The sequence below is a fragment of the Rhizobium sp. X9 genome (assembly GCF_018873185.1).
In the GTDB taxonomy this organism is placed as follows: Bacteria; Pseudomonadota; Alphaproteobacteria; order Rhizobiales; family Rhizobiaceae; genus Agrobacterium; species Agrobacterium oryzihabitans.
The window spans coordinates 1,033,900-1,090,227 of the sequence record NZ_CP071312.1 but is presented as its reverse complement, the minus strand read 5'-3'; the positions used below and the strand labels follow the sequence as shown (position 1 = coordinate 1,090,227).

Genomic DNA, 56,328 nt, shown 5'->3' with positions numbered 1-56,328 from the left:
GGGCGATGCAGAACTGTTGACACTAAAAGCGGTGCGCGCCCTACAGGCGGCTGATGTCATCCTGTTCGATGATCTCGTTTCAACGGAAGTACTGGAGCTGGCGCGGCGCGAGGCCAAGCGCATGCTTGTCGGCAAGCGCGGTGGCCGGGAAAGCTGCAGGCAGGAGGACATCAACGAGATGATGATCCGTCTCGCCAAGGCCGGCAAACGGGTGGTGCGGCTGAAATCCGGCGATCCGATGATCTTCGGGCGCGCCGGCGAGGAGATTGCCGCGCTGGAAGCCGAAAATATCCCGTTCGAGGTCGTGCCCGGCATCACGGCTGCAAGCGCCATGGCCTCGCGCCTCGGTGTTTCCCTGACGCATCGTGACCACGCGCAGTCGGTCCGCTTCGTCACCGGACATTCCCGACAGGGAAAGCTGCCGGACAATATCGACTGGAAATCGCTTTCCGATCCCTCGATAACCACTGTCTTTTATATGGGCGGGCGAACCGCGGCCGTGATCCAGTCTTCCTTGCTTGCGCACGGCATGCCTGCCTCAATACCCGTTGCCGTCATGATTTCTGTTAGCCGTTCAAACGAACAGCGCTGGTGCGGTTCGCTTGCGCAACTGGCTGCGGCAATTACGAGGCTGGGCGTGAACGAACCGGTGCTGATCGGCATCGGCGATGCGTTTGGTGCCATGTCCTCAATGTTTTCCGGTGCCGGCACGCAGGAGCCGGTATCTGCGCCAATTCAAAAGCCGGCTAACAAGCTTGCCGGGTAATGCAGGTGCGCTTTTGCGTATGTCCACAAGTCGGTCGCTATCGTCCCCTATAAAACCGTCCCTTGACATTGGTTTTTCGTTCGCTCTTCAATGAAACGAAAAAATTGAAAGAGGAGGGAGGGTGAAATGCTGCTTACACCGCGTCAGGATGAAATCGTTGCACTGGCAAAAGCGAACGGGCGGGTGCTGGTCGATGAATTGGCCGCGCGGTTTTCGGTGACCCCCCAGACAATCCGCAAGGACCTCAACGATCTGTGCGACACGCGCGTGCTGACGCGCATCCATGGCGGCGCACTTTTCCCAAGCGGCAACGAAAACGTCAAATACGAGGCGCGCCGCGCTATCGCCTCTTTTGAAAAGCAGGCGATCGGGGCCGCTGCCGCTGCCCTCATCCCCAACAACTCTTCCCTTTTCATCAATATCGGTACGACGACCGAGGCAGTGGGTGAAGCGCTGGCGGACCATCACGAGCTGATGGTCATTACCAACAACATTAACGTTGCCAACAGGTTGCGGGTTTTCCCGGGCATTGAAGTGGTGATCGCCGGCGGCGTCGTGCGGGGTTCCGATGGCGGCATCGTCGGCGAGGCGGCGGTGGATTTCATCCGCCAGTTCAAGGTCGATTTCGCCGTTATCGGCGTGTCGGCGATTGATGAGGATGGCGCCCTGCTGGATTTCGACTTTCGCGAGGTCAAGGTCGCGCAGGCGATCATCTCCAACGCCCGCCACGTCATTCTGGTGTCGGATTCGCTGAAATTCGAGCGCACGGCACCGGTGCGCATCGGCCATCTGTCGCAGGTGCACACCTTTATCACCGATCATTGTCCGGTCGATTCGATCCGATCCATCTGTGCCGATCACGATGTCCGGCTGATCGAAACAGAGGCGCGTGAGCCCTGATCCGCCACCACCGGAATTTCGTTTGACATTCGTTTTATCTTCGAATTAGATGGCCATGCTTTCAATATATCGATGGGGAGAGCGTCGATGAAAGCGCGGGAGGGTCCATGTCTGACGAGGCAATCCACGATATTTTCGTGATCGGCGGCGGCATCAATGGCTGCGGCATTGCGCGTGACGCCGTCGGCAGGGGCTATTCCGTCGCACTTGCGGAAATGAACGATTTTGCCTCCGGCACCTCGTCCGCCGCCACCAAGCTCATCCACGGCGGCTTGCGTTATCTCGAACATTACGAGTTTCGTCTGGTTCGCGAAGCGCTGATGGAACGGGAAGTGCTCTGGGCCATGGCGCCGCACATCATCTGGCCGATGCGTTTCGTGCTGCCGTTCCAGAAGGGCGGCGTGCGCCCGGCCTGGCTCGTTCGTCTCGGGCTTTTTCTTTACGACCATCTCGGCGGCCGCAAGCTTCTGCCTGCCACCCGCTCACTCGATCTGCGCCGTGATCCGGCCGGAAAACCGCTAAAACCGGTTTTTGCCAAGGCTTTTGAATATTCCGACGGCTGGGTGGACGATGCCCGGCTGGTGGTGCTGAACGCCCGGGATGCGGCCGAACGCGGCGCCCTGATCCTCAACCGCACGCAGGTCGTTTCGGCGCGGCGTGAAGGCGCCTTCTGGCGGGTCGAAACAAAAAGTGCGGCCGGAGAAACCGCGACCTATCGGGCGCGCATGCTGGTGAATGCCGCCGGCCCTTGGGTGGACAAGGTTCTGGCGTCGACGTTCGGCAAGAACAATGTCCACAATGTTCGCCTCGTGCAGGGCAGCCACATCATCGTGCGCAGGAAGTTTTCCGATCCGCGCGCCTATTTTTTCCAGAATCCGGACGGCCGCATCATCTTCGCCATCCCTTACGAACAGGACTTTACGCTGATCGGTACGACGGATCGCGACTATACCGCCGACCCCCGTGCTGTTAAGATCAGCGATGAGGAGATCAGCTATCTTTGCAGCGCGGCGAGCGAATATTTCGCTGAGCCGGTGACGCCGGCCGATATCGTCTGGACCTATTCCGGCGTGCGGCCGCTGTTTGATGACGGCGCATCGAAAGCGCAGGAAGCGACCCGCGATTATGTGCTGAAAACCGAAGGAGCTGAAGGCGAAGCGCCGCTCCTCAATATCTTCGGCGGCAAGCTCACCACTTATCGGCGGCTTGCCGAACATGCTCTTGAAAAAATCGGCGAGGCGCTGGGTGAAAAGGGCTCGCCATGGACGGCAGGTTCGCATTTGCCAGGCGGGAACTTCGGTGCCGAGGCCTATGCCAAAGAGGTTACGGCACTGCGGTCGCGTTATCCTTTCCTTGATGAGCGTCACGCCCAGCGGCTTGTCCGCTGCTACGGGACGGATGCGGCAGCGATGATCGGCAATGCAAGCGAGAAGGCGGCACTGGGCCGGCATTTCGGTGGTACGCTTTATGAGACCGAGGTGCGCTGGCTGATGGCGCGGGAGTGGGCGCTGACGGCGGAGGACATTCTGTGGCGTCGCACCAAGCAGGGGCTCTTTTTAACCCCCGAAGACGTGCGCGGGCTGGAGGATTATATCGAAGACATTGCAGGTGGACGCTTGAAGGCAATCTGACGATCCGGACGAAAAGCGGAGGAGGCTTTGGATCACCATGCTTGAATTGCGAAACGTCTCGAAGATGGCCGGCGGTGAATATCACATTCACCCGACCAATCTGACGTTGCAGCGCGGAAGCCTGAACGTCCTGCTTGGACCGACACTTTCGGGCAAGACGACGCTCATGCGGCTGATGGCCGGGCTGGACAAGCCAAGCGGCGGTGCGATCTTTTTCAACGGCGAAGATGTGACGGGCTGGCCGGTGCAGAAACGTAACGTCGCCATGGTCTATCAGCAGTTCATCAATTATCCGGCGCTCAGCGTTTACGAAAACATCGCCTCGCCGATGCGTGTCGCCGGCAAGGATCAGGCTACAATCGACAGGGAGGTCAGAAAAGCCGCCGAGCTTTTAAAGCTGACGCCTTATCTTGATCGCACACCGCTCAATCTTTCGGGTGGCCAGCAACAGCGCACGGCGCTTGCCCGCGCCATCGTCAAGAATGCCAATCTGGTGCTGCTCGACGAGCCGCTGGCCAATCTTGACTACAAGCTGCGCGAGGAATTGCGTGAGGAATTGCCGCGCATCTTTGCGGAATCCGGCGCGATCTTCGTTTATGCCACCACCGAACCCTCCGAGGCGCTGCTGCTTGGTGGCAATACGGCGACGCTCAACGAAGGGCGGGTGACGCAATTCAACCGCACGATCGAGGTTTACCGGCAGCCGGTTGATATCGTGACTGCCAAAATCTTCGCCGATCCGCCGCTCAACACCATCGAGGTCATCAAGACCGGTGATGCCTTCACCCGGGTGGACCGGGCCGTCGTCATGGTTCCGCAGCATCTTGCCACCTTGCCGGACGGGCCGTTGACCATCGCCTTCCAGCCGCATCATCTCTTCCCGCATCGCAAAGGGCAGGCAGCGCAGTCCCTCCGGGCGCGGACACTGATTTCGGAGATTGCCGGGTCGGAAAGTTTCGTCCACGTCGAATTTTCAGGCCAGCGCTGGGTCATGCTGGCGCAGGGCATTCACGACATCGAGCCGGATACGGAGATCGAGCTTTTTCTCGATACGCGGCACCTGATGGCTTTCGATGAAAACGGCCACGCCATCGGCGAAGCGGCTTGAGGGAGATCGATCATGGCACGCATCACGCTCGATCATATTCGCCATGCTTACAATGCCAAGGCGCAGGCGGCAGGCGACTACGCCCTGAAGGAAGTGCATCACGAATGGGAGGATGGCGGCGCCTATGCGCTGCTCGGTCCCTCCGGCTGCGGCAAGACCACCTTGCTCAACATCATTTCCGGGCTGCTGCGCCCCTCAGAGGGCCGCATCGCCTTTGACGGAACTGACGTCACCGATCTTGCGACCGAAGACCGCAACATTGCCCAGGTTTTCCAGTTCCCGGTCGTTTACGACACGATGACGGTTTACGACAATCTGGCCTTTCCGCTGCGCAACCGGCAGGTGCCGGAAGCCGAGGTCGACCGCCGCGTGCAGGAAATCCTGGAGATGACCGATCTTTCCGGCATGGCCAAACGCCGCGCGCGGGGACTGACGGCGGACCAGAAGCAGAAGATTTCGCTGGCGCGGGGACTGGTGCGATCCGACGTCAACGCCATTCTTTTCGATGAGCCGCTGACGGTGATCGATCCGCACATGAAATGGGTGCTGCGCTCGCAGCTGAAACGCCTGCACCGCCAGTCCGGTTTCACCATGGTCTATGTCACCCACGATCAGACCGAAGCGCTGACCTTCGCCGACAAGGTGGTGGTCATGTATGACGGGCAAATCGTTCAGATCGGCACGCCTGCGGAACTCTTCGAGCGGCCGGGACACACTTTCGTTGGTTATTTCATCGGCTCTCCGGGCATGAACGTGCTGCCCGCAAGCATCGATGGCGCAACGGCAATGGTCGGTGGCCTTGGCGTGCCGCTTGCCGGTGTGCCGAAGCTTGACGGGAAGCAGCGGATCGAGATCGGTATCCGCCCGGAATTTGTGCGGCTGGAGCGGGGCGGCATGCCCATCACCGTCGACAAGGTGGAGGACATCGGCCGGCAAAAGATCGTTCGCGCCCGGTTTGCGGGCCAGAAGCTAGCGATCGTCGTGCCGGAAGAGGACGAAATTCCGGCGGAGGCGGGTGTTCGCTTCGATCCGGCCGCCATCGGTGTCTTTGCCGATTCCTGGCGCGTGAAGATGGGAGCCTGACCATGGAAAAGAGCTGGAACAACAGGGCATGGTTCTTGGTGCTGCCGGTGCTGGTGCTGGTTGCCTTTTCCGCCGTCATTCCGCTGATGACCGTCGTGAACTATTCGGTACAGGACACCTTCGGCAACAACCAGTTCTTCTGGGCGGGAACGCAATGGTTCGAGGAAATCCTTAGTTCCGATCGCTTTTGGAACGCTCTGGGGCGCAACCTGGTGTTTTCCGGCATCATATTGGCGATCGAAATTCCGCTCGGCATATTCATCGCACTCAAGATGCCGAAATCCGGCATCGGCGTTCCGGTCTGCCTCGTCACGATGGCGCTGCCGCTGCTGGTGCCTTGGAATGTTGTCGGCACGATCTGGCAGGTGTTCGGCCGCAGCGATATCGGACTGCTCGGTTATTACGCCAATCAGCTTGGGCTCGACTATAACTACGTCAACGATCCGGTCGACGCGTGGATTACTGTCATCATCATGGATGTGTGGCACTGGACAAGCCTTGTCGTGCTATTGTGCTACGCCAGCCTCGTCTCCATTCCGGACGCCTATTATCAGGCGGCAAGGATCGATGGCGCGTCACGGTTTGCGGTGTTCCGGTACATCCAGTTGCCGAAGATGAAGCGGGTGCTGCTGATCGCCTTCCTGCTGCGCTTCATGGACAGCTTCATGATCTATACCGAGCCTTTCGTGGTTACCGGCGGCGGCCCCGGTAATTCCACAACCTTCCTGTCCATCGATCTCGTGAAGGTCGCGCTCGGGCAGTTTGACCTCGGGCCTGCGGCGGCCATGTCGCTGATCTACTTCCTCATCATCCTGCTGCTGTCCTGGGTGTTCTACACCGTAATGACCAGCCACGACGCGGAGACTTGAGACATGAGCGCCTCTGATGTCACCACAAGCGTGGAACGCAACGGTATCGGCAATCCGTCGGCGAGAGCGTCAGCGGCGGCCCTAGCCAGCCTTGCCGCGAGTTCGCGCTCGCGCCGCCGCCATGGACCATCGCGCTTTTCCTGGCTGGTGCCGACGATCTATATTATCCTTCTACTCGTTCCGATCTACTGGCTCATCAATATGAGCTTCAAGACGAATTCGGAAATCGTCTCATCCATGACGCTTTATCCGCACCAGCCAACATTGCAGAACTACAGGACGATCTTCACGGATTCATCCTGGTATTCGGGTTACATCAATTCGATTACCTACGTCGTGATGAACATGGTGATTTCGGTCGCGGCAGCGCTTCCAGCGGCTTACGCCTTCTCCCGTTATCGTTTTCTGGGCGACAAGCACCTGTTCTTCTGGCTGCTGACCAACCGTATGGCGCCGCCCGCCGTCTTCGCGCTTCCCTTCTTCCAGCTCTATTCGGCTTTCGGCCTGATCGACACGCATATTGCCGTGGCGCTGGCGCATTGCCTGTTCAACGTGCCGCTGGCGGTGTGGATCCTAGAAGGCTTCATGTCGGGCGTGCCGAAGGAGATCGACGAGACAGCCTATATTGACGGTTACTCCTTCCCGAAATTCTTCGTGAAGATCTTCATGCCGCTCATCGCCTCCGGCATCGGTGTCGCCTGTTTCTTCAGCTTCATGTTCTCATGGGTCGAGCTTCTGATCGCCCGCACGTTGACGACGACCGACGCCAAGCCGATCGCCGCGACCATGACGCGAACCGTTTCCGCCGCCGGCATGGACTGGGGGCTGCTTGCCGCCGCCGGGGTGCTGACGCTCATTCCGGGCGCGTTGGTGATCTGGTTCGTGCGCAATTACATCGCCAAGGGCTTTGCGCTGGGGAGGGTTTGACCATGACGAAGATGCCCGATTTTACCTGGATGGCCTGGACCTGGCAGACGGCGGCGTTTTTCGGCGCCATTGCCGTGCTGCTCGTCGGCATGTGGTTCTGGGAATATTTCTCACCCGGCGGCAACCCCCGCTTCGGCCTGCTGCGCTTTGAAACAACACGCGGCGACCGGCTGTTCATCTCGCTGCTCGGCAGCGCCTTCATTCATCTCGCATGGCTCGGGCTGGTCGGCCCGAACCTGTGGTGGGCTCTCGCTCTATCCTTGGTCTACGCCATCGGCGTTTTCCGTTTTGTCTAGAGCAGGAAAAAGGTGCGGCGGAGGAAAACCGCACCCGCAGACTTCATGCAATCGCAAACCCCTGGGAGGACTGATATGCGACGGCATCTGATGACGACGACGGCGGCCATGCTGCTGGCAATGACGGGTTCCGCTTTCGCCGGGATGGAGGAAGCAAAGCAGTTTCTGGACAAGGAAATCGGCGATATGTCGTCGCTTTCACGTGGCGATCAGGAAAAGGAACTGCAATGGTTTATCGATGCCGCGAAACCTTTCGCCGGCATGGACATTAAGGTCGTTTCCGAATCCCTGACCACGCATGAATATGAATCCAAGGTTCTGGCACCGGCCTTTACCGCCATCACCGGCATCAAGGTCACGCATGACATCATCCAGGAAGGTGACGTCGTCGAAAAGATCCAGACCCAGATGCAGACTGGCCAGAACCTCTATGACGGTTGGGTGAATGACAGTGACCTCATCGGCACGCATTGGCGCTACCAGCAGGTTCGCAACCTGACCGATTTCATGGCCAATGAGGGCAAGGATGTCACCAATCCCGGCCTCGACCTCAAGGATTTCATCGGCAGCGCCTTTACGACGGCACCGGACAAGAAGCTCTACCAGCTTCCCGACCAGCAGTTCGCGAACCTTTACTGGTTCCGCTACGACTGGTTCAACGACGACAAGAACAAGGCCGATTTCAAGGCCAAATACGGCTATGACCTCGGCGTTCCGGTCAACTGGTCGGCCTATGAGGATATCGCCGAATTCTTCACCGGCCGCGATGTCGGCGGCAAGAAGGTCTTCGGCCATATGGACTACGGCAAGAAGGACCCGTCACTCGGCTGGCGCTTCACCGATGCCTGGCTTTCCATGGCGGGTAACGGCGACAAGGGCCTGCCGAATGGTCTGCCGGTCGATGAATGGGGCATCAAGGTCAACGACAAGTCCCAGCCGGTCGGCTCCTGCGTGGCGCGCGGTGGTGATACCAACGGTCCGGCCTCGGTCTATTCCATCGAGAAATATCTCGAATGGCTGAAGAAATATGCGCCGCCGGAAGCGCAGGGCATGACCTTCTCCGAATCCGGTCCGGTGCCGGCGCAGGGCAATATCGCCCAGCAGATCTTCTGGTACACGGCTTTCACCGCCGATATGGCCAAGCCCGGCCTGCCTGTCGTGAACGAGGACGGTTCGCCTAAATGGCGCGTCGCGCCTTCGCCGCATGGCGTCTACTGGAAGGACGGCATGAAGCTCGGTTATCAGGACGTGGGCTCCTGGACGCTGATGAAATCCACCCCCGACGACCGCGCCAAGGCCGCTTGGCTTTATGCGCAGTTCGTGACTTCGAAAACCGTTGACGTGAAGAAGAGCCATGTGGGTCTCACCTTCATCCGTGACTCCACCATTCATCACCAGAGCTTCACGGACCGGGCTTCCAAGCTGGGTGGTCTCATTGAGTTCTATCGCTCGCCGGCCCGCGTGCAATGGTCGCCGACCGGCACCAACGTTCCTGATTATCCGAAGCTGGCACAGCTCTGGTGGCAGGCGATCGGTGACGCATCTTCGGGTGCGAAAACCGCTCAGGCTGCGATGGACTCGCTCTGCGCCGAGCAGGAAAAGGTCATGGCCCGTATCGAGCGCGCCGGTGTGCAGGGCGATATCGGCCCGAAACTGGCGGAAGAACATGATATCGACTACTGGAACAAGGACGCCGTTTCGAAGGGCAATCTGGCGCCGCAGCTGAAGATCGCCAACGAAAAGGAAAAACCGGTCACCGTCAATTACGACGAACTGGTCAAAAGCTGGCAGAAGTAATGTCTGCGTGAAATCTTAAACCGGGGCGGCTCTGCCGCCCCGTCATTGCGTTTGAAAGGGAGTGACATAATGGGCGGTTATATTCTGGCGATCGATCAGGGGACGACATCGACAAGGTCGATGGTCTTTGATCGCGACATGCGGGTCATCGGTGTCGGACAGCGAGAATTTCCGCAGCATTTCCCGGCCTCCGGCTGGGTCGAACACGATGCCGAGGATATCTGGAAAAGCGTGCTCGAAACGATCCGGCTCGCGCTCGCCGATGCCGGCATCGCCGCTTCCGATATCGAGGCGATCGGCATCACCAACCAGCGCGAAACGACCGTGCTCTGGGATCGCAACACGGGCGAGGCGGTACACCGGGCGATCGTCTGGCAGGATCGCCGTGCCGCGCCGATCTGCGAGGATCTGAAACGAAGGGGGCTGGAGCCGCTCTTTTCGAAAAAGACCGGTCTGCTGCTCGACCCCTACTTTTCCGGCACCAAGCTGAAATGGCTTCTGGATAGCGTCAGCGGCCTTCGCGAGAAAGCCGTGAAGGGCGAAATCTGCTTCGGCACAGTCGACAGTTTCCTGATCTATCGTCTCACTGGCGGTCGCCGCCATGTGACCGACGCGACCAATGCTTCGCGGACCCTGATCTACAATATCGAAGACAATGCCTGGGATGACGAGTTGCTGTCGATCCTCGATATTCCTCGCGCCATGCTGCCGGAGGTGCTGGATTGCGCCGCCGATTTCGGCGTGACGGACAATGCGCTTCTGGGTGCGGAAATACCGATCCTCGGTGTGGCGGGCGATCAGCAGGCTGCCGTGATCGGTAATGCCTGCTTCGAACCGGGGATGATGAAATCGACCTACGGCACCGGCTGCTTTGCGCTTCTTAACACCGGCACCGACCGGGTGACTTCTACGAACCGGCTGCTCACGACAATTGCTTATCGTCTCGACGGAGTGACGACCTATGCGCTTGAAGGCTCAATCTTCATTGCGGGTGCGGCGGTGCAATGGCTGCGTGACGAGCTGGGCTTCATTTCGGTCGCCTCCGAAGTCAGCGCGCTTGCCGAAAAAGCCGATCCCAAGCAGCGGGTCTATCTGGTGCCGGCTTTCACCGGCCTCGGCGCGCCCTATTGGGATGCGGAGGCGCGGGGCGCGATTTTCGGCCTGACGCGCGGCACCGGACCTGCGGAATTCGCGCGTGCGGCGCTGGAAAGCGTTGCCTATCAGACTTTCGATCTGCTGGACGCCATGCGCAAGGACTGGGCGGGCGACAACGGCAAAACGGTTCTGCGGGTTGATGGCGGCATGGTTGCCTCCGACTGGACGATGCAGCGGCTGGCCGATGTTCTCGCCGCGCCGGTGGACCGGCCGGTGTTTCTGGAAACGACCATTCTGGGTGCGGCATGGCTCGCAGCTTCGCGCGCCGGCATCTGGCCAGATCGTGAAGCCTTCGCCGCCCATTGGAAACGCGACCGCCGTTTCAATCCCGATATGGATGAGACGGAGCGGAAAAACGCCATCGCCGGCTGGCGGGATAGCGTCGGCCGCTGCCTGTCGCGGCGGGAAGACTGACAGAATTTAAACGAAACTGCCCGGTGCGATGCTCTTGCTGGAAACCAGATCGGAAAGGGCGCGCACCAGTTTCGTGTCCGTGCCCTTGCTGGGCTGAAGCACAAATTCCACGTCTTCGAGCGCCGGCAGCACGTCCGCCGCAATCTCCTTGAGACCGGCGGGCGCCATGCTGCGCGGTTGCACCAGAATGCCCATGCCCGCCCTTGCGGCAGCGGTCAATCCACTGAGACTGCCGCAGGTGCAGACGATGCGCCACGCAAGACCGGCCCGGTCCAACGCCTCCTGCGCCGCCTTTCTCGTAATGCTCGGGGGCGGAAAGGCGATCAGCGGCAGGGCGTCTGGCTGGCTCAGCATCCGCTCCGGGTCACGCGCCAGCCAGACCAGCGGTTCGCGGTAAAGGAAGTGACCGAGCTTGTCGCCGAGCCGGCGTTTGGCAAGCACGACGTCCAGCTCGCCATTATCCTGCATCTGGTAAAGCACGCCGCTCAGCGAAACCGTCAGTTCCAGATCCACCAGAGGATAAAGGCGGATGAATTCTTCCAGAATGGCCGTCAGCCGGCTGGCGACGAAATCCTCCGATACGCCGAGCCTTAAGCGCCCGCGCAGGCGGTTTTCGCTGAACAGCGATGAGACCTTGCTGTCGATCTCCAGCATATTGCGGGCGTAACCGAGGAGCGCCTCGCCTTCGCCCGTCAGCTTTACCTGATGGGTGCTGCGCGCAATCAGCCGGCGGCCAAGTGCCGCCTCCAGCCGTTGAATATGCTGGCTGACGGTGGACTGGCCGATACCCAGCCGCTCTGCAGCCAGCGTGAAACTGCCGGTTTGCTGAAGCATGACGAAGCTGGCAAGATGTTGAAGGTTCAGCATTTATCTCAAATCGCGATAACTGTTAATCTTTGCATCCGAATTCATGATGAGCGATAGTAGCGCGCGTTTCAAGCAAAACCGATATGCCGGAAAGACTTCCCATGACCCGCTTCCTGCCCGACCGCTTCACCATGATGCTGGTTGCCACCGTGATTTTGGCCTCGTTTCTGCCCATCAGCGGAGAGCCTGCGGACTATTTCGGACTTGCGACGAAGCTGGCGATCGCATTGCTGTTCTTTTTGCACGGCGCGCGGCTTTCGCGGGATGTGGTGATCGCCGGTATCTTGCACTGGCGCCTGCATCTGGCAATCCTTCTCGTTACCTTTGGCCTTTTCCCGCTGCTGGGTGTGGCGATCGGCTTCATTCCCGAGAGTATTCTGCCGGCGCCGCTCTATATGGGCGTCCTGTTTCTCTGCGTCCTGCCGTCAACGGTGCAATCGTCGATCGCCTTCACATCCATGGCAGGCGGAAACGTGCCTGCCGCAATCTGTTCGGCCTCTGCATCGAATATTTTCGGCATGTTCCTGACGCCGCTGCTGGTCGGTCTGCTGTTTGCTGTCGGCGGTCATGGCGGCGGATTCTCGCTGGATGCTTTCCTGCAGATCTTCCTGCAACTTCTGTTGCCGTTCATTGCCGGTCAGGTGCTGCAGCCGTGGATCGGCGACTGGATCAGGGCGCGCAAGAAATTGTTGTCCCCTGTCGATCGCGGCTCCATCCTGATGGTCGTTTATCTCGCCTTCTCCGATGCCGTGATCGAAGGCATCTGGCAGACGTTTTCACTGCGCGACATCGGCGTGGTCATCGCCATCAATATCGTGCTTCTGGCGCTTGTTCTGTGCGTGACGATGTTCGGCAGCCGGGCGCTCGGTTTCGACAAGGCGGATGAAATCACCATCACCTTCTGCGGATCAAAGAAGAGCCTTGCCAGCGGTGTGCCCATGGCGGGCGCCATCTTTGCGGGCCAGAGCATCGGCGCAATCGTCCTGCCGATCATGCTTTTTCACCAGATCCAGCTGATGGTCTGCGCGGTGCTGGCCCAGCGTTACGCTCGCAAGGCCCATGAAAAAGCGGCCATATCGGAGGCGGCGGCTACAGAAGGCGTGGTCGTCTCCACTCGCTGAAGGGCAAATCTTCACCAAATAAAAACGGCCCCATGACGGGGCCGTTCGTTTGATATCCGGATCGGCTTAGTTGACCTGGGCCGGCGTGATCTGTGCTTCGATCGTCTTTGGCGCCTCAGCGCTGTCGGACGAGATCGCGATGCGGCGCGGTTTCATGGCTTCCGGGATGTTGCGGACGAGATCAATGTGAAGCAGGCCATTCTTCAGGGAAGCGGTCTGGACTTCGACGTGATCGGCCAGCTGGAAGCGGCGCTCGAAAGCGCGTGTGGCAATGCCGCGATACAGGAACTCGCCCTCGGACGACTTCTCATCTGCGGCCTTCTCGGCCTTCACCGTCAGCGTATTGGCACGGGATTCGATGCTGAGTTCGGTTTCATCGAAGCCGGCAACGGCCATGGTGATGCGATAGGCGTTTTCACCTGTCCGCTCGATATTATACGGCGGATAGGACTGGGCCTGTTCGGGCTGGCCGAGGCCGTCGAGCATCGAGAAGAGACGGTCGAAACCGACGGTGGAGCGATAGAGGGGGGAAAAATCGACGTGACGCATGGTGTCCTCCTTATGAAGCGACTGTTTGCGGTTGAGCCCGGCGTCCCGTTCTGGCGACGGCCGGACATATGGCGCGGTCCCGTTCTGGCGACCGCATGAATGAGATGGGAATGGCTTGCCGCCGCGTCAAGGGGGTGCATCAAGGGCGAAAAGGCGAATGGCAAGATGAACCATGGCTGAACGTCGGGTTCCGGCATCGTTCAGTTTCAGAGCCATAAAACTTCGGTCATCGGAGACATTCTCCGTGGACAGAAGCAATAACGTCCCTTCTTCTTCTGTCTTACTGGCCGGAACCGCGACTGCTTTAACCGACGGTTCCGGCAATTTTTTCTTTGACCTTCGCTCGCGGTGGACCTATCCCGAAAAGGCATGACAGCCGGAAAAGACCGATGATCGAAGCCACATTGCGCGAGAGCGAAGACAACCCGGTTCCCGGCAACCATACCGTCGGTTATTTTACCGGCCATGGCGGCAAACAGCTTCGATATGCGATCTTCCGCGCCAGCCGGCACATTGCGCGCGGAACCGTCGTTCTGCTGCATGGCCGGAACGAATGTATCGAGAAATATTTCGAAACGGTCGGCGATCTGACGGCCATGGGTTTCTGGGTCGCGACCTTCGACACACGCGGGCAGGGCGGCTCCGAAAGGCTGTTGAAGAAGCCGGGTGCGGGGCATGTGCGGCGGTTTTCCGACTATCAGCGGGACATAAGCCTCTTTCTCGAGCAGGTGGTGCTGCCGGATACGCGGTTGCCGTTTTTCATGATCGCGCATTCCACCGGTGCGCTCGCAGCGCTTGCCTCTGCGCCCGGGCTTTCGAACCGCATTGACCGGCTGGCCCTCTGTTCACCCTTTATCGAGCTGGACAGCCAGCAATCCATTCCTTCGCCCGTTATCCGCCTGGTCGCAACGTCCTTAAGCCTTTTGGGTCTTGGAAAGATTCAGCTGGGCAGGGATCAGCGTGAACGGGATTTCGACGGCAACCCGCTGACCTCTGACGCCAGACGTTTTGCAAGAAACCTTGCACTGCACCGTCAATTTCCGGAACTGTTCATCGGCGCGCCGACGGCGCGATGGGTCTATGAGGCGCTGAAGGCCATGGGGCGGGTGACCCGTCAGGAGCATCTGACGAACATAGCCATTCCAACTCTTATTCTCGCGCCGATGCTGGATACGATCACGCCTTATAAGGCGCAGGAAGAGCTATCGCGCAATTTCCGCGCGGCGCAGCTTCTTCCCATAACCGGTGCGCGCCACGAATTGCTGCATGAGCGCGACGTTTTCCGCAAACAGGCGCTGGCGGCCATCGACGCCTTTTTTGCGCCGGAGTGAATGGCCGCCGACACGAAACGGTTTATAGTTTCGAGAGAATGGCGAGTGCCTGTTCGTGCACGGCTTTGGAACCCGCGGCCAGAATGCGGCCGCCATTTTCCGGACGCCCGCCATCCCATGTGGTCATGATGCCGCCAGCCTGTTCGACTACCGGAATGAGCGCGCCGACATCATAGGGCTTCAGACCGGATTCGATCACCAGATCGACATGACCGGCAGCAAGCAGGCAATAGGCGTAACAATCCACGCCGTAACGGAAGAGGCGGACCTGTTCCTCCACCTTTTCATAAAAAGGCTTTTCTTCTGCGGTGAAGATATGGGGGGTCGTGGTGAACAGCACCGCATCCGAGAGCGAAGCACAGTCACGCGTGCGGATCTTGCGTTCGCCGTCAGGCCCGAAATACCAGGCCGCTTCGCCATCGGCAAAATAACGCTCCCGGGTGAAGGGCTGCTCCATGATGCCCATTGTGGCGCGGCCGGCCGACTGGAACCCGATCAGGGTACCCCAGACGGGCACGCCGGAAATGAAGGCGCGGGTGCCGTCAATCGGATCGATAACCCAGATATGCTCGCGGTCGAGGCCGACATTGCCGTGTTCTTCGCCCAGAATGCCATGCTGCGGGAAACGCGCCTCGATAAGGGCGCGAATGGCGCTTTCGGCCGCCTGATCACCTTCCGTCACGGGATCATAACCACCATCCTGCTTGTTGGTGACGGCAATGCCCATCCGGAAGCGGGGGAGCGTTTCAGCGCTGGCTGCATCGGCAAGTTTGAAGAAGAAATCCCGGTCGGGCAGCATGCGAAACCTCATTACCTGAACGATTGAGCCTGAACTGTGTGGCAAGATGCATAGACCGGAATCACATCCGCCGTCCACTCGTACGGATGCCTTAACGACGGTTTCCATATTTTCGGCATAAGCCTAAAAAATATGCATAAAATAAAATGATTGACAATTGTGCATCTAGTGCTTAGCGTTAGGTCACAGTCTTTGACTGTAAATACCCTCCTTGGGTGTTTCCTCCCTAGACTTGACCGCGCCAAGGCGCGGTTTTTTTTGCCCGGCACGCGGCCAGGATGTCTTGAACAGAGATCTGAAATATCGGGGAATTCGGCGTTATTCGGCGGCGAGCGAGGTCTCGATCGCGTAATCCGAAACGAAGGCGCCGAGCTGGCGCATGAAGATTTCAAGCGATGCCTGGATGGCCGGGAAATCGGCTTTTTTCGAAAGCGTCTTTTCATCGACGTAAAGCGCCCGGTTGACCTCGATCTGCAGCGCGTGGAGAGAGCGGATCGGCCGCCCGTAATGTTCGGTGATGAAACCGCCGGCATAGGGCTTGTTGCAGACCGCGATGAAACCCAGCTCCTCGAGGAAATGCAGGGCAGCGCGGGAAACTTCCTGGGAAGCGCTGGTGCCGTATCGGTCGCCGATAATCACGTCCGGCCGCAGGTTCGAGCCGGCGACCCGGATATTGCCTGGCATCGAATGGCAATCGATCAGGACCGCCATGCCGAAGTTGGCGTGGGTGCGGGAGAGGAGCCTGCGCAGGCAGGCATGGTAGGGCTTGTAGATCGTCTCGATACGCGACAGCGCCTCATCGACCGGCAGGCGGTGGGCATAGATGTCCATGTTCTCGGCGACGATGCGCGGCACCGTTCCGAGGCCTCCGGCCACCCGCATGGAGCCGATGTTGGCATAAGGCGGCAGTGTGCCTTCGAACATGCGCGGATCAAGCTCGTAGGGCTCGCGATTGACGTCGAGATAGGCGCGGGGAAAATTCGCTTTCAACAGCGGCGCGCCGATATCGGGCGCCGCGGCAAACAGCTCGTCGACGAAGTGGTCTTCAGAGCGCCGGATCTCGTGCGAATCGAGCCGCGCCGATTCCAGGAAGGAGATGGGGTAACAGCGACCGCTATGGGGTGAATTATAGACAAATGGCAGGGTTTGAACGGCAGGTTCCGTTACTTCAAACAGCTCATACTCACCCGTTACCCAGTCCATTCAGACCCATTTACCATGTCGCAAACAATCAGGATGATCATGTTGCCAGTTACAGTGCGGCAAGTCCATACTATCGCCCATATAGCGCTATACCGATTCTCGTCTTCACATGATATTTACCGTGAAAATCCTATAATCGGGCTAGGGTATCTCAAACATTGAGCAGTTACGGTCACTTATGATGAATCAGAAAATTCTTCTCGCTGAAGACGACAACGACATGCGCCGCTTTCTCGTCAAGGCGCTGGAAAAAGCCGGTTACAAGGTTTCTTCCTTCGACAACGGCGCGAGCGCCTATGACCGGCTTCGCGAAGAGCCTTTTTCGCTGTTGCTGACCGATATCGTCATGCCCGAAATGGACGGTATCGAACTGGCCCGTCGTGCGACCGAACTCGATCCCGACCTGAAAGTGATGTTCATCACCGGCTTTGCGGCCGTTGCGCTGAACGCCGATTCGAAGGCACCGAAGGACGCCAAGGTGCTTTCCAAGCCTTTCCATCTGCGCGATCTGGTGGATGAGGTGAACAAACTCCTTGTGGCGTAAGGGGTCTCAAAAAACCTTCATAAAACCGAAAAAAAGCAGTTGACGCATGAACCGGTTTTGTGGTCTATCCGCCGCCACGGAGGGCGTGTAGCTCAGCGGGAGAGCACTACGTTGACATCGTAGGGGTCACAGGTTCAATCCCTGTCACGCCCACCATCCGAATTTTTGAAAAGGGTTTCTGAGCAATCAGAGACCCTTTTCTCGTTTCCGGCCGGCTTTTGGCCAAGGTTCCTCTCTTTCCCTTTCGAACCTTCAGGTAGGCTCATTCGACGCGCGGAAATCTGCGAGCGACAGCTTATCCTGCCGGCGCGTCCTACAATTTCTCATGCGGACCGCAATAAATTTCACCATAAAAAATAAAATTCAAACGCATTGACGTGCGCTCGGTTTCCAGATATCTCAAGTCACATGCAATAAATTACATCGAATAAAATTTATTGCGGACTAAGTCATTGTCCTTGGGAGGGGAATATGTTGGCTTTTCTGAAATCGACCGTTGCCGCGGGTGTTTTTGCCGTGGCCATTTCCACTGTTGCCGGTTCTCCGGCCGCTGCCGCGGGCAAATTCGCCTGCGAACCGGGCGAGACCTATGTGATGAATGTCATGGTTTCCAGCCACCCCTATTGGGTGCCGGTCTTCGAGGGTTTCAAGCAGGCCGCCAAGTCGCTCGGCTGTGAAGCGGTTTTCACCGGCACGCCGGAATATGACATCACCAAGCAGATCGCGTCCTTCGAGCAGGAGCTGGTGAAGAAGCCGAAGGGCATATTGCTGCATCCGATGCAGGCCGATCCGTTCATCGAGCCGATCAACAAGGCGATCGGCTCGGGTGTTTCGGTGACGACTTTTGCGGCGGATTCGCCGAAGTCGAAACGCACCGCCTATATTACTTCGGACAATGTCGCCGAGGCGAAATTCGCGGCCGACGAGATCGTCAAGAAGCTCGGCGCAAAAGGTGAATATGCTGTCCTTGAAAATCCGGGACAGAGCAATCACGATCTGCGCGTCACCGCACTCATCGACTATATGGGACGCACCTATCCGGAGATGAAGCTGGTCGGCCGTCAGGCGACCAATCAGGATTCGAACCTCGCCTATCAGGCGGTCGGCGCCATGTTGCAGGCCAACCCCAATCTGGGCGCCCTGTGGATACCCGAGGCCGGCTCTGCCGAAGGCGCGACGGCTGCGGTTCTCGAGGCAAAGAAGAAGGTCCTGATTTTGCATGCGGATATCACCCCGGCGACGCTGGAGCACATCAAGCAGGGCAATATCTACATGTCCGTCAATCCCAATCAGGGCGTTCAGGGTTTCATGGGTTTCATGAACACCTTCCTGGGTGCCCATTCGGACCTGATCGACCCGTTCAACGACTACAAGGTGTCCGGTTTCAACCCGATGCAGGTTCCTTCGATGGACAATGGTTTCGCCGTGATCACCAAGGCGAACGCCGCTTCCTTTGATCTCAACGACTATATGAAGGGGCGCTAAGGCGCCGCCCTGAAACCGGCGAGGTTTGCGCCTCGCCGGTAAAAGGGAAGCCATGTTCGGGAGGGGCGTTATGGGCGAGGTCATCCTCAGCATGACGAATATTCACAAGGCGTTCGGCCCCGTGCGGGCGTTGCGCAGTGCTGCACTTGAGTTGCGGCGTGGCGAAATCCACGCGCTGGCGGGTGAAAACGGCGCCGGCAAGTCGACGCTGATGCATATTATCGATGGCATTCTGCAGCCCGATGGCGGTGAAATCCTGCTGGATGGCAAAGCGGTCAAGATATCTTCGCCAAATGCGGCGAACCGGCTCGGTATCGGTTTTGTCCATCAGGAGATTGCGCTCTGCCCGGAGATTTCGGTGGCGGAAAACATGTTCATGTCGGAGACAGGCCAAAGCCGCTCCTGGTTCATGAATTATCGCGAACTCGGCAAACGGGCGGCAACCATCCTCAGGGAAATCGGCGATATCGATCCCGCCAGCCGTGCCGGAGATCTGTCGATTTCCCAGCAGCAGATCGTCGAGATCGCCAAGGCGCTGACGCTGGATTGCCGTATCCTGATCCTGGACGAGCCGACGGCGGCCCTGACCGAGACCGAGGCACAGACCCTTTTCAGGATCATGCACCGGCTGGCGGAGCGCGGGATTGCGATCGTCTATATCTCGCACCGGATGGCGGAGATTTTCGAACATTGCGACCGCATCACGGTCATGCGCGACGGTTGCCACATCAAGACGGAGAATATCTCGGAGATTTCTCCGGAGGAAGTCGTCAACAGCATGGTGGGGCGCGTTCTCGACAAGCTCTACCCGCCGAAACTATCGGAAAACGAAAAATCGGACGAGGTCATTCTTTCGGTTCGGGGGCTGAACGAAGGAAAGCGCGTTTTCGATGTCGATTTCGATCTGCGCCGCGGCGAAATCCTCGGACTTGCCGGCCTGATCGGCGCTGGCCGAAGCGAGATCGCGCGGGCGGTCTGCCGGCTGGAGGGGAAACCCAGAGGCGAGGTCGCGCTGCGCGGCCGGCCGCTGCGGCTGAAAGATTATCGCGACAGCATTCGCGAGGGGCTGGTCTATCTATCGGAGGACCGCAAGGGCGACGGACTGTTCCTCAACATGTCCATCGCTGCGAATGTTTCCGCGCTTGATGTCGGAAGGATATCGAACGGCATGGGCTTCATCGAACGGCGCAAGGAAATGAAGCGCGCCGACGAGCTCGGACGCAGGTTGAAATTGCGCGCGAACAGTGTCGGTGACGCCGTCTCTACCCTGAGCGGCGGTAACCAGCAGAAGGTGGCGCTGGCGAAGATGCTTTCGGTGGAACCGCAGGTCGTCTTTCTCGATGAGCCGACACGCGGGGTGGATGTGGGTGCGAAAGCCGAAATCCACCGCCAGATCCGGGAGTTGGCGCGCGAAGGTGTCGGCGTGGTCGTTATATCCTCGGAGCTGCCGGAACTTATCGGCGTCAGCGATCGTGTGCTGGTCGTGCGCGAGGGGCGCATCACCGGCGAGGTTGCTGGTGAGGACATGACGGAAGAAAAGATCATGCAGCTTGCATCGATCAATATTGCAGAGAGCCCGGCAGGGGCCTGAGGGAGCGGGAAAATGGCAACATCGGAAACACCTTCGGGCATTGCAGAAGTGGCGGTTCGCCGTACTGGCTGGTGGGAACCGGCGCTCAAAGCGCGGGAAACCGGGCTGATCGTCATCATCCTCGCGCTTTTCGCGGTGATGTCCTTCATATCCCCGTATTTCCTGACTGTGGACAATCTGCGGGCCATGGCGATGGTTTTCGCCATCGAAAGCATTGTCGTTGTCGGCATGACGATCCTGTTGATCTCCGGCGGCATCGATCTTTCCGTCGGTTCCGTCACGGCGCTTGCGATGGTGGCGGCGGGCTGGCTGTTCCTCAACGGCGTTGACCCCTGGGTCGCGGCGGGGCTCGCGATCTGCCTGACGACATTGGTCGGCATGGCCATGGGATTTCTGACGACGGTCATCGGCCTGCATCATTTCATCGTGTCGCTCGGCGTCATGGTGATTGCGCGCGGCGTCTGCCTGCTGGCAACGGGTGGCCGCCCGCTCGGCCTCTACACGCTGCCGCCGGAATTCAAGTTCATCGGCCAGGGCGCGCTTGGCGGCATTCCGCTGGTGCTGATCATATTTGCGGTGGTGGTCGTCTGCTTCGATCTGCTGCTGCGGCGCACGACCGCTTTCCGCAAGGTGTTCTATACCGGCAGCAATCCGAAGGCCGCGGCCTATTCCGGCATTCGCGTCGGCCGGGTGGTCTTCGCCACCACCACGCTTTGTTCGATGTTGTGCGGTGTAGCCGGCGTCATCTACATGGCCCGCTTCGGATCAGCCCAGCCGAGCTTCGGCGTCGGCATGGAGCTTAACGTGATTGCGGCGGCGGTCATCGGCGGCGCCAGCCTTTCGGGCGGCTCGGGCACCATTCTTGGCGCAATCCTCGGGGCGATCCTTCTGTCGGTCGTCTCCAGCTCGCTTGCCTTGCTCAATGTGTCTGTCTACTGGCAGGACATTATCAGGGGAAGCATATTGCTGACGGCGGTTCTGTTCGACCACTATCTGGTCAGGCGTCGCCGCTGAGCGCCCATTGGGCGGCCATGGGTAACTGGAGAGAGACGATCATGCTGGACACCAAGGACGACTTCGATCAACAGCGGCAGATGTACTCCGTCCTGGTGCTGCATTTCATCGAGGGTGTGAAGCAGTCGGAGATCGCCGAGCGGCTCAATCTTTCCCATACCAAGGTGAACCGGATGATTGCGGCGGGCCGCAAGGCGGGCATGGTGAAAATCACCATCGCCAGTCCCTATCAGAGACTGGTGGATCTCGAAAACGAGATCACCCGCCGTTTCGGCCTCAGGCAGTCGGTGGTGACGCCAACGGTTTCCGACAATCCCGAGACTGCGCTGCAGATGGTCGGGCGGGTTGCCGCCAACCATTTGCTGGAAACCATCCGCGACGGCGACGTGATTGCGATTACCGGCGGCAAGGCGGTAAGTGCGGTTGTCGACAATCTGGAGGCGGAGCGCCGCTTCGATGTGCGGGTGGTGCCGCTGACCGGCGGTGTACAGGGCAAGCACTATACGGATGTCAATCATCTGGCCACGCAACTGGCGGAAAAGCTTGGCGGCAGCGCCTCGCTCATTCATGCGCCGCTGTTTGCCGAGGATGAGGAACAGCGCGATCTCCTGATGAATGTCGCTTCGATCCGCGAAGTGTTCGACTTAGCGCGGCAGGCGCAGGTGGCTTTGGTGGGCATCGGTTCAGTGGAGGCGCCCGGTTCCGGCTATTACGATCTTCTGCCGGATGTGGCCCGTGGCGGGCAGGCGCTGGTGGATGCCGGCATTGCCGGGGAATTCCTTGCCCATCTCACCATGGCGGACGGGCAGCTGGCGCGGATCGATCTCAACTCGCGCGTGGTGGCGCTGCATCCCGGGCAGCTTGCCCGGTGCCCGAACATCATCGGCGTGGCGGCAGGCGCCATCAAGGCTGGACCGGTGGCGGCCACGCTTGCAGGCCGTTATCTGACTTCGCTCGTCGTGGACGAGGCGATCGCTGGCTATTTACTGGATCAGGAAGAAGGGGAAACCTCGTGACGGACAATTCAATATTGACCCGGACGATTGGCGGCAGCGGTATCAGCGCATCAGCCGTGGGACTGGGCACATGGGCCATCGGCGGCTGGATGTGGGGCGGCACCGACGAGCGGCAGTCCATCGCCGCCATCCAGGCCTCCATCGACGCCGGCATTTCCCTGATCGACACCGCACCGGCCTATGGCATGGGGCTTGCGGAAACTATTGTCGGCAAGGCAATTGCCGGCAGGCGCGACAAGGTCGTGCTGGTCACCAAATGCGGCCTCGTCTGGCATGTGAACGAGGGCGCCTATTTCTTCCATCAGGACGGCAAGCCCGTTCACCGTTATCTCGGTGCCGCTTCGATCCGGTACGAGGTCGAAGAGAGCCTGAAGCGGCTCGGAACTGACTATATCGACCACTACGTCACCCATTGGCAGGACACCACGACGCCGATTGCCGAGACGGTGGAAACGCTTGTGCGCCTGAAGGACGAAGGCAAGATCCGCTCGATTGGCGCCAGCAACGTCTCGCCGGAGGATCTTGCGGCCTATATCGCCACCGGCGCGCTGGATGCCATTCAGGAAGAATATTCCATGGTGCGGCGAGACATCGAGACGACGCTGCTGCCGCTTTGCCGAAAGAATGCGGTCTCGGTCCTCAGCTATTCGTCGCTGGCGCTGGGGCTTCTGTCCGGCAAGGTCGGGCCTGAACGGGTTTTTGCGCAAGACGATCAGCGCAACGGCAACCCGCGTTTCAGCCAGGCAAATCGCGAGAAGATCGCGCGGCTGATGCACGCGCTGGAACCCGTGGCCGAGGCGCATGGAGCGTCGATTGCGCAGGTGGTGATTGCCTGGACGATCGCCCAGCCTGGCATAACGTTCTCATTGTGTGGTGCGCGCGATCCGGCTCAGGCGGTTGAAAACGCCGCTGCGGCACGCCTGCGACTGACGGATGGTGAACTGGCTCTCATCAGCGCCGGGGTCGCTGAGCATCTCGTGGGGCTCGATGCCTGAAACATGTAGCTGAGGCGGGGTTTCCGGCGAATACGGCATAATTTTCGCCACCCTTTTCTCTCGTCGCTTTAAACGGTCAACAACATTGGGACGCTGGTCATCAGCCAGCGAACGGTATTTCTATGCCCAGTTTTCGCGAGGACGCTCTACGCCGCATCCGGCTCGACGGTGATTTCGATGCCGTCGTCATCGGCGGCGGCATCAACGGAATTGCCGCCTATCGCGATCTTTCCCTGCAGGGGCTGCGGGTGCTTCTGGTCGAGCGCAATGATTTTTCCTCCGGTTGCAGCGCCGCCCCTTCGCGTATGATCCATGGTGGTCTTCGTTACCTGGAAAATGGCGAATTCGGCCTCGTTGCGGAATCGCTGCGGGAACGCGATGCGCTTCTGACGCTGGCCCCCCATATGGTTCATCCGCTGCCGACGACGATACCCATTTTCTCGACTTTCAGCGGGCTGTTCAATGCGGCCGCAACCTTTGTCGGGTCCGGCGGGAAGCCAGCCAGCCGGGGGGCGCTCGCCATCAAGGCGGGCCTCATGCTCTATGACTTCGTTACCCGCAAAAAACGCATCCTGCCCCGCCATGAGTTTCGCAGCGCGGGCAAGACGCTCGAGCGCTGGCCGGGCCTGACGCCTGACATCAGATATTCGGCAACCTATTATGATGCCTGGATCAGCCAGCCCGAACGGCTTGCGCTTGAACTTCTGATCGACACCCGCACCGATGCGCCGCAAAGCATTGCGCTCAACTATGCCGAAATGGTCCGTTCTGGTGAGGAGTATCGTCTTCGGATCGAGGGTACGGATGAAACCATGTCCATCCGCCCACGGATCATCGTCAATGCGACGGGCGCCTGGATCGACGAGACGATTGGCGCGCTGACTGCCGCCTCGACTGCGGAAAAAACAAAACCGACCGTCTCCGGCACCAAGGGATCGCATCTGATCCTCGCCAATGAGGCGCTTCTCAAGGCCCTGAACGGCCATATGATTTTTTTCGAAAATGCCGACAACCGCGTCTGTATTCTCTTTCCCTATCTTGGCCGGGTTCTCGCGGGCTCGACGGATATCAAGGTGGATCGTCCCGAGCGGGTGCGATGCGAACCGGAGGAACGCGATTATATTCTCGAGGCGATCCGTCAGGTCTTTCCGCAAATTGCCATCGACCATTCCGACATCGTCTTCAGTTTCAGCGGTATACGTCCGCTGCCGCGCAGCGATGCGGCCTTTACCGGAAGAATATCCCGCAGCCATTTCATCCACCGCGTTGAGGGCGATCCGCCGCAGCTCTGCATGATCGGTGGCAAGTGGACGACGTTCAGAGCCTTTGGCGAACAGGTGACCGATGAGGTTCTGGCTTTTCTCGGGCGCAAGCGGCTGGCCGGCACCATGAACCGTCCAATCGGCGGCGGCAGAAATTTCCCCACCGGTGCCGGACGCCTGCCTGCCCTGCTGTCTGAGGAGTTTTCGATTGGTAGGGACAGGGCCCAGCATCTGGCATCGGCCTATGGTTCACGCGCGCTCGAATTGATGGGCTTTTGCCGGGGCCGCCCGGATGACATCCCGCTTTGTGAAAATCTGCCGATCACGGCAGCAGAGGTGGTCTGGTTGATCCGTTCCGAACATGTCCTGCACCTGACTGACCTCGTCCTGCGGCGCACGACACTCGCCATTACCGGCGTCATCGATGCCGATCTGATCGATGCGATCCTGAACGTTGCGGCGCGCGAGCTGGGCTGGTCGCAACGGCGTACGGAAGAGGAACGGCAGCGGCTGATTGACGAACTGGAGACCTTTTACGGGGTCACGACAGCAATGCTTAAACACAGATGCAAGGAGAATGCATGATGATGCGGATTTCGAAAAAGGCGCGCATGAACCGGCTGTTCCGCAATGGCGGATGCCTGGACGTTGCCATCGATCATGGGGTTTGCAACGAACCGAGCTTCCTCGTCGGGCTGGAGGATATGGCCCAAACCGTCGACAGGCTGGTGGAAGCGGCTCCCGACGCCATCCAGATGGCCTACGGGCAGGCGGACCTGCTGCAGCAAAGGCCGGAGCGCGACAAGCCGGCGCTCGTCATGCGCATCGACATGGGCAACCCCTATAATTCCACGCGCCACAGGACCATGTGGTCGCAGCTCCAGAACTATCAGGATCCGATCATCGGTGCGCTGGAGATGGATGCCGCCTGCGTCGTCGTGAACCTGTTCATGCTGCCGGACGAGCCGGAACTGTTTCGCCAATGTGTCGAAAATATCAGCCGCGTGCGGGCCGATTGCCATCGTTTCGGCATGCCGCTGATGATTGAGCCGCTGGTGATGCTGCCGAATGATGTGCGCGGCGGTTATCAGGTGGATGGCGACGCGGAAAAGATCGTCACGCTGGTGCGTCTTGCCTCGGAAATGGGAGCCGATATCATCAAGGCCGATCCCACCAGCAATCCGCAGGATTTTCACAAGGTGATCGAGGCCGCGCGTTGCCCGGTACTGGTGCGGGGCGGGGGGCGTGAGGACTTGCGCAATGTGCTGGCGAAATCGGCGGCTCTGGTGGCCGAGGGCGCGAACGGGATGGTTTATGGACGCAACATCTATCAGCATGACAATCCGAAGGCCGTTGTTGCGGCCTTGATGGCCATCATCCATCAGGGTGCGGGCGGTGAGGAAGCATGGGATATCTATAATCGTGGCTGATAAAAATCACATATTGGGTCTGGATGTCGGCAATACGGTGATCAAGGCCGTGTTGTTCGACACGGCAGGCCGGCAGGTCGCGCAACACGCCATTGACGGCCATTCCACATTTCCGCAGCCCGGCTATGTCGAGCGCGATCTTGAGGAATTATGGCGCAATGGATGCGAGGCGATCCGTGAGCTTCTGGCGAAATCCTCCGTTGATCCCGCAAGCATCCTTGCGGTTGGCTGCGCCGGCCATGGCAACGGTCTCTATCTCCTGGACAAGGGGCAGCAGCCTCTGATCGGCATCCAGTCACTCGACAGCCGCGCCGCCGATGTGGCGGCCGAGCTTGACCGGAAAAGCGGAGCGCAATTGCAGGCCCGTTGCCTGCAGCGGCCATGGCCTGCGCAAACGCCTAGCCTGCTGGCCTGGGTAAAACGACATGCGCCAGACATATATGCGCAGACCGGAACGGTGCTGTTCTGCAAGGACTTCGTCAACTTCCGCCTGACGGGGTGCCTCGCGAATGATATTTCCGATCTCAGCGGTGCGGGGTTGCTCGCCTTCCCCGAAGCGAAGCTCGACCGGGAACTTTTGGCGCTCTACGGGCTTGACGATGCGGTCGATTTTTTCCCGCGCCTCGTGGAATCGGCGGATATCGTCGGCCATGTAACAGCCGAGGCTTCGGGTCTGACGGGGCTTTCTCAAGGCACGCCCGTTATCGGCGGTTTCTTCGATGTCGTCTCCAGCGCCATGGGGTCGGGTGTCATCAATGCCGGGGAGGCCTCCATCATCGCCGGTACCTGGAGCATCAATCAGGTTTTCGCGGATAAACCGGTCATCAGCCCCGATGTCTTCATGGTCACGACCTTCGGCCGCAACCGCTATGTCAATATCGAATCCAGCGCCACGTCCGCAGCCAATCTCGAATGGTATGTGCATCGTGTTCGGGCCGACCACGGCGACCATGCCTTCGAGCGCTGCAACGAGCAGGTCGGTTCCGTCACGCCACGCGGCGACGATCCGTTCTTCCACCCGTTCATCTTCGGCTCGCGGCTGGGCGCGGAATTCCGTGGCGGATTTTACGGCCTCGCGGGCTGGCACGGCGAAGGCCATATGTTGAGAGCGCTGTTCGAGGGGGTATGTTTCGAACACCGTCGCCATATCGGCGTGCTGCGTGAAGCGGGCCTGCCTGTCGAGGGCGCCGTGATGTCCGGCGGCGGTTCCCGCAGCCAGCACTGGCCGCAGATCATGGCGGATGTTCTGGAAATTCCCCTGCGTGTCGCGGAGGCCCGTGAGACCGGCGCGCTCGGCGCGGCAATCGGTGCGGCGGTGGCGATCGGTCTCTATCCGGACTACGAAGAGGCTGTCGCGGCCATGACGCGGGTGGCGAATTCCTATGAGCCGAATGCGGGCCAGATCATGCACTACCGGCGGCGCTATGGGCTTTACGCCCAACTCACGGACCAGTTGCGCGGTTTCTGGAACGCCCTGCGTCTACAGGAGGGATAGCCGTTTTCACCTAGGGCCGCCGTGGCGCGCCCAGGCGCGCCACTTGGAGAGGTCTGGGCTGGGAAATGGAAGATGGACTTTGTCGGCAAATTGAGCATCTTATTCCTGCAAGCAGTAATGGGATAATCAACAGCAGATGGATATCAGGCGCCTGAAATCGTTTATCACGATTGTCGACATGGGTAGCATAACAAGAGCGGCCGATGTGCTGCACATTGCCCAACCGGCGCTCAGCCAGCAGCTGGCAAGCATTGAGGAGCATTTCCGCCAGAAACTGTTGACCCGAAGCCAGCAGGGCGTCGTCATGACCGATGCCGGCAAGGTCGTCTACAGGCATGCGCAGGTTATTCTGCGGCAGATGGAACAGGCGCAGGCGGAGGCGCTGGAAGCGGGCGCGGTCCTGTCCGGCAAGGTGTCGGTGGGGCTTGCGCCGTTCAGCAGTGCCGCCACACTGGCACTGGGCCTTATGGAGGAAACCAAGCGGCTTCATCCCGGCATTCTGCTGCACATCACGGAAAGCGTCAGCCAGCCCTATAGTCAGATGATCATGAATGGCCGTCTGGAAATGGGGTTGATCCACGGCGTCGGGCCGATCCGGGGCGTCAAGTTCACGCCCCTGTTTCGCGAGGAATTCGTGCTCGTCGTGCATAACAGCTTCGGGGTGGAACCGGGCGATGCACCGATCACGGTTGCAGAACTGGCTTTTTTGCCCTTCCTTCTGCCGCCGACCTATAATTTCGTGCGCCGCGCCATCAACCTTGCCTTCACCCGCAGCCGCAAGGATCTGATTGTGATGGCGGAGCTGGAATCGGTCAGGACCATTGCGCGCGGTGTGGATGCCGGGCTTGGCGCGACGATTACGCCCAAGGCTATCGCTAACCGCATCGTGGCGGAATCCAACCAGCAGATCGTCGTCAGGCAGATTGCGAGCCCGATGATCGAGGAAACCCTGTCCTTCTGCGTATCGGACAACACGCCGCTCTCGGAGCCTGCGCTCGCGGTGAAGGAGATATTGCTGCAGCTGGCGGAGACCCTGAAATAAAAGGCCCCAAGCCAGTTCTTAAACCACGCGCCGGACCAGTTTTTCGGTCCCGCGCGTGGAAAACGCTCTAAAGCATCGATTCCCTGCGGCAATTCACCAGCAGTTCGGCCACCGAAAGGTTGTTCGGCAGGCGAAGGAGGGTTTCCACCATTTCGGCGAGATCCTCCGGCTGGGTCATATCCTCGCGGGTGACTTCCGTTTCGCCGGCTGTCATATCCGTTGCGATATAACCGGGGCAAAGTGCTGTCGCCCGCACGCCGCTGTCCCACAGTTCCTGCCGGATGCCGTGGGTGAGGGCGACGACGGCAAATTTCGTCATCGCATAACCGACATTGGAGCCTACACGGCGTCCCGCCAGCGAGGCGACATTGATGACCCTGCCCTGCCCGGTTTTTACGAGATGGGGAATGGCGGCGCGGGTTACCCTCAGCGGCCCCTTGACGTTGATGCGCCACATCTGGTCGAGGCTGTCCTCGCCCGCATCCATGACCCGGACTTTGGGATTTATGCCGGCGCAATTCACCAGGCCGTCGATCCGGCCGTATCTTTCCGCGACGGCCTCGACCCAGGCCTCCGCCGACCCTGCCTCTTCCGCATCGTATCGATCGGCCGAAAGCCGGTCCTTCACGTCAATGGCGTCCGGATTTCGCGCTCCCGCCGCGACGGTGAAACCGGCTTCGTGAAGCCTTTTGGCGATCGCAAGGCCAAGGCCCCGCGATGCACCGGAAACCATGATGACACGGCCACTTCCTCCCAACATGCTGTTCTCCCTATTTCATTCCATTGCAGAATTCGGCGATGCGGGTGCATCCCTCGGCCAGATTCTCCATGCTGGTGGCATAGGAAAGCCGGAAGAAGGGGCTCATGCCATAGGCCGCGCCCTGCACTGTCGCAAGTTGATGTTCGGCAAGCAGCGCCATGACGAAATCGGTATCATTCTCGATCTTCGTGCCAGCCTTCGTCGTCTTGCCGATTAACTCCCCGATATTCGGGAAGATGTAGAAGGCGCCTTCTGGCTTGTGGCAGCGAATGCCGTCGATTTCCGCAAATCTTTCGAGCACGAAGTCACGGCGCGTCTTGTAGATGTCGGCGCGCTCTTTCAGGAGATCCTGCGGGCCATCGAGAACCGCAACGGCCGCCGCCTGCACGATTGTCGCCACACCCCCGCTGTTCTGGGTGTTGACGTTGCTGATGGCCTTGATGAGATCCTTCGGGCCGCCACAGAAACCGAGGCGCCAGCCGGTCATGGCGTAGGCCTTGGATGCGCCGTTGACGGTCAGAACCCGGTCATAGAGCCGAGGTTCGACTTCTGCGATGGTGCAGAATTCGAAGTCGTCATAGATCAGATGCTCATACATGTCGTCGGTCATGATCCAGACATGCGGATGCCGCAGCATGACTTCGGCAATGGCCTTCATTTCCGCGCGGGAGCAGGCGGCACCGGTCGGGTTGTTAGGGAAGTTGAAAAGCAGCCATTTGGTTTTCGGGGTAATGGCGGCTTCGAGATCTTCGGCCCGCAGGCGAAAGCCGTTATTCTGCGGGCAGACCACCGGCACCGGCACGGCACCCGCAAACTTGACGATATCGGCGTAGCTGATCCATGACGGCGCGGGGATGACGACTTCATCGCCCGGGTCGCAGGTGGCCATGATGGCGTTGAAGATGATCTGCTTGCCGCCGCCTGCCACCAGGATCTGGCTCGGATCATAATCCAGATTGTTATCACGCTTGAACTTCCGCTGGATCGCGGCCCGAAGCGCTGGCGTTCCGTCTGCGGGGGGATATTTCGTATCGCCGGCAAGGGCTGCCGCATGCGCCGCCTCGACAGCGTGGGCCGGCGTGGGGAAATCCGGCTCGCCGGAAGACAGGCTGATGACCTTGATACCCTGGGCCGCAAGATCGCGGGCTTTCTGGGTCATGGCGAGCGAGGCCGAAACGGTGACGTTGTTAAGGCGTTGAGCGATGGTGGGCATGGATCATTTCCGATTGTAACGGTGAAGGGCAGGCATCTTCGCGGTGCCGGTGCTGACAAAGAGGTTACGGGAAATTCCAGCCGTTTCCCCAATACGACTTCGATGTGAGGTCATACGGGATTTTGATGCATCCGTTTCAAACGGCTGCCCGGTCCATACTCGTATGCGATGACCTCAGAGCAATAAACTATTATGCAGCCCGTCGGCTTAGCCCCTAAGCTTCATGCAACAACACGGGAACGACGTGTCGGGCAATATTACCCAAAGAGGTAACCGGCGCGAAAATGCACAAACATGCGATAGGGGCCGGCAAAAAGACCGGATACCTCGACAGGGAGCACACCCAGCAAATTCTAGTCATAGGGCCGGGACGACGACGTCGTTCGGCTCAACGCGATGCCTCGTGCCGTATTCAACGCGACGGGAGTATAGATGTCGGATATTGCGATCATGGAACCACATGCCCTGCCACGCCGTGGAGTTTCCGGCTGGAAAGCCATCGAGCGCCGGCTGTTTTCACCCGGCATACTCATATTGCCGCTTTTGATCTTTCTGCTGTTCTTTTTCTTTCTTCCGGCCATTCGCCTGATGACGTTCAGCGTCATGACGCAGAATTCGCAAGGGTTGATCGGCACACCATTCACGCTTGCGCACTATATTCGCTTCTTCGAGGTCGATCTTTACCAGAAGGTGCTCTGGGCGACGATCCGCATCAGTCTCATCACCTCGGTCATCGCGGCGATACTGGCCTATCCGGTCGCAACGGTGCTGGTGCGCGGCAATATTACCACAACCCGCATCATCACCCTGATCGTCATCGCACCGCTCGCCGTCAGCGTCGTGGTCCGCGCCTATGGCTGGCAGCTTATCCTCGGCAACGGCCCGACAGGGCTATTGAATTACGTCCTGATGAATCTCGGGATCATAGAGAGCCCGCTGACGCTGCTGTTTTCGGATGCCGCCGTCATCATCGGCTCTCTCCACATCTTCTTCCCGATGATGGTGCTGCCGCTGTCTTCCGCTCTTGGCAAGATCGATCCCAATCTTCAGCAGGCCGCCCGCACACTCGGAGCGCCCGCTTGGAAGGTGTTCCTTCGGATCACATTTCCCCTTAGCCTTCCCGGCCTGCTGGCAGGCTTCACGCTGGTGTTCTCGCTCGCCTCCGCATCCTACGTCATTCCCGCTTTGATCGGCGGCCCTGGCTCGCAAATGCTTGGAAACATGGTCGAACAGCAGGTTCTCGCGGTCTATGACTGGCCGTTCGGCGCCACCATCGCCACCATCCTCGTTTTCATCGTCATTCTGATCAACGCCGTCTCGATGAGGCTGCTCGGCGGGCGTCGTATCAAGGCAAGCGCGTCATGAACAACAAGCTGACAGGCACTTCCACCATCATACTTTACGCGATCACCGCCGCCATGATGGTCTTCATCCTGGCTCCGATCATCCTCGTCGTCGCCATCTCGTTCTCCGACAGTTACTTCGTCACCTTTCCGCCGCAGGGCTTCACGTTCCGCTGGTATGCAATGGTGATGCAGAACGAGGAGTTTACCGCCGGCCTGACGTTCAGCGCGGCACTGGCGGTGGCGACGACCATTCTTTCGCTGGCGCTCGGCGTTCCGGCTGCCTTCGCGCTCTCCCGCGGAAAGTTCATCGGCCGTTCGCTGATGAAGGGGCTGCTGCTGTCGCCGCTGATCTTCCCCGTGCTGGTGACCGGCCTTGCGCTGCTGCAGCTCTTTTCCGGCTATGGCTGGATGGATACCAAGCTGAAGCTTCTGATCGCCCATACCGTGGTGACGTCGCCCTATGTGATCCGCACGGTTCTGACCAGCCTTCAGCTCGTCAATGTCAGCCTCGAGGAGGCGGCGCGCACGCTTGGCGCCACCCGCTGGAAAACCTTTACACGGGTGATCTTTCCGCAGATCGCGCCCGGCGTCGCCTCCGGCTCGATCTTCTGCTTCATGGTTTCTTTCGACAATTATCCCGTTTCGATGTGGCTGGCCGATTCAGCGAACCTGCCCGTGCCCATCGTTCTCTATCGCCAGATCGGCACGGTCTTCGATCCTTCGGTCGCGACCATGTCCACCATCATCATCGCTCTGGCGGTTACCGTCGTGCTCGTCCTCGACAGGCTGGTGGGTCTGCGCCGGGCAATGGCTATGTAAATCAACAACAAGAGGGGTACCGGAAATGACAGACAAGACCATCATCATGAAACGGCGCAGTTTTCTGACAGTCACCGCTGCTACGCTCGCCACACCCTATTTTTATACCGCGGCTTCCGCTCAGGACCGCACCATGTATGTCGGCGTCTATAATTCGGCGCAGGGCGGGCTGATCAAGAAGGAAGTGATCCCGGCTTTCGAAAAGGAATATAAGTGCCGGGTATTGACCACCGAAGGCGCAACGCTTGCCAACATCGCGACGCTGCGCGCCACCCGCGAAAATCCGCAATATAGCGTGATGTCGATGGACGATGTCGGCGTTCCCCAGGCCAAGGAAGAAGGCCTGATCGAGCAATTGCCGGCAGATGAAATCCCCAACCTCAAGAATGTCTATACGCGTTATCTTTTCGAAGACAATTTCGGTGTTGGTTTTGCAATTTCGATCGCCGGCCTGTTCTATAATCCGACGACGGGCAAGCCGTTCGAAAGCTACGAACAGATGTTCGACAAGAAATATGCCCGCCGTATGCTTTTGAATACGCCGAAGAACACCCAGAGCGTTCTGATGCTGATGGTGGCGGCCGCCCTTGCGACCGGAAAGCCGCTGAAAGAAGCGCAATACGATACGGATGCCGGCTGGGCGAAACTCGCCGAGCTGAAGCCGAACGTGCTGTCGATCTATGATGCGGAAGCGCAGACGATGATGGTTGCGCAGGGCCAGGCGGATTTCGGCGGTATCGAATATTCCAAGGCCGTTTATCCGCACACCAAAAAAGGCGTGCCGCTGGACATGACCTTCCCGAAGGAAGGCGCGTTCACCGGCATCAATTCCATCGCGCTGGTCAAGGGCGGGCCGCACCGGGATCTTGCGCTTGCCTATATCAACCGCATCCTCGATCCGGGCGTGCAGAAGATGCTGTCGGAAGCGACGCTCAGCGCCCCCTCGGTCAAGGGCATCGAGTTCAGCGAAGAGACGGCGAAGTTCCTTGCCTATCCGGAAGCGAAAATGGAATCGCTGAACCTCTTCACGCCGGACTGGAAATACATCATCCCGCGCCGGGCCCAATGGCTCGAAAAATACAACCAGACCTTTAACGGCTGAGGGAACGCAGATGAAATCCGTAGAAGTCCGCCTGGAAAGACTGACCAAACATTACAGCGGTCAGGTCGTTGCCGTCGATGATGTTTCGCTTACCGTCAAGGCAGGGGAAATCCTGGCGCTTCTCGGTCCAAGCGGATGCGGGAAAACGACCTGCCTTCGCATGATTGCGGGGCTTGTCGGTCCTACCTCGGGTGAAATCGTGGTCGGCGGCAAGCCGTCCACGCGCACCCCGGTTCACCGCCGCAATGTTGGCATGCTTTTCCAGAACTATGCCCTGTTTCCCCATATGACCGTTGCCGAAAACGTCGCTTTCGGCCTCGAGATGCGGGGCGTTTCCAAGGCTGATCGGCAAGGGCGCGTGAAGCAGGCGCTCGATCTCGTTCAGCTGCACGCCTTCGGCGACCGGCTACCGGCGCAGCTTTCCGGCGGCCAGCAGCAGCGTGTGGCGCTGGCGCGTGCGCTGGTGATCGAACCTTCGATGCTGCTTCTGGACGAGCCGCTCGGTGCGCTCGACAAGGGCCTGAGGGAAAGCATGCAGGTCGAGATTCGCAGCCTGCAGCAGCGGCTTGGCCTCACCACCATCATGGTGACGCATGATCAGGACGAGGCCCTGACCATGGCGGACCAGATCGCCGTGATGCGGGACGGCAATCTCGAGCAGATCGCACCGGCAGGCGAAATCTACCAGAAGCCGCTGACGCGCTTCGTCGCCGGTTTCATCGGCGCCTCGAACTTCTTCGAGGCGAGTGTCAAGGAACGCAACGGCCGCGCCGCACGGCTTGTGACCGATGCCGGTGTACGACTGGATGTGGATGACATGGGAGCAGTTCAGGGCGACAAGGTTGTTGTCACCGTTCGTCCCGAAGCCATCTCCGTCGCACCGCTTGCTGCCGATGTGGGTGAAAACGCCAGCAATTCCACCACGGCGCGGGTGGAGCAGGTGGTCTATCGCGGTTTCATGCTGCACTACTACCTGCGTCTGGACAATGGCGAGCCGATGATCGCCTACCGGCAGACCCAAACGGAAGGGTTCACCAATGCCGTCAGCGCTGCCGGCGACCGGGTGAAGCTGAGCTGGACGAACGACAGCAATCACGTGATCCAGCTAAATTGATAAGGTCGTCGGCCGGATCGGTTCGCTGGTTCGGCCGACAAACAAGACCTGAAAATGTAACGGCACCGTGCTCCAGAAATGATGCACGGTGCCGTAATCGTTTGATTATCAATGATGAGACGAAAGCGGGCTTGCGTCAGGCGACCACTTCGCGAGCCGGAACGACGCTGCCGCCGCAGGCTTCCACTTCACTGCGCACCGTGCGCGCAAGCTCCAGCGAACCGGGTGTATCGCTGTGGACGAGGATCGATCTGGCGCGAACGGGGATGATCTCGCCCTCGATGGTCGTGACCGTGCCTTTTTCCAGAAACTGCCGCACCCGCGCGCGCACTTTACCCTCTTCCTTGATGACGGAATTGGGCAGCTTGCGCGGAACGAGCTGGCCCTTCACATCATAGGCCCGGTCGGCGAGGAAGAGATTGAGCACCTTTAGCCCGCAATCCAGCGCCGCCTTTTCGATCAGCATGTCCGGCATCGAAAAGACGATGAGGTTGGGATCGACCGCTTTGATCTTTTTCATGATCCGTTCGGCAAGGGCCGCGTCGCGATTGATCATGTTGCCCATGGCGGCATGGAAGCTGATGTGAGAAAGCGCGACATTCTGCGCCCTCGCAATCGCCGAAAGCGCGCCGAGCTGGTAGAGAACCTGCTGTTCCATTTCTTCCGCATCGACGGGAATTTCGCGGCGGCCGAAGCCGAGACGGTCGGCAAGGCCCGGATGGGCGCCGACGCCGACGCCGTTCTGTTTGGCGAGACGCACCATGCGCGCCATCATTTCCGGATCGCCCGCATGGAATCCGCAGGCGATATTTGCCGAAGAGACGACTTCCATAAGTTTCTCGTCGTCGCAGACCTTATAGATGCCGAAACCTTCGCCCATATCGGAATTAACATCGATCTTCATGGTTCCCTCTCCTTGTTTTTCAGGATTATCGTCTTGTGAACGTGCCGAGTGCGGCGGTGACCAGCGGCAGGGTCTTGCGGATATCCGCGAAATAGGCGTCGATTGCCTGCTCGACCTCCAGCGCCTCGCGCACCGTCGCCTGCACGAAACGGATGCGGCTGCCGATGCGCGCCTGTCCGAGCCGCCAAAGATCGCTGTCGATGATACCGGCCATCTTGGGATAACCGCCGGCCGTGTTGGCGTCGCTCATCTGGATGATCGGCTCGCCGCCCGGCGGCACCTGAACCACACCCGGAATGACGCCATAGGAACGCAATTCGACGGGAGCCGAAAGCATAAGTGGCGTGCCGGCAAGCCGGTAGCCGGTGCGGTCGCTCTGCGAGGTGATTTTCCAGGCTTCGGACCAGAAACGTTCCGGACCTTCGCCGAAAAGATCGTGCTCGGCGGCCGGAATGGCGCGCAGCAGCAATTCACCATTGTCGGACACCGGAAACATATCCGGCATCGCATCGGCAAGCGGCATGACGCCAAGGCCGTTTGCGGGCAGCGGCGCGGTCTCGGATGGCAGAAGCGCAAGCCTGTCGCCGGTGGCGAGATGGCGTCCTTCATGGCCGCCGAAAGAGCCGCGAAGCGAGGTGCTGCGCGATCCCATCACCACGGGAACGTCGACGCCGCCCTGAAGGCAGAGATAGGCGCGCGCATTCTTCAGCGGTGTCGAAAGCTCGAGGATTTGACCCTTCTCGGCCCGAAGGCACCAGTAGGGCGGCAAATCCGCGCCATCGAGCCGTGCCGCGCAATCCGCGCCGGTGACCGCGAAGGTCAGGGCCTCTTCGAATTCGATGCGGAAAGGGAAGGTCTGGATTTCAATCGCGGCGGCATCTTCGCCGTTGCCGACGAGGATATTGCCGACCCTGAGCGCGATGGGGTCCATCGCGCCCGTGGCGGTGATGCCGATATTGCGGTAACCCGCGCGGCCGAGATCCTGGACGGTGTTCAGCGGTCCGCAGGCAAGAATATGGATCATAGTTCGATCCTTTCAGGAAGGAAACGAACCCTGTCGCCGGGCGAAAGCACCGCCGGCTGCTCGGCCGTGGCGTCGAACATGGTGATTTCGGTAAAACCCAGCGAGTTCCAGCCGTTCGGCCCGGTCAGAACCGAGATGCCGGACTGCATGCCGCCGATGGTCACCATGCCTTTGAGCATGCGCAGCGACGGGACTTTCTTGCGTGGCATGAAAATGCGCGGATCGAGACCGCCGAGATAACCGAAGCCAGGCGCGCTGCCGACGGCAAAAACCGTATAGGTCTGCTCGAAATGCAGGCGCACGACTTCCCTGTCCGGCAGGCCCGAATAATCGCAGATCGCGGCAAGGTCGATGGCGTGCTCACCGCCATAGGTCGTCGGCACCTCGAGGGTCTTGCCCAGAAGATCAAGTTCGCTGGTGCGTTGCCAGATGTCGAGAAGCTCGTCCTGCAAACGCCCGGCATCCTCCGGCGTGCGACGTAGCACGATCAGGAGGTTGGTCATGCCGGGTATGAGTTCGAGCACCTCGGGGCGGTCCTTCAGCGCGCGCGTCAGCGCCCAGATGCGCCGCTGCGCGGGCAAGTTCAGTTCGCCGGGTGCTTCGATCAGAAAGGTCTTGTTGCCGATCATCGAGATTTTCGGCAGGCCCAGATGGGCGGGGGAAAGGTGGGGCGTTTTCAGCGAGGTATTGCTCATCGACGTCACCATCATGCTTCGGTCTTGAGAAGGGTGGAGCCATATCCGACAAGCGCGCCGGCCTCTGCCACCACTTCGGTGACGGTGCCGGCCTTGTCGGCGATTACCGGAACGATCACCGGTCCAACTGTCACGAATGCGACGATTTCGCCCTTCACTACCGATTTTCCTGTCTGAACCGGACGGTCGGGGCGTTGCGGATGCGCTGGCGTGAAGATGCCGGCAATCGGCGCGCGGGCAAGGATTTCCCCCGTCTCTGCCGGTGCCCTGGCAGTCTCAGCGGGCCGCGGTGCGGCAGGAGCCTGGCCCCCTGTCATGGCGACGATCTTCAGTGACCCATCCGGCGTCTCTATTTCGATGGCGGACACGTTGTTGCGCTCAAGGTGAGCGGCAAGATCGGCAATGATGCCGGGCTCGCTATAGCGGGATATCGAAACAGACTGTCGCTTCATTTTGAACTCCGCGCTGCAAGCCAATGTTCGAGGTAATGGATATCCGTGCCGCCTTCGGAGAAGGCCGGGTCTTCCAATATTTCCCGATGCAGCGGTAGGTTGGTGGAAACGCCTTCGATGCGTATTTCGCCAAGCGCGCGCCGCATGCGCATGATCGCCTGCTCGCGCGTCGGCGCATGGACAATGAGCTTGGCGATCAGGGAATCGTAATGCGCCGATACGCGATAACCCGCCGTCACATGCGTATCGACCCGCACGCCGGGTCCGCCCGGCAGGTGAAGCTGGGTGATCAGACCGGGGCAGGGAACGAAGTTGTAGGGGTCTTCGGCATTGATGCGGCACTCGATCGAATGCCCCTCGCAGACGATGTCTTTCTGCGAAATTTCAAGCGGATGACCGAGAGCGACGAGAAGCTGCTGGCGCACCAGATCCACACCCGAGGTCATTTCCGTGACCGGATGTTCGACCTGCAGGCGGGTATTCATCTCGATGAAATAAAATTCGCCGTTCTCGTAAAGAAACTCGAAGGTGCCGACGCCGCGATAACCGATCTGGTGGCAGGCTTCGACGCAGCGATTGCCGACAAAGGCGGCAACATCAGGGGGGATGCCGATGGCCGGGCCTTCCTCGACGACCTTCTGGTGGCGACGCTGCATCGAGCAATCGCGCAGGCCAACCCAGACGCCGCCGCCCTGGCCATCGCAGAGAACCTGAATTTCGACATGGCGCGGATGTTCGAGGAATTTCTCGATATAGAGTTCGGGCGTTCCAAATGCTCGGCTTGCCTCTTCCCGCGTGACGAGGACGGCGTCCTGAAGGGTGGAGGCGTCACGAACGACGCGCATTCCGCGCCCGCCGCCGCCGCCGGCTGCCTTGACGATGACGGGATAGCCGATTTCGGCAGCGATTTTCGAAACCTCCGCCGTATCATCCGGCAGGGCGGAATCGGGGCCGGGAACGCAGGGCACGCCGGCCTCCATCATCGCCCGCTTGGCCGCGATCTTGTCACCCATGGTGCGGATGGCGTCGGCGCGTGGACCGATGAAGACTGCACCCGCTTCCTCCACCGCTTGCGAAAACGATGCCCTTTCGGACAGAAAACCATAACCGGGGTGAACCGCACCGGCACCCGTCAGCTTCATGGCAAGCAGGATTGCCGGCACATTCAGATAGCTCTGGCCGGGAGAGGCCGGGCCGATGCAGATGGCGGTATCGGCCGCTTTCAGGTAATCCGCATCCTTGTCGGCTTCCGAATAGACCATGATGGTTTTCAGGCCGAGTTCGCGGCAGGCGCGCTGCACGCGGAGTGCGATCTCGCCGCGATTGGCGATGAGGACGCTGTCGAATGCTTCGGCTGCTGCCTTTGGAAGTGACGCATTCATCATTCGAACTCCAGCACCGGCTGTCCGAGTTCCACATCTTCGCCGTCATTGGCCAGGAACCGGGCGATCTTGCCGCCGCGTTCCGCCCTGACCGTGCTGAAGACTTTCATGGCCTCGATGATGAAGAGTTCCTGCCCTTCCGCAACCTCATCGCCGGCTTCGACGAAAGGCGGCGTGCCGGGGCTTGGGGCGCGATGGAAAAGACCGAATGAGGGTGCCGTGACGATGCCGGATGGTGCCGGAGCCGCTGCGGCGGATGCCGGTGCCTGTTCTTCGGCGCGCGGTGTCTCGGGTGCCGCTTCGGTCACCGGAAAAGCCTTGGGCTGCGGCGATGGCGATTGCGGTGAAACGGCGCTGTTGTCGCGAATGATCCGGACCGTGGTTCCCTCCTGGCTCACGGTCAACTCGGACACTCGCGAAGAGCCGACAAACTCGATCAGTTTCTTGATCTTTTCCAGATCCATATTGGTTTCCAACGTCTTTTTCGTCCCCAAGGCGGCAGGCAAACGGATCGGAGTCCGCACCCTATTCATCAGCAATAGCTACCATGTGGGCTGCATTGATGGGGTCAGACGAAGTTTCTATGGACACGGGTTTGAGGTTTGATATCCCGGCCTCGCGTGGTGAAACGGTTCAAAGACGTCCAGAGGAACGAACCATGGATTCCCGCAAAGGCATTCTCCTTAAAATCTCCGCTGCCCTCGCTCTGGTGCTGATGGGTGCCTGTATCAGCGGTCTCAAGGGCGAGATACCGATCGGGCAGGTCGTCTTCTTCAGATCGGCGGTGGCCATGCTGCCGCTTTGTCTGTGGATGGCCGTTCAGGGCGGATTTCGCCAACAGGTCGCCACCAGTCACATTGGCGGGCATTTGGTGAGGAGTTTTTCCGGAACCGGCGGCATGGTCTTCAGCTATCTGGCGCTTTCTTACATTCCGCTCGCCGATGCGACTGCCATCAGCTATGCCACGCCGCTCTTCACCGTCATTCTGGCGGTCTTTCTTTTGAAGGAGGTCGTCAGGATTTATCGCTGGACGGCGGTGGTTTTCGGGTTGTGCGGCATTGTGCTTATCCTGTCGCCCCATTTTTCCTTCGATGTTTCCGATATCTCTTCCGGCACGGGCGTTGCCATGCTCGGCGGTCTTTTCGGTCTGGCCGCCGCTTTTTTCTCCGCCATATCGATGATCCAGATCAGGCATCTGACGCAGAGCGAAAATACTGGCGCGATCATCTTCTATTTCACGCTCCTCACGACGGTCATCGGCTTTGCAAGCATCGGCATGGGCTGGAAAATGCCGACTGTCTGGCAATGGACCCTGCTGATCGGAACCGGTCTCATCGGCGGTATCGCGCAGATACTGGTGACGCTCAGCCTGCGTTATGCGGAGGCTTCGCTGCTGGCGCCCTTCGATTATACCACGATGATCTGGGCGTTGTTGATCGGTTACACCTTCATGGATCAGGTGCCCGCGCTGACGACCCTTCTCGGAGCCTCGATCGTGGTTGCCGCCGGCCTGTTCACGCTGTGGCGCGAAAGGCGGCTGCACAAAAAGCGCGTCACCGAACAGCTTACGCTGTCGGCTCCCTAACAGCCTGTTTCGCCAGTCGGTTTTCACGCCACATGGCGAACAGCCCGGCGGCGATGACGGTGAGTGCACCCACAATCGTCGCGCCCGTCGGCACCTCGGCCATGAAGAGATAACCGAGGGCGATTGCCCATATCATCGTCGTGTAATCGAAGGGCGCGAGCAGCGAAGCCTGGGCGTGGCGCAGGCTGAGCGTCATGGTGATCTGGCCGATGCCGCCGGCAAGCCCGCCACCGGCGAGCAGCAGGAACTGGTTGAAATCCGGCATCTTCCAGCCAAATCCGATCGTGGCGAAGCCGGCGACGACACCCGCCAGCGTATAGATCAGCACGATGCGTGATGGCTTTTCGATACTGTTCAGGTGGCGGACGGCGATGGAGGAAAAGGCGGCGCAAAGTGCGCCGGTCAGCGCCAGCGCCGTTCCGATCATGGCGATGCTGTCGATCTGGGCGGGGCCTGAGGCGGCATCTAGGACGAGGTTCGGCGACAGGGTGATGAAGACGCCGATGAAGCCGGTCAGCACTGCGGACCAGCGGTATATCCGCACTTTTTCGCGCAGCAGCAGCGCCGCCAGCATGATGGTGAAAAGCGGGGTCGTGTAGCTCAGCACCGTCACATTCACCAGCGGTAGATAGGCAAGCGCCAGAAAGCCGAAGAACATGCCGCCGAGCCCGGCCGAGCTGCCTGCAAGCAGTCTGCCGATATTTTTCGCGGCCGGGATGGTTATTCGCTCGGAGGAGGCAAGAAACCAGAAACAGAGGGGAATGAGGGCAAAAAGGCCCCGGCAGAAGACGACTTCGCCAACCGGGATCGCTCCGTCCAGCCCCTTCACGCAGGCGGACATGACAGTGAATGCCAGCATGGCCGCCAGCTTGAGCAAAATACCTTTTTTAGGATCCATCGCGCTCCCCATCGCAGCCATGACCGTGTCACGGGGGAAGGGCGGAGAAAAGCCATAGCCGGCTACCATAAGAATCTTGTCTTACCCCATCGCCGCTCTACCAAGCGCCCGGAAAGGTGGCGGGAGAGCCGAACCGCCCGACAGAGGTCTTTTTGCCCTAGGCCCGGGCGGCGGTTTGATGTCATGATCGCGTTTCGAACCTGGGAGAGGTGAAGCGGGCATGTTGGATTTGCGCAGGTTGCGATATCTGGTCGCGATTGTCGATTGCGGCTCGATGTCGGCGGCGGCGCGGCAATTGGGGATTGCGCAACCCGCGCTCAGCCATCACATCACGGAACTGGAGCGGCTGGTGGGGTTTCCGGTGCTTCATCGGCTGGCGCGCGGTGTGAAGGCGACGGAGAAGGGCGAAATCCTTCTTGTCCATGCGCGGGAGATTACGGAGAAAGTCCGGCAGGCGGAGGCGGAAATGCGGGCCATGGCCTATCTGGATGAGCGGGTGATACGGCTGAGCCTCATCCCCTCCTGGGCCACCGCCTTTGCGCCGAACATCATCAGCGAGGTTGCCGGGTCAATGCCCAAGGTGTCGCTGCGGCTGATAGAGGCACGCAATGACGAGTCGCTGCGCCTCATTCGCCTCGGCAAGGTGGATATGGCCGTCGCACTGGTCGGCGCGGAGGAGAAGGCTGACGATCTCATCGTCAAGGAGAGCCTGTTTGCGGTGTCCTCAAGACCCATAGGCCGCTCCATGCCGCTTGAGGCGGCGGCAAGGCTTAACCTGATCCTGCCGCCGAAGGACAACCCGCTGCGCGTATCGATAGACGAGGCTGCCGCCGGCGCCGGCATTAACCTGAATGTGACGATGGAAATCGATGGGCAGGATACGATCAAACGCGCCGTGAATGCCGGTATTGGTGCGACGATCCTGTCGTGGAATTCGGTGCAGCAGGAGCAGGAGGCCGGCCAGCTTCAGGCCGCCCATATAATTGATCCTGTCATCTATCGCTCCATCCATCTCCTGAAGAGCAGGGAGGTGGATGAGCGGACTTTCAGGCTGTTCCGGGACCTGTTGCGGGCGGTGGCAAGACGCGAGCCGTCATTCAACCCATAAACAATCTATATGGGTAAATTGAAAACTCGGTATTTGTGTTATTGATGGCTTGTTTCTAGCCTCCCTGGTGAAAGCGTATCGGGGAGGAAAAGATATGCGTTTGAAGACATCTCTGTTGAGTGTGCTGGCGGCTGCGGGAATTCTGGTCGCGGGAGGGGCGGCTGCGGAATATCCGGAGCGGCCGGTGACGCTCGTCATCGGTTATCCAGCCGGTGGCGGCACCGATATCCAGTCGCGGGCGCTCGTGCCCTATCTCGAGAAATACCTCGGCACATCCGTCGTGGTGGAAAACCGCGAAGGCGCGGGTGGCCTCATCGGGGCGACCTATATCGCCAATGCCAAGCCCGACGGCTACACGATCGGGGCACTGAATTTCCCGTCCATGTATTCACCGATCGTGCAGGGCAATGCCAGCTACAAGGCGGATGCCTTCACGCCGCTCGCCAACCAGATCGGCGGCGATCTGGCGCTGACGGTCAACAAGGTGTCGCCGATCAAGACCGCCCAGGAATTTGTGGATGCGGCCAAGGCAAATCCGGTCGTCGTCGGCGTAACGGGCATCGGACATCCGAGCCAGATCACGGCGCTGCTGTTTGAGGATGCGGCGGGCGTCAAGCTCAATTTCGTTCCCTTCAACGGCGGTGGTCCCGCAAGGCTTGCCATGCTCGGCAATCACGTCACGCTCGGTTTCATGAACCTCAACGAGGTCTTCGCCGACAATCGCTCCGGTGCACTTCGCGTGCTTGCGACTTCCGGTGCCGAGCGTTCGCCGCTTTCTCCTGATGTGCCGACATTCAAGGAGGCCGGCTACAATGTTCAGTTCAGCCTGCTTGCGGGTTTCGGCGCACCGAAAGGCCTGCCCGCGGATGTCGAGGCCAAGCTGGTCGATGCCTTCCAGAAGGCGCTGAAGGACCCCGACTATCTTGCCGACGCCAAGAAGCGTGAACTGACCATGCTGCCGCTGACCCAGGTCGAATTCGCAGACGCGCTCAAGCAGGGCAACGCCAATCTGGCCGAGCTTTGGAAAAGCAAGCCCTGGACAAAATAAGCGGCCGGGATCGGCAGCTTTCCCATTCTCAATCGAAATGACGCTTGGGCCGACCCGTGGCCCAGGCATGACCGAATAGTGAAAGGAACCCGGCCAATGGCCCATGTGATCCGCAATTTCCAGCGCCCCTCCAAGTCCGATATCGAAGCGATCAGCAAATTCAGCCCCGCCACCATTCATGAGGCGCAGGGCAAGCTTGGTGCGCTCGATTATCGCATCAAGCCGATCAAGCCCGGCCTGAAAATCTGCGGGCCGGCCATTACTGCGAAATGCCATATTGGCGACAATCTGATGATTTTCGAAGCCATCAATCTCGCAAAGCCCGGCGACGTGCTGGTTATCGATGGCGGCGATAATCCCAATCAGGGCGGCTTCGGCGATGTGCTGGCCGCTGCCTGCATCGGCAAGGGCATCGTCGGCTTTGTCGTCAGCGCCGCCGTGCGTGACGGCAAAGGGCTGCGCGAAATCGGTTTCCCGGTGTTTTCCCTCGGTCTTTGCATGAAGGGAACCTCGAAGGATACGCTCGGCACCATCAACCATCCGGTTGTGGTCGGCGGTGAACTGATCAGCCCCGGCGATATCGTCTGCGGCGATGACGACGGCGTCGTCGTCGTTCGTGAAAAGGATATCGCCAAGCTCGTCAAATCGTGCCGGGAGCGCGACGACCACGAGAACCACATGATGGAACTGCACCGCCAAGGCAAGATGGATATCGAGGATCGTTATGAAATGATGCGGTCAAAGGGATGCGTCTGGGCGGATTGATCCGATTGGCTGACGTTTGAATACGCCGTGTCGCAAGACACGGCGTATTCCTCAATGAGGGGAGGAGAAAATCATGGCCGAACATAAGACCGGCTCGAAACTGACGGCGAATATTCTGTCCGGAGCCTTTTTCCTGGTCGTTGCCGCCGGGCTCTATTACGGCGCGCGGCCGCTGAGCATGGGCACCAATTTCCAGCCCGGACCCGGCTATATGCCGACGGTCATCGCGGCATTGATGTTCGCGCTCGGCATTGCGCTGATTTTGCAGGATCTGCTGGGCAAGACCCGGTCCGAGGTGTGGGAGGCGCCGAAACTTCGCCCGTTCCTGGCTGTCGCCGGAATTGTCGGCTTTGCGCTGCTTATCGAGCCATTGGGCTTCGTTGCCGCCGCCTTCGTGCTGATCGTGCTCGCCTGCATCGCTTACGGAAGAATTCGCCCGGTTGAGGTCCTTCTGCTTTCCGCGGTGCTCATCATTGCCTGCATCCTCATTTTTGTTGTGGGCCTCGGACAGAGGATTGCCCTGCTGCCATGACCGATCTTCTTGCCAATATCGTTCTCGGTTTCGGTGTCGCTGTCACGCCGGTCAACCTTTTCTACTGCCTGCTGGGCGTTACGCTCGGCACGATGATCGGCATCCTGCCGGGCATCGGTCCCTCCGCGACCGTCGCGCTGCTTTTGCCCATCACCTACACGATGCCGGACACGGCAGCCCTGATCATGCTCGCGGGTATTTTCTACGGAGCGCAATATGGCGGCTCGACGACGGCGATCCTCGTCAATCTGCCGGGCGAATCCTCGTCCGTCGTCACCTGCATCGATGGATATGCCATGGCCCGGCAGGGCAGGGCGGGCTTGGCGCTGGCCACGGCGGCGCTTGGATCATTCTTCGCCGGTACGGTGGCGACCGTTCTGATCGTCGTCGTCGCAAAGCCGCTTTCCGCGGTCGCGCTCGCCTTTGGACCGGCCGATTATTTCAGTCTGGTGATCTTCGGCCTTCTGTTTGCCGTCTTCCTGTCCAGCGGATCGCCGGTCAAGGCGGTCGGCATGGTTGCCTTCGGTATCGGTTTAAGTCTGGTCGGCATCGACCCGACATCGGGTGAGCAGCGTTTCACCTTCGGCATGGCCGAACTGTTTGACGGTATCGATTTCGTCGTCCTTGCCATCGGTCTCCTCGGTGTCAGTGAAATCCTCTTCAACCTGCAGCAAGGCGTGGAGCGGGATTCGGGGGCGGTAAAGACCGGATCGCTGATGCCGACGAGAGAGGATTTCAGGCAGGCCTTTCCGGCCGTCCTGCGCGGCACGGCGCTCGGCTCTTTCCTTGGCGTTTTGCCCGGCGGCGGCGCCATCATGAGTTCTTTCGCGAGTTACGCATTGGAACGCAAGATCGCCAAGGATCCGTCCCGTTTTGGCAAGGGCGCGATCGAAGGGCTGGCAGGGCCGGAAAGCGCCAATAATGCCGGTGCTCAAACCTCCTTCATCCCGCTTTTAACCCTTGGCATTCCCGCCAACGGCCTGATGGCGCTGATGGTCGGTGCGATGATGATCCAGGGCATCACGCCGGGACCCGAAGTCATGCAGTCGCGGCCCGATCTCTTCTGGGGGCTGATCGCCAGCATGTGGGTCGGCAATCTGCTGCTCCTGGTGCTGAACCTGCCGCTGATCGGCATCTGGGTTCGCCTTCTCGGTATTCCCTACCGCTTCCTGTGCCCGGCCATTCTGATGTTCTGCGCAATCGGCGCCTTTGGCCTGTCCTACAGCGTCGTCGATGTTCTGTTCTGTGCGGTGTTCGGCATTGTCGGCTTCTTTCTGCGCAAGATCGGCTGCGAGCCGGCGCCTCTGGTGCTTGGCTTCGTGCTCGGTCCGCTTCTGGAGCAGAATATGCGCCTTGGACTGCTGATCTCGCAGGGTAGCTTCTCGACATTCGTCACCCATCCGATCAGCGCCACCTTGCTCGCTTTGTCCGCCATCGTCGTGATCATGATGGCGATGCCGGCGATCATGCGTCGCCGCGAGGTCGTTTTTCAGGGCGACGATGACTGAAAACTCAATCGAGCCGGCCCCGCCGGTCAATCAAAGGTGAAATCATGCATATCCTGATAATCGGCGCGGCCGGAATGATCGGCCGAAAATTGACGCAGCACCTTGCTTCGGATGGCGCGCTTGGCGGTGTGAAGATCACCGAAATGACGCTGACGGATGTTTTCGAGCCGGCAGTGCCGAAGGGGTTCGGCGGAAAGCTGACGATCGAGCGCAGCGATCTGTCGAATACCGGCGTGGCCGAAAAGCTGGTCGCAAAACGGCCGGATGTGATCTTCAACCTCGCCGCCGTGGTTTCGGGCGAGGCGGAGGCCGATTTCGAGAAAGGCTATCGCATCAATCTCGATGGCGGGCGTTCACTGTTCGAAGCTATCAGGCTCGAACACCAGAAGGATGGATACCGGCCCCGGGTGGTCTTCTGCTCGTCGCTTGCCGTCTTCGGATCGCCTTTCCCCAAGGTGATCGGCGACGAATTCCTGACGGCGCCGCTGACAAGTTACGGCACGCAGAAGGCGATCGTCGAACTGCTGCTTTCGGACTATAGCCGTCGCGGTTTCTTCGATGGCGTCAGCATCCGCCTGCCAACCATCTGCATTCGTCCCGGTAAGCCGAATGCGGCCGCTTCCGGTTTCTTCTCCAATATTCTGCGCGAACCGCTGGTCGGGCAGGAAGCGGTGCTGCCCGTTGCCGATACCGTGCGACACTGGTTCGCCAGCCCGCGTTCTGCCGTCTCCTTCCTGTTGCGCGCGGCAACCATCGATCTTTCGGGGCTTGGCGTTCGCCGCAATCTCATCATGCCGGGGCTTTCGGCCACGGTTGCAGACGAGATCGAGGCGCTGCGCGCCTTCGCCGGGGAAAAGGCGGTTTCTCTTATCAGGCGTGTTCCCGACGAGCGGATCATCCGGATCGTCGACGGCTGGGCCGAGGATTACGATCCGCAACTGGCACTTTCGCTCGGCTTTCGCGCGGAAACATCTTTTGCCGAAATCATTCAGGCGCATGTCGAAGACGAACTGGAAGGGGAAACGGCATGAGCAAAGGAAAGATCGCGCTCGTTACGGGCGGAGGAACAGGCGTCGGCAAGGCGATTGCCGCAGCTCTGCTGGAGGATGGTTACAGTGTCGCGATAACAGGACGGCGGCGGGAGGTTCTCGAAGCCGCCTCTGCCGAATGGAGCGACTACAGCGACCGCCTTCTGGTCGTAGCGGCCGATATTTCCGTTCCCGCCGACGTGGAACGGCTCTTTACGGAAGTCAACGAGCGTTTTGGCCGTCTGGACCTTCTGGTCAACAATGCCGGCATGTCGGCGCCGGCGGTCCATATCGAGGATGTACCATTTGAAACCTGGAACGCCGTGGTGGGGGCCAATCTCACCGGCGCCTTTCTCTGCACCCAGGCGGCGTTTCGACAGATGAAGGCGCAGGTTCCGCAGGGCGGGCGCATCATCAACAACGGTTCGATTTCCGCCACCACCCCGCGGCCGCGTTCAGCGCCTTACACGGCGACCAAACACGCGATCACCGGACTTACCAAGTCCGCCGCGCTCGATGGCCGGGCGTTCAACATCGCCTGCGGTCAGATCGATATCGGCAATGCCAGCACGGAAATGACGCGCGCCATGGCAACCGGTGTGCTGCAGGCCGATGGCAGCACCGCTGTCGAGCCGACCATTGATGCGAGCATCGTTGCAAAGGCTGTGCTGCACATGGCCTCGCTGCCGCTTGAAGCAAACGTGCTGACCATGACCGTGATGGCGAGCGGCATGCCATTCGTCGGCCGCGGGTGAGGAGCGCGCATGAAGCCTGATCTTCTGCAAACCTACCCTCTTCAGCCGCAGATCGAGGCCGAGCTGCAAAAACGCTTCCGGGTCCACCGCTGGCATGAAATATCCGACAAGCAGGCGTTTCTGCAGGCAGAGGCGGCTTCGATAAAGGCTGTGGTCACCGGCGGCCATATCGGCGTCAACCCCGAGCTTGCCGCCTGTCTCCCCGCTCTCGAAATCGTCGCCATCAACGGTGTCGGCTTCGACAAGGTCGATCTTGATCAGGCCCGGGCGCGCGGTTTCAGGGTAACCAACACGCCGGATGTGCTGACGGAAGACGTGGCCGATTTGGCCATCGGCCTTTCCATCATGCTGCTGCGTCAGCTTGTGCGTGCCGATCACCATGTCCGCTCCGGAGAGTGGAAAAAAGGGGAGCTGCCGCTCGGCAACAAGGCGTCGCGGCGGCGCTACGGCATTTATGGCCTTGGCCGCATAGGCCGCGCCATCGCTACACGGCTGGAAGCCTTCAATGCGGAAATCTCCTATTTCAGCCGGCAAAAACGGGACGTGGCCTATAACTATCATCCGACGCCGGTTTTGCTCGCCAGTGCCTGCGATGTCCTGATCGTTGCGGCGGCGGCAACGCCAGAGACGAAACACGCGATCAACCGCGAGGTGCTGGAAGCTCTTGGCCCCGACGGGGTTCTCGTCAATATCGCCAGAGGCTCCCTCGTGGATGAAAAGGCGTTGGTGGATATTCTGTCATCCGGGGGGCTGAAGGGCGCGGCACTCGATGTGTTTGAGAACGAACCCCATGTTCCCGAGGAACTGATCGGTATGCGCAATGTCGTGTTGGCTCCCCATATCGGTGCCGCGACCCATGAGACGCGGCTTCAAATGGGTGCTCTGGTTCTTGCCAATCTGGATGCGCATTTCGCGGGGAATGACTTGCCGACGCCGGTTGTCTAGAAGGTTCTCCTAGACCGTGGGGTTCGCGCGCGAGGCGCGTATCTCCAGAGGCTGGGCTGTCGCATCGGCGAAAGCGATGTTGTCTCACTCATCCATACAAGTTGCTTATTACTCCAAAAAAAATCGGTCTTAGGCAAGCGGTGAAAGCTTCACTAATGTTTGGTCAACGATAGGGGACAAACATGCCATTCTCAGACTACAAGACCGCACTCGTTACCGGCGCATCTTCCGGAATTGGCGCAGCCGTTGTTGAGCGGCTTTGCCGCGAGGGGCTGGAAGTTCATGCGGTTGCCAGAAGCGCTGACGCTCTCAACCAGCTGGCGAAGCGCACGGGCTGCTTCGTCCATACCATAGATGTGACGGATCGGCCGGCGCTTGCAAAACTCACCAGCGAAGTCGCATTCGATGTCCTCGTGAACAATGCCGGCGTCGATCGCCCGAAAAAGTTTCTGGAAGCGGATGAGGGCGATATCGATCTTCTGATCGACGTCAACCTCCGCGCCGTCCTTCATCTCTGCCGCATGGTGGTGCCTGGCATGGTGGCGCGCGATCGCGGCCATGTCATCAATATCTCATCCATCGCCGGCAATTATAATTTCGGGGGCAACTCGACCTATCACGCCAGCAAGGCGGGCGTGGCGATGTTGTCCAACCAGTTGCGTCTCGATGCTTTCGGCAGGCGCGTGCGGGTGACGGAAATCTGCCCCGGTCGTGTGGCAACCGACATCTTCAATCATGTTCATGGCGACGATCCGAGCATTCGCGAGCGTTTCATCGATGGTTTCGAACTGCCGCAGGCGTCCGATATCGCCGATGCGATCGCATTCGCCATCGCCGCACCCGTTTCCATGAATATCGGCCATATGGAAATTACCCCGACGCTGCAGGTCATGGGCGGGCTGCAGACAGCCAAGCCCCAGACTGTGGGATATCCGGCAGCGACGGGCGGATCTGGAGGTAAAGTCGCGTGAGCGGTTTTGACCTCTGGGCAATTCTGAGCAATGCGGACTACGTCTCGATGCTTTTGCATGGCATCCAGATGACGTTCATCATCTATGCCGGCTCCTGGCTGCTCGCCATGTCACTGGCGGTCGTTCTGCTTGCCATTCGCCTGTCACCCTTCCGGTTCGGCGATCCGCTTGTGGCGGCCTATGTTTCCTATCACCGCAACGTTCCGACACTCGTGCAGCTCATGCTCTGGTATTTCGGTATCTTCACGCTGCTGCCAAGCGGACTGGGGAACTGGTTGTCCAGCCACAATGCGGAATCGATCTTCGCCATCATCGGCCTTGGCCTCTGTCAGGCGGCCTATTTCAGCGAGGATCTGCGCTCGGGCGTGCGTTCCATCAATCCCGGCCAGATGGAAGCGGCGCGCGCGCTTGGTCACAGCTATGTTTCGGCGATGCGTTTCGTCATCATGCCGCAGGGCGTTCGCAACGCGCTGCCGCCGCTGATCAATCACAGCACCTCGCTGTTCAAGAACAGCAGTCTCGGCGTTCTGATCGGCGCGCCCGAGCTTACCCATGCCGTCAAGGAAGTCGAAAATCTGAGTTTCCGGACGTTTGAGGTCTATCTGGTCGCCACCGTGCTTTATTTGTTCTTCTCGCTGCTGATCATGGGTCTCGGAGCCTATATCTCCATGCGTGCCGATCCTCTGCGGAGGGCCCGGGCATGATCCACGACATGATCGCAATCATCCAGGACTACTGGCTGCTCCTCTTGATCGGCCAATATCCCAACGGGCCGCTCGGCGGCCTTGCCAACACGCTCATCCTTTCGGCGCTCAGCATCGCGCTTGCCTTTCCCGTCAGCATTCTGATGGCGCTTGCGCGGCTGTCCAAATGGCGGCTGCTGCGCTGGCCGGTCACTGCCATCGTTTATTTCACGCGTGGCGTGCCGCTGCTGATGCTCATTCTCTGGAGCTACTTTCTCGTTCCGCTCTGGACCGGGGCCGATGTGCCGAGCTTCGTCACCATGCTGGCAACGCTCGTCGTATATCAGGGCGCCTTCATGAGTGAGGTCGTCCGCGCCGGCATCGTATCGCTGGGGGCGGGGCAGATGGATGCGGCGCGTGCACTGGGGCACGGATATTTCAGCGCGATGCGCTATATCATCCTGCCGCAGGCGCTTTATAATATGATCCCGAGCCTGATCTCGACCTTCGTGTCCACCATCAAGGACACGACCCTCGGCTACGTCATCAATGTGCCGGACCTGACATTTGCGGCAAACCAGGTGAACAACCAGCTCCTGACCCAGCCCTTCCAGGTCTTCCTCATTCTGGCGCTTGTTTATTACATCATCTGCTGGTCGCTGACCCATGTCGCCAATCGTCTCGAGCGGCGTATCGCCCGCCGGCGGGCCGGCCCGCGCGGCAAGCTCGCCGCCGACACGGCACCGGCCCCCGCCAATATTGTTACGGAGCAGCTATGACCGCGTCAGTTTCCGCCACTCAGGACGCCTACACCATCACGCTTTCGCAGGTCTGCAAAAGCTATGGCGATTATCAGGTGCTCAAGGATGTCAACGAAAACGTCACCCGTGGCGAAGTCGTGGTCATCTGCGGGCCATCGGGTTCCGGCAAGTCCACCCTCATCCGCACGATCAACCGGCTGGAAGAGATCAGCAGCGGCTCGATCATGCTGGATGGCAAGAACATCCATGCCCAGATGCGCGCCAGGGAACTGAACGCGCTGCGCAGCCGGGTGGGTTTCGTCTTCCAGAGTTTCAACCTCTTCCCGCATCTTTCGGTGGTGGAGAATGTCTCGATGTCGCCGATCCGGGTGAAGGGTGTTTCCCCGACGATCGCACATGAAAAGGCGTTGAAGCTTCTCGATCGTGTCGGGCTTGCCGACAAGGCCAGCTCCTATCCCGCTCAGCTTTCCGGCGGCCAGCAGCAGCGCGTCGCCATTGCGCGGGCGCTTGCCATGGAGCCGCCGGTCATGCTGTTCGATGAACCGACCTCCGCTCTCGACCCGGAAATGGTCGGAGAGGTGCTCGCCGTCATGAAGAGCCTTGCTGCCGAAGGCATGACCATGCTCTGCGTGACGCATGAAATGGGCTTTGCCCGTGAAGTGGCCGACCGCATCTGGTTCATCGATGCCGGCCGCATCCTCGAAACGGCGAAACCCGAAGAGTTTTTCAAAAATCCGCAACATCCCCGTGCCCAGCGGTTCCTCGCCGATCTGAGACACTAGGACCTATCCTCTATAATAACAGGGAGAACTGAAATGAACTGGAAGTCCATCACTCTTACCGCCGCATTGGCGACCTCCGCCGCGGTCCTGCCGGCCAAGGCCGACCAGCTCGACACGATCATTGCGAACAAGACGCTGCGTTGCGCGACATTCGCAGACGTGCCGCCCTTTGCCTCGCCGGATCCGAAGACGCGCGAAATGGCCGGCTTCGACGTCGATCTGTGCGGCGCCATCGCCAAGGAACTCGGCGTCAAGGCCGAGATCAAGCCCGTTTCCGTTGAAGCGCGCGTTCCCGAAGTCAAGCTCGGCCGCGTCGATCTCTCGGTTGCCAATCTCGCTTACACCCAGAGCCGCGCTGAACAGATCCAGTTCAGCGACCCCTACTATCTGGCAAAGGAAATGCTGATTGTTCCGGTTGACGACCCCGGCACCAAGAAGTCCGACTTCGTCGGCCAGCGTATCGCGTCCAGCAAGGGTTCCACTTCGGAAATGTCCGTCAAGCTCAACAAGTCCGAGCCGCTGACATTCCAGGATACGGCCTCCGCTTACCTCGCCGTCCAGCAGGGCAAGGCGCGCGGCATCGTTGGCAACACCATGACGATGACCAAGTTCGTCAACGAATCCAAGACCAAGGGCAAGCAGATGCGGATGATCGAAGAGCCGATGCTCTTCCAGCCCATCGGCATCGGCATGGCCAAAGACAATCCGGCGCTGACCGCAAAGATCAACGAAATCCTTCGCAAGCTCGATGCGGATGGCGAAATCAACCGTATCTGGGACAAGTGGCTTGGCCCGAACACCGAATACAAGATGACACGCACCGACAAGGTCGTGCCTCTTTCCGAACTGAAGTTCGATCCGATCCCCTGAGCCCCGGCTCAGCTTCGGCCATCATACCAGCAATTCAAACCATCATCGGTCGGCGAGACGTTCTCGCCGACAGTTTCAACGTGGGAGGTTTTCATGATCCACATTAAAGATATCGCGCAGCGTCCGGACCAGGCGGATGTCGACGCCCTTGCCAAATTCTCTCCCGCCACGATCCATGAGGCGCAGGGACGTCGCGGCGCATTGTCCTCGCGGCTGAAGCCCGTCGATTATCGCATGAAGCTGTGCGGCCCGGCCTTCACCGTCAAATGCGCGCCGCGCGACAACATCATGCTGCAGCTTGCCATCAACTACGCCAAGCCGGGCGACATCATCGTCGTTTCCGCCGGTGAATATGAAGAAGCCGGTTCGTTCGGCGACGTTCTCGCCAATGCTTGCCTCGCAAAAGGCATCGGCGGCCTGGTGACCGACACCGGCGTGCGCGACACGCTGCAGCTCAGGGACCTCGGCTTCCCTGTCTTCTCGCTCAGCGTCTGTATCAAGGGCACGGTCAAGGAAACCATTGCCGCGGTCAATGATCAGGTCATCGTTGGCGGCGAAATCATCAATCCGGGCGATATCATCGTCGGTGACGCCGATGGGCTGGTTGTCGTGAGACGCGAGGAAGCACAGGAAGCGGCAAAGCTTTCGCAGGCCCGCGAAGATGCCGAAGCCGGTTACATCGAAGCCTACAAGCAGGGCAAATCTGTGATCGAGGTCAGCAAGCTCGAGGCGGTGCTGAAAGCCAAGGGCCTCGTGGTCGATATCTGAGACAGATCCAAAGACAATAGGCTTCGGCGGCAATTGCCGCCAAGCCCGCCTTTATGGGAGGAGCGAATATGAAAGCGGTTGTCATCCACGCAGCCAAGGACCTGCGGATCGAGGAACGGCAGGCGGAACAGCCCGGCCCGGGACAGGTCGATGTGGCGATCGAGGCAGGTGGCATCTGCGGCTCCGATCTGCATTATTACAATCACGGCGGCTTCGGCACCGTGCGGGTGCGCGAACCGATGATCCTCGGCCATGAGGTGGCCGGCACCATCAAGGCTCTGGGGGAGGGCGTTTCCCATCTGGCCGTTGGCGACCGCGTCGCCGTATCGCCAAGCCGGCCCTGTAACCATTGCGAATTCTGCCTGAAGGGCCAGCAGAACCAGTGCCTGAACATGCGTTTTTATGGCTCCGCCATGCCCATGCCGCATATTCAGGGCGCGTTCCGCCAGCGCCTCATCGCCGAGGCATACCAGTGCCACAAGGTGCGCGATGGCATCTCCATCCATGAAGCGGCCATGGCCGAGCCCTTCGCGGTCACGCTGCACGGTGTCAACCGCGCCGGCGCATTGACCGACAAGCGGGTCCTGGTCACCGGATGCGGGCCGATCGGCGCGCTGGCGATCATCGCTGCCCGTGCCCATGGAGCCAGGGAAATCGTTGCGACCGACGTCATGGATGCGGTACTGCAAAAGGCGCTCGCCGTTGGTGCCGACCGGGTCATCAATGTCGCCAACGACCCCGACGTGCTTTCCGCCTATTCGGCAAACAAGGGCTATTTTGACGTCCAGTTCGAAGCTTCCGGAAACGAAAGGGCTGTGCGTTCGGGTCTCGAAGCGCTGAAACCGCGCTCTACCGTGGTTCAACTCGGTCTCGGCGGCGATGTTTCCATTCCGCAGAATATGGTGGTCGCCAAGGAAATCGAGATGAAAGGCACTTTCCGTTTCCACGAGGAATTCGGACTTGCCGTCGATTTCATCAACCAGCGCCGGGTCGACCTGAAGCCGCTGCTGACCGGAACCTTCCCGTTGGAAGAGGCGGTCGCGGCTTTCGAAACTGCTGGCGATAGAAGCAAATCGATGAAGGTCCAGCTGGCCTTCTGATCGAGGCTGGGCAACATGGCGGTATAAAAATGCAAGCGCAGAGATTCCTGCGCTTGCATTCCGATTTCTCATCGTGGTGTCAGGTGAATACCGGAAAGCGTACAGCGCACCGAACCGCCGGCCTTTTCAATGGTTGGTATATCCAGCGCCACTGGAACCGCGCTTTCGCGGATTGCGGCTATCTGATCTGCCGTCAGCGAGGCGTATGCGGTGGTTGAGAGCGCAAGGATGCGGCCATCGCGGCCCTGCAACTCGAGCGCATTGCCGGCGAAGCTGCGGATCTGAGCGTTGCTGAGACCGATGACCCGCCGCCCCGAACGTTCAAGCCGGGTAACGATTTCCGTGCGACGGTTCTCATCGGCGATCATGTCGAGACCGATCATCGCGTAATCCGTGCCGATGCACATGAGGACATTGGTGTGATAGACCGGCACGCCCGCCTCGTCACGAGCATCGAACACCATCGGTTCGAAGTTGAAATGGGTCGAGAATCGTTCGAGCGCAATCGGATCGGTGCGGTCGGAGCGCACGGCGTAAGCGACACGGTCGATGTGATCGAGCACCATGGCGCCTGTGCCTTCTAGGAAAAGGCCGTCGGGCTCAAGGCCGGAATAATCGATGATGTCCTGAACGCGGTAGCGGCTCTTCAGCATCTCGATGACATCCTGACGCCGCTCAAGCCTGCGGCTTTCGGCCTTCATCGGATAGATGGCGACATGG

At 59.7% G+C, this 56,328-nt stretch carries 56 protein-coding genes and 1 tRNA gene (2 of these 57 cut by a window edge); 43 read left to right on the top strand and 14 right to left on the bottom strand.

Annotated features, from left to right (window positions below):
* From cysG to glpK, 10 genes are all read left to right on the top strand, one after another.
* Positions 1–766, top strand: the 3' portion of a protein-coding gene (cysG, locus tag JZY08_RS19920) for a siroheme synthase CysG (protein ID WP_216333334.1). 728 nt of this gene lie to the left of the window's left edge; the window shows 766 of its 1,494 coding nt (coding positions 729–1,494); its start codon lies beyond the left edge, outside the window; its stop codon occupies positions 764–766.
* A 126-nt stretch (positions 767–892) separates the two neighbouring features.
* Positions 893–1,666: a DeoR/GlpR family DNA-binding transcription regulator gene (locus tag JZY08_RS19915; RefSeq protein WP_216333332.1), complete on the top strand. Its 774-nt coding sequence runs from the start codon at positions 893–895 to the stop codon at positions 1,664–1,666.
* A 107-nt stretch (positions 1,667–1,773) separates the two neighbouring features.
* A complete protein-coding gene (gene glpD, locus JZY08_RS19910) occupies positions 1,774–3,297 on the top strand; it encodes a glycerol-3-phosphate dehydrogenase (protein WP_216333330.1) in 1,524 nt (507 codons plus the stop codon).
* Between the two features lie 37 nt (positions 3,298–3,334).
* Entirely contained in the window at positions 3,335–4,405 is a 1,071-nt protein-coding gene (locus tag JZY08_RS19905; RefSeq protein WP_216333328.1) for an ABC transporter ATP-binding protein, read from the top strand.
* Positions 4,406–4,417: 12 nt separating this feature from the next.
* Positions 4,418–5,488 (top strand): ABC transporter ATP-binding protein, encoded by a 1,071-nt coding sequence (locus tag JZY08_RS19900; protein ID WP_003497952.1) that lies wholly within the window; start codon positions 4,418–4,420, stop codon positions 5,486–5,488.
* 2 nt (positions 5,489–5,490) lie between these two features.
* Complete coding sequence (locus JZY08_RS19895; protein WP_003497951.1) at positions 5,491–6,357, top strand: carbohydrate ABC transporter permease; 867 nt, start codon at positions 5,491–5,493, stop codon at positions 6,355–6,357.
* A 3-nt stretch (positions 6,358–6,360) separates the two neighbouring features.
* Complete coding sequence (locus tag JZY08_RS19890; protein ID WP_216333326.1) at positions 6,361–7,284, top strand: carbohydrate ABC transporter permease; 924 nt, start codon at positions 6,361–6,363, stop codon at positions 7,282–7,284.
* Between the two features lie 2 nt (positions 7,285–7,286).
* Positions 7,287–7,580 (top strand): DUF2160 domain-containing protein, encoded by a 294-nt coding sequence (locus tag JZY08_RS19885; RefSeq protein ID WP_035242939.1) that lies wholly within the window; start codon positions 7,287–7,289, stop codon positions 7,578–7,580.
* 75 nt (positions 7,581–7,655) lie between these two features.
* Positions 7,656–9,377, top strand: a complete 1,722-nt coding sequence (locus JZY08_RS19880; RefSeq protein ID WP_003497935.1) for an ABC transporter substrate-binding protein — start codon at positions 7,656–7,658, stop codon at positions 9,375–9,377.
* A gap of 69 nt (positions 9,378–9,446) precedes the next feature.
* Positions 9,447–10,946 carry a glycerol kinase GlpK gene (gene glpK, locus JZY08_RS19875; protein ID WP_216333324.1) on the top strand — a complete coding sequence of 500 codons (1,500 nt, stop codon included), beginning with the start codon at positions 9,447–9,449 and terminating at the stop codon, positions 10,944–10,946.
* Between the two features lie 6 nt (positions 10,947–10,952).
* Here the strand turns inward: glpK and JZY08_RS19870 are convergent, their stop codons facing one another.
* The gene (locus JZY08_RS19870) at positions 10,953–11,813 is read right to left on the bottom strand and encodes a LysR substrate-binding domain-containing protein (RefSeq protein WP_003497931.1); all 861 of its coding nucleotides are present in this window, start codon (positions 11,811–11,813) and stop codon (positions 10,953–10,955) included.
* A gap of 101 nt (positions 11,814–11,914) precedes the next feature.
* On the opposite strand from JZY08_RS19870, the gene JZY08_RS19865 reads away from it, so the two are divergent.
* Positions 11,915–12,934 carry a bile acid:sodium symporter family protein gene (locus tag JZY08_RS19865; RefSeq protein WP_082186020.1) on the top strand — a complete coding sequence of 340 codons (1,020 nt, stop codon included), beginning with the start codon at positions 11,915–11,917 and terminating at the stop codon, positions 12,932–12,934.
* 66 nt (positions 12,935–13,000) lie between these two features.
* Here the strand turns inward: JZY08_RS19865 and hspL are convergent, their stop codons facing one another.
* Positions 13,001–13,483, bottom strand: a complete 483-nt coding sequence (gene hspL / locus JZY08_RS19860; protein WP_003497918.1) for a heat shock protein HspL — start codon at positions 13,481–13,483, stop codon at positions 13,001–13,003.
* A gap of 389 nt (positions 13,484–13,872) precedes the next feature.
* Between hspL and JZY08_RS19855 the strand changes: the two genes are divergently transcribed.
* The gene (locus tag JZY08_RS19855) at positions 13,873–14,814 is read left to right on the top strand and encodes an alpha/beta fold hydrolase (protein ID WP_003497916.1); all 942 of its coding nucleotides are present in this window, start codon (positions 13,873–13,875) and stop codon (positions 14,812–14,814) included.
* A gap of 22 nt (positions 14,815–14,836) precedes the next feature.
* On the opposite strand, the gene hisN is transcribed toward JZY08_RS19855, so the two are convergent.
* Positions 14,837–15,613 (bottom strand): histidinol-phosphatase, encoded by a 777-nt coding sequence (gene hisN, locus JZY08_RS19850; RefSeq protein ID WP_082185244.1) that lies wholly within the window; start codon positions 15,611–15,613, stop codon positions 14,837–14,839.
* A 318-nt stretch (positions 15,614–15,931) separates the two neighbouring features.
* Positions 15,932–16,816, bottom strand: a complete 885-nt coding sequence (locus JZY08_RS19845; RefSeq protein WP_003497913.1) for an N-formylglutamate amidohydrolase — start codon at positions 16,814–16,816, stop codon at positions 15,932–15,934.
* 181 nt (positions 16,817–16,997) lie between these two features.
* Here JZY08_RS19845 and cpdR point away from each other — a divergent pair, with 181 nt between their 5' ends.
* From cpdR to JZY08_RS19790, 11 genes are all read left to right on the top strand, one after another.
* Positions 16,998–17,360 (top strand): cell cycle two-component system response regulator CpdR, encoded by a 363-nt coding sequence (gene cpdR / locus JZY08_RS19840; RefSeq protein ID WP_003497910.1) that lies wholly within the window; start codon positions 16,998–17,000, stop codon positions 17,358–17,360.
* An 81-nt stretch (positions 17,361–17,441) separates the two neighbouring features.
* Positions 17,442–17,516: transfer RNA gene (locus tag JZY08_RS19835), tRNA-Val, on the top strand.
* 315 nt (positions 17,517–17,831) lie between these two features.
* A complete protein-coding gene (locus tag JZY08_RS19830) occupies positions 17,832–18,845 on the top strand; it encodes a substrate-binding domain-containing protein (protein ID WP_003497899.1) in 1,014 nt (337 codons plus the stop codon).
* Positions 18,846–18,915: 70 nt separating this feature from the next.
* Positions 18,916–20,436, top strand: coding sequence for a sugar ABC transporter ATP-binding protein (locus JZY08_RS19825; RefSeq protein WP_216333322.1), 1,521 nt, complete (start codon positions 18,916–18,918; stop codon positions 20,434–20,436).
* A gap of 12 nt (positions 20,437–20,448) precedes the next feature.
* A complete protein-coding gene (locus JZY08_RS19820) occupies positions 20,449–21,450 on the top strand; it encodes an ABC transporter permease (protein ID WP_003497897.1) in 1,002 nt (333 codons plus the stop codon).
* A gap of 41 nt (positions 21,451–21,491) precedes the next feature.
* On the top strand, positions 21,492–22,466 hold the full coding sequence (locus tag JZY08_RS19815) for a sugar-binding transcriptional regulator (RefSeq protein WP_035242936.1): 975 nt from the start codon (positions 21,492–21,494) through the stop codon (positions 22,464–22,466).
* On the top strand, positions 22,463–23,461 hold the full coding sequence (locus JZY08_RS19810; protein WP_216333320.1) for an aldo/keto reductase: 999 nt from the start codon (positions 22,463–22,465) through the stop codon (positions 23,459–23,461). The genes JZY08_RS19815 and JZY08_RS19810 overlap by 4 nt, the downstream gene beginning before the upstream one ends.
* A gap of 122 nt (positions 23,462–23,583) precedes the next feature.
* On the top strand, positions 23,584–25,308 hold the full coding sequence (locus tag JZY08_RS19805) for a glycerol-3-phosphate dehydrogenase/oxidase (protein WP_216333318.1): 1,725 nt from the start codon (positions 23,584–23,586) through the stop codon (positions 25,306–25,308).
* Positions 25,309–25,310: 2 nt separating this feature from the next.
* Positions 25,311–26,153, top strand: a complete 843-nt coding sequence (locus JZY08_RS19800) for a class I fructose-bisphosphate aldolase (RefSeq protein WP_216333466.1) — start codon at positions 25,311–25,313, stop codon at positions 26,151–26,153.
* Positions 26,146–27,648 carry an FGGY-family carbohydrate kinase gene (locus JZY08_RS19795; protein ID WP_216333316.1) on the top strand — a complete coding sequence of 501 codons (1,503 nt, stop codon included), beginning with the start codon at positions 26,146–26,148 and terminating at the stop codon, positions 27,646–27,648. Before JZY08_RS19800 ends, JZY08_RS19795 begins: the two co-directional genes overlap by 8 nt.
* 136 nt (positions 27,649–27,784) lie before the next feature.
* Positions 27,785–28,690, top strand: coding sequence for a LysR substrate-binding domain-containing protein (locus JZY08_RS19790; RefSeq protein ID WP_003497883.1), 906 nt, complete (start codon positions 27,785–27,787; stop codon positions 28,688–28,690).
* A 67-nt stretch (positions 28,691–28,757) separates the two neighbouring features.
* Here the strand turns inward: JZY08_RS19790 and JZY08_RS19785 are convergent, their stop codons facing one another.
* Complete coding sequence (locus JZY08_RS19785; protein ID WP_216333314.1) at positions 28,758–29,450, bottom strand: SDR family NAD(P)-dependent oxidoreductase; 693 nt, start codon at positions 29,448–29,450, stop codon at positions 28,758–28,760.
* A 10-nt stretch (positions 29,451–29,460) separates the two neighbouring features.
* On the bottom strand, positions 29,461–30,663 hold the full coding sequence (locus JZY08_RS19780) for a pyridoxal phosphate-dependent aminotransferase (RefSeq protein ID WP_216333312.1): 1,203 nt from the start codon (positions 30,661–30,663) through the stop codon (positions 29,461–29,463).
* A 432-nt stretch (positions 30,664–31,095) separates the two neighbouring features.
* On the opposite strand from JZY08_RS19780, the gene JZY08_RS19775 reads away from it, so the two are divergent.
* From JZY08_RS19775 to JZY08_RS19760, 4 genes are read left to right on the top strand one after another with little or no spacing between them, the layout of a single operon-like run.
* Complete coding sequence (locus JZY08_RS19775) at positions 31,096–32,028, top strand: ABC transporter permease (RefSeq protein WP_216333310.1); 933 nt, start codon at positions 31,096–31,098, stop codon at positions 32,026–32,028.
* A complete protein-coding gene (locus JZY08_RS19770) occupies positions 32,025–32,828 on the top strand; it encodes an ABC transporter permease (RefSeq protein ID WP_216333308.1) in 804 nt (267 codons plus the stop codon). The genes JZY08_RS19775 and JZY08_RS19770 overlap by 4 nt, the downstream gene beginning before the upstream one ends.
* A 25-nt stretch (positions 32,829–32,853) precedes the next feature.
* On the top strand, positions 32,854–33,930 hold the full coding sequence (locus tag JZY08_RS19765; RefSeq protein ID WP_216333306.1) for an ABC transporter substrate-binding protein: 1,077 nt from the start codon (positions 32,854–32,856) through the stop codon (positions 33,928–33,930).
* A gap of 10 nt (positions 33,931–33,940) precedes the next feature.
* Positions 33,941–35,044 carry an ABC transporter ATP-binding protein gene (locus JZY08_RS19760; protein ID WP_216333304.1) on the top strand — a complete coding sequence of 368 codons (1,104 nt, stop codon included), beginning with the start codon at positions 33,941–33,943 and terminating at the stop codon, positions 35,042–35,044.
* Between the two features lie 136 nt (positions 35,045–35,180).
* Here the strand turns inward: JZY08_RS19760 and JZY08_RS19755 are convergent, their stop codons facing one another.
* The 6 genes from JZY08_RS19755 to JZY08_RS19730 are packed head-to-tail and all read right to left on the bottom strand — an operon-like array spanning position 35,181 to position 39,965.
* Complete coding sequence (locus JZY08_RS19755) at positions 35,181–35,948, bottom strand: 5-oxoprolinase subunit PxpA (protein ID WP_216333303.1); 768 nt, start codon at positions 35,946–35,948, stop codon at positions 35,181–35,183.
* 25 nt (positions 35,949–35,973) lie between these two features.
* Positions 35,974–36,972 carry a biotin-dependent carboxyltransferase family protein gene (locus tag JZY08_RS19750; protein ID WP_216333301.1) on the bottom strand — a complete coding sequence of 333 codons (999 nt, stop codon included), beginning with the start codon at positions 36,970–36,972 and terminating at the stop codon, positions 35,974–35,976.
* Positions 36,969–37,682 carry a 5-oxoprolinase subunit PxpB gene (pxpB, locus tag JZY08_RS19745; protein WP_216333299.1) on the bottom strand — a complete coding sequence of 238 codons (714 nt, stop codon included), beginning with the start codon at positions 37,680–37,682 and terminating at the stop codon, positions 36,969–36,971. Before pxpB ends, JZY08_RS19750 begins: the two co-directional genes overlap by 4 nt.
* On the bottom strand, positions 37,679–38,119 hold the full coding sequence (locus tag JZY08_RS19740) for a biotin/lipoyl-containing protein (protein ID WP_137039258.1): 441 nt from the start codon (positions 38,117–38,119) through the stop codon (positions 37,679–37,681). The genes pxpB and JZY08_RS19740 overlap by 4 nt, the downstream gene beginning before the upstream one ends.
* Positions 38,116–39,504, bottom strand: a complete 1,389-nt coding sequence (gene accC / locus JZY08_RS19735) for an acetyl-CoA carboxylase biotin carboxylase subunit (RefSeq protein WP_216333297.1) — start codon at positions 39,502–39,504, stop codon at positions 38,116–38,118. Before accC ends, JZY08_RS19740 begins: the two co-directional genes overlap by 4 nt.
* Positions 39,501–39,965, bottom strand: coding sequence for a biotin/lipoyl-containing protein (locus JZY08_RS19730; RefSeq protein ID WP_216333296.1), 465 nt, complete (start codon positions 39,963–39,965; stop codon positions 39,501–39,503). The genes accC and JZY08_RS19730 overlap by 4 nt, the downstream gene beginning before the upstream one ends.
* 194 nt (positions 39,966–40,159) lie before the next feature.
* Between JZY08_RS19730 and JZY08_RS19725 the strand changes: the two genes are divergently transcribed.
* Positions 40,160–41,086 carry a DMT family transporter gene (locus JZY08_RS19725; RefSeq protein WP_216333294.1) on the top strand — a complete coding sequence of 309 codons (927 nt, stop codon included), beginning with the start codon at positions 40,160–40,162 and terminating at the stop codon, positions 41,084–41,086.
* On the opposite strand, the gene JZY08_RS19720 is transcribed toward JZY08_RS19725, so the two are convergent.
* The gene (locus JZY08_RS19720) at positions 41,067–41,984 is read right to left on the bottom strand and encodes a DMT family transporter (protein WP_216333292.1); all 918 of its coding nucleotides are present in this window, start codon (positions 41,982–41,984) and stop codon (positions 41,067–41,069) included. The genes JZY08_RS19725 and JZY08_RS19720 overlap by 20 nt on opposite strands.
* Before the next feature lie 220 nt (positions 41,985–42,204).
* On the opposite strand from JZY08_RS19720, the gene JZY08_RS19715 reads away from it, so the two are divergent.
* The 15 genes from JZY08_RS19715 (at position 42,205) to JZY08_RS19645 (ending at position 55,608) form a co-directional block, all read left to right on the top strand.
* On the top strand, positions 42,205–43,092 hold the full coding sequence (locus JZY08_RS19715; RefSeq protein WP_216333290.1) for a LysR family transcriptional regulator: 888 nt from the start codon (positions 42,205–42,207) through the stop codon (positions 43,090–43,092).
* 94 nt (positions 43,093–43,186) lie between these two features.
* Positions 43,187–44,140 carry a tripartite tricarboxylate transporter substrate binding protein gene (locus JZY08_RS19710; RefSeq protein ID WP_216333288.1) on the top strand — a complete coding sequence of 318 codons (954 nt, stop codon included), beginning with the start codon at positions 43,187–43,189 and terminating at the stop codon, positions 44,138–44,140.
* A 96-nt stretch (positions 44,141–44,236) separates the two neighbouring features.
* Positions 44,237–44,905, top strand: a complete 669-nt coding sequence (locus tag JZY08_RS19705) for a 4-carboxy-4-hydroxy-2-oxoadipate aldolase/oxaloacetate decarboxylase (protein ID WP_003497850.1) — start codon at positions 44,237–44,239, stop codon at positions 44,903–44,905.
* Between the two features lie 73 nt (positions 44,906–44,978).
* A complete protein-coding gene (locus JZY08_RS19700; protein ID WP_003497849.1) occupies positions 44,979–45,437 on the top strand; it encodes a tripartite tricarboxylate transporter TctB family protein in 459 nt (152 codons plus the stop codon).
* On the top strand, positions 45,434–46,945 hold the full coding sequence (locus JZY08_RS19695; protein ID WP_216333286.1) for a tripartite tricarboxylate transporter permease: 1,512 nt from the start codon (positions 45,434–45,436) through the stop codon (positions 46,943–46,945). Before JZY08_RS19700 ends, JZY08_RS19695 begins: the two co-directional genes overlap by 4 nt.
* A 44-nt stretch (positions 46,946–46,989) precedes the next feature.
* Positions 46,990–47,976, top strand: a complete 987-nt coding sequence (gene denD, locus JZY08_RS19690) for a D-erythronate dehydrogenase (RefSeq protein WP_216333284.1) — start codon at positions 46,990–46,992, stop codon at positions 47,974–47,976.
* A complete protein-coding gene (locus tag JZY08_RS19685) occupies positions 47,973–48,728 on the top strand; it encodes an SDR family oxidoreductase (protein WP_216333282.1) in 756 nt (251 codons plus the stop codon). The genes denD and JZY08_RS19685 overlap by 4 nt, the downstream gene beginning before the upstream one ends.
* A gap of 9 nt (positions 48,729–48,737) precedes the next feature.
* Positions 48,738–49,673, top strand: a complete 936-nt coding sequence (locus JZY08_RS19680; protein WP_216333280.1) for a 2-hydroxyacid dehydrogenase — start codon at positions 48,738–48,740, stop codon at positions 49,671–49,673.
* A gap of 182 nt (positions 49,674–49,855) precedes the next feature.
* On the top strand, positions 49,856–50,644 hold the full coding sequence (locus JZY08_RS19675; protein WP_082185270.1) for an SDR family oxidoreductase: 789 nt from the start codon (positions 49,856–49,858) through the stop codon (positions 50,642–50,644).
* Positions 50,641–51,348: an amino acid ABC transporter permease gene (locus tag JZY08_RS19670; protein ID WP_003497839.1), complete on the top strand. Its 708-nt coding sequence runs from the start codon at positions 50,641–50,643 to the stop codon at positions 51,346–51,348. The genes JZY08_RS19675 and JZY08_RS19670 overlap by 4 nt, the downstream gene beginning before the upstream one ends.
* On the top strand, positions 51,345–52,106 hold the full coding sequence (locus JZY08_RS19665) for an amino acid ABC transporter permease (RefSeq protein ID WP_216333278.1): 762 nt from the start codon (positions 51,345–51,347) through the stop codon (positions 52,104–52,106). Before JZY08_RS19670 ends, JZY08_RS19665 begins: the two co-directional genes overlap by 4 nt.
* Positions 52,103–52,870: an amino acid ABC transporter ATP-binding protein gene (locus tag JZY08_RS19660; RefSeq protein WP_216333277.1), complete on the top strand. Its 768-nt coding sequence runs from the start codon at positions 52,103–52,105 to the stop codon at positions 52,868–52,870. The genes JZY08_RS19665 and JZY08_RS19660 overlap by 4 nt, the downstream gene beginning before the upstream one ends.
* A 33-nt stretch (positions 52,871–52,903) precedes the next feature.
* A complete protein-coding gene (locus tag JZY08_RS19655) occupies positions 52,904–53,740 on the top strand; it encodes an ABC transporter substrate-binding protein (protein ID WP_082185272.1) in 837 nt (278 codons plus the stop codon).
* Between the two features lie 93 nt (positions 53,741–53,833).
* The gene (locus JZY08_RS19650; RefSeq protein ID WP_003497832.1) at positions 53,834–54,508 is read left to right on the top strand and encodes a 4-carboxy-4-hydroxy-2-oxoadipate aldolase/oxaloacetate decarboxylase; all 675 of its coding nucleotides are present in this window, start codon (positions 53,834–53,836) and stop codon (positions 54,506–54,508) included.
* Between the two features lie 68 nt (positions 54,509–54,576).
* Positions 54,577–55,608, top strand: a complete 1,032-nt coding sequence (locus JZY08_RS19645) for an L-idonate 5-dehydrogenase (RefSeq protein ID WP_216333275.1) — start codon at positions 54,577–54,579, stop codon at positions 55,606–55,608.
* Positions 55,609–55,676: 68 nt separating this feature from the next.
* Here JZY08_RS19645 and ctlX read toward each other — a convergent pair whose 3' ends face one another.
* On the bottom strand, positions 55,677–56,328 hold the 3' portion of the coding sequence (gene ctlX, locus JZY08_RS19640) for a citrulline utilization hydrolase CtlX (protein WP_216333273.1). The gene runs 272 nt beyond the window's last position; 652 of the gene's 924 nt are visible here — the last part of the coding sequence; the start codon falls outside the window, past its right edge — the gene reads right to left on this strand; its stop codon occupies positions 55,677–55,679.

Excerpts from the sequence above, each read along its gene's own strand:
- JZY08_RS19845 (WP_003497913.1), bottom strand. The coding sequence starts at position 16,816 with ATGGACTGGGTAACGGGTGAGTATGAGCTGTTTGAAGTAACGGAACCT.
- glpD (WP_216333330.1), top strand. The coding sequence starts at position 1,774 with ATGTCTGACGAGGCAATCCACGATATTTTCGTGATCGGCGGCGGCATC.
- JZY08_RS19765 (WP_216333306.1), top strand. The coding sequence starts at position 32,854 with ATGACAGACAAGACCATCATCATGAAACGGCGCAGTTTTCTGACAGTC.
- denD (WP_216333284.1), top strand. The coding sequence starts at position 46,990 with ATGCATATCCTGATAATCGGCGCGGCCGGAATGATCGGCCGAAAATTG.
- JZY08_RS19755 (WP_216333303.1), bottom strand. The coding sequence starts at position 35,948 with ATGAAGATCGATGTTAATTCCGATATGGGCGAAGGTTTCGGCATCTAT.
- JZY08_RS19895 (WP_003497951.1), top strand. The coding sequence starts at position 5,491 with ATGGAAAAGAGCTGGAACAACAGGGCATGGTTCTTGGTGCTGCCGGTG.
- glpK (WP_216333324.1), top strand. The coding sequence starts at position 9,447 with ATGGGCGGTTATATTCTGGCGATCGATCAGGGGACGACATCGACAAGG.
- JZY08_RS19870 (WP_003497931.1), bottom strand. The coding sequence starts at position 11,813 with ATGCTGAACCTTCAACATCTTGCCAGCTTCGTCATGCTTCAGCAAACC.
- JZY08_RS19780 (WP_216333312.1), bottom strand. The coding sequence starts at position 30,663 with ATGCCCACCATCGCTCAACGCCTTAACAACGTCACCGTTTCGGCCTCG.
- JZY08_RS19790 (WP_003497883.1), top strand. The coding sequence starts at position 27,785 with ATGGATATCAGGCGCCTGAAATCGTTTATCACGATTGTCGACATGGGT.
- JZY08_RS19815 (WP_035242936.1), top strand. The coding sequence starts at position 21,492 with ATGCTGGACACCAAGGACGACTTCGATCAACAGCGGCAGATGTACTCC.
- JZY08_RS19800 (WP_216333466.1), top strand. The coding sequence starts at position 25,311 with ATGCGGATTTCGAAAAAGGCGCGCATGAACCGGCTGTTCCGCAATGGC.
- JZY08_RS19680 (WP_216333280.1), top strand. The coding sequence starts at position 48,738 with ATGAAGCCTGATCTTCTGCAAACCTACCCTCTTCAGCCGCAGATCGAG.
- cpdR (WP_003497910.1), top strand. The coding sequence starts at position 16,998 with ATGAATCAGAAAATTCTTCTCGCTGAAGACGACAACGACATGCGCCGC.
- JZY08_RS19650 (WP_003497832.1), top strand. The coding sequence starts at position 53,834 with ATGATCCACATTAAAGATATCGCGCAGCGTCCGGACCAGGCGGATGTC.
- JZY08_RS19675 (WP_082185270.1), top strand. The coding sequence starts at position 49,856 with ATGCCATTCTCAGACTACAAGACCGCACTCGTTACCGGCGCATCTTCC.
- JZY08_RS19695 (WP_216333286.1), top strand. The coding sequence starts at position 45,434 with ATGACCGATCTTCTTGCCAATATCGTTCTCGGTTTCGGTGTCGCTGTC.
- accC (WP_216333297.1), bottom strand. The coding sequence starts at position 39,504 with ATGATGAATGCGTCACTTCCAAAGGCAGCAGCCGAAGCATTCGACAGC.
- JZY08_RS19775 (WP_216333310.1), top strand. The coding sequence starts at position 31,096 with ATGTCGGATATTGCGATCATGGAACCACATGCCCTGCCACGCCGTGGA.
- hisN (WP_082185244.1), bottom strand. The coding sequence starts at position 15,613 with ATGCTGCCCGACCGGGATTTCTTCTTCAAACTTGCCGATGCAGCCAGC.
- JZY08_RS19905 (WP_216333328.1), top strand. The coding sequence starts at position 3,335 with ATGCTTGAATTGCGAAACGTCTCGAAGATGGCCGGCGGTGAATATCAC.
- JZY08_RS19750 (WP_216333301.1), bottom strand. The coding sequence starts at position 36,972 with ATGATCCATATTCTTGCCTGCGGACCGCTGAACACCGTCCAGGATCTC.
- pxpB (WP_216333299.1), bottom strand. The coding sequence starts at position 37,682 with ATGATGGTGACGTCGATGAGCAATACCTCGCTGAAAACGCCCCACCTT.
- JZY08_RS19805 (WP_216333318.1), top strand. The coding sequence starts at position 23,584 with ATGCCCAGTTTTCGCGAGGACGCTCTACGCCGCATCCGGCTCGACGGT.
- JZY08_RS19730 (WP_216333296.1), bottom strand. The coding sequence starts at position 39,965 with ATGGATCTGGAAAAGATCAAGAAACTGATCGAGTTTGTCGGCTCTTCG.
- JZY08_RS19725 (WP_216333294.1), top strand. The coding sequence starts at position 40,160 with ATGGATTCCCGCAAAGGCATTCTCCTTAAAATCTCCGCTGCCCTCGCT.
- JZY08_RS19890 (WP_216333326.1), top strand. The coding sequence starts at position 6,361 with ATGAGCGCCTCTGATGTCACCACAAGCGTGGAACGCAACGGTATCGGC.
- JZY08_RS19645 (WP_216333275.1), top strand. The coding sequence starts at position 54,577 with ATGAAAGCGGTTGTCATCCACGCAGCCAAGGACCTGCGGATCGAGGAA.
- JZY08_RS19720 (WP_216333292.1), bottom strand. The coding sequence starts at position 41,984 with ATGGATCCTAAAAAAGGTATTTTGCTCAAGCTGGCGGCCATGCTGGCA.
- JZY08_RS19865 (WP_082186020.1), top strand. The coding sequence starts at position 11,915 with ATGACCCGCTTCCTGCCCGACCGCTTCACCATGATGCTGGTTGCCACC.
- JZY08_RS19825 (WP_216333322.1), top strand. The coding sequence starts at position 18,916 with ATGGGCGAGGTCATCCTCAGCATGACGAATATTCACAAGGCGTTCGGC.
- JZY08_RS19760 (WP_216333304.1), top strand. The coding sequence starts at position 33,941 with ATGAAATCCGTAGAAGTCCGCCTGGAAAGACTGACCAAACATTACAGC.
- JZY08_RS19770 (WP_216333308.1), top strand. The coding sequence starts at position 32,025 with ATGAACAACAAGCTGACAGGCACTTCCACCATCATACTTTACGCGATC.
- JZY08_RS19655 (WP_082185272.1), top strand. The coding sequence starts at position 52,904 with ATGAACTGGAAGTCCATCACTCTTACCGCCGCATTGGCGACCTCCGCC.
- JZY08_RS19915 (WP_216333332.1), top strand. The coding sequence starts at position 893 with ATGCTGCTTACACCGCGTCAGGATGAAATCGTTGCACTGGCAAAAGCG.
- JZY08_RS19660 (WP_216333277.1), top strand. The coding sequence starts at position 52,103 with ATGACCGCGTCAGTTTCCGCCACTCAGGACGCCTACACCATCACGCTT.
- JZY08_RS19715 (WP_216333290.1), top strand. The coding sequence starts at position 42,205 with ATGTTGGATTTGCGCAGGTTGCGATATCTGGTCGCGATTGTCGATTGC.
- JZY08_RS19785 (WP_216333314.1), bottom strand. The coding sequence starts at position 29,450 with ATGTTGGGAGGAAGTGGCCGTGTCATCATGGTTTCCGGTGCATCGCGG.
- JZY08_RS19705 (WP_003497850.1), top strand. The coding sequence starts at position 44,237 with ATGGCCCATGTGATCCGCAATTTCCAGCGCCCCTCCAAGTCCGATATC.
- JZY08_RS19830 (WP_003497899.1), top strand. The coding sequence starts at position 17,832 with ATGTTGGCTTTTCTGAAATCGACCGTTGCCGCGGGTGTTTTTGCCGTG.
- JZY08_RS19685 (WP_216333282.1), top strand. The coding sequence starts at position 47,973 with ATGAGCAAAGGAAAGATCGCGCTCGTTACGGGCGGAGGAACAGGCGTC.
- JZY08_RS19900 (WP_003497952.1), top strand. The coding sequence starts at position 4,418 with ATGGCACGCATCACGCTCGATCATATTCGCCATGCTTACAATGCCAAG.
- hspL (WP_003497918.1), bottom strand. The coding sequence starts at position 13,483 with ATGCGTCACGTCGATTTTTCCCCCCTCTATCGCTCCACCGTCGGTTTC.
- JZY08_RS19700 (WP_003497849.1), top strand. The coding sequence starts at position 44,979 with ATGGCCGAACATAAGACCGGCTCGAAACTGACGGCGAATATTCTGTCC.
- JZY08_RS19665 (WP_216333278.1), top strand. The coding sequence starts at position 51,345 with ATGATCCACGACATGATCGCAATCATCCAGGACTACTGGCTGCTCCTC.
- JZY08_RS19880 (WP_003497935.1), top strand. The coding sequence starts at position 7,656 with ATGCGACGGCATCTGATGACGACGACGGCGGCCATGCTGCTGGCAATG.
- JZY08_RS19885 (WP_035242939.1), top strand. The coding sequence starts at position 7,287 with ATGACGAAGATGCCCGATTTTACCTGGATGGCCTGGACCTGGCAGACG.
- JZY08_RS19855 (WP_003497916.1), top strand. The coding sequence starts at position 13,873 with ATGATCGAAGCCACATTGCGCGAGAGCGAAGACAACCCGGTTCCCGGC.
- JZY08_RS19710 (WP_216333288.1), top strand. The coding sequence starts at position 43,187 with ATGCGTTTGAAGACATCTCTGTTGAGTGTGCTGGCGGCTGCGGGAATT.
- JZY08_RS19740 (WP_137039258.1), bottom strand. The coding sequence starts at position 38,119 with ATGAAGCGACAGTCTGTTTCGATATCCCGCTATAGCGAGCCCGGCATC.
- JZY08_RS19820 (WP_003497897.1), top strand. The coding sequence starts at position 20,449 with ATGGCAACATCGGAAACACCTTCGGGCATTGCAGAAGTGGCGGTTCGC.